Origin of the sequence: Pseudoalteromonas sp. T1lg21 (assembly GCF_002964625.1) — a bacterium.
In the GTDB taxonomy this organism is placed as follows: Bacteria; Pseudomonadota; Gammaproteobacteria; order Enterobacterales; family Alteromonadaceae; genus Pseudoalteromonas; species Pseudoalteromonas gelatinilytica.
On the sequence record NZ_PQBX01000061.1, the window covers coordinates 57,672 to 115,342 of the forward strand.

The 57,671-nt window shown below is 40.1% G+C and carries 55 protein-coding genes and 3 pseudogenes (2 of these 58 cut by a window edge); 27 read left to right on the forward strand and 31 right to left on the reverse strand.

Translation table 11 applies throughout. The features are described 5' to 3' along the window. Positions 1–1,683, reverse strand: partial view of a bifunctional diguanylate cyclase/phosphodiesterase gene (locus C2M25_RS16975; RefSeq protein ID WP_158679740.1) — the 5' portion only. The gene continues 747 nt to the left of window position 1, outside the view; only the first 1,683 of its 2,430 coding nucleotides appear in the window; it begins with the start codon at positions 1,681–1,683; its stop codon lies off the left edge, out of view. 255 nt (positions 1,684–1,938) lie between these two features. Between C2M25_RS16975 and C2M25_RS16980 the strand changes: the two genes are divergently transcribed. The 3 genes from C2M25_RS16980 to C2M25_RS16990 are packed head-to-tail and all read left to right on the forward strand — an operon-like array spanning position 1,939 to position 3,450. Next, positions 1,939–2,526, forward strand: a complete 588-nt coding sequence (locus tag C2M25_RS16980) for a DUF4202 domain-containing protein (RefSeq protein ID WP_105181656.1) — start codon at positions 1,939–1,941, stop codon at positions 2,524–2,526. 20 nt (positions 2,527–2,546) lie between these two features. Beyond that, on the forward strand, positions 2,547–3,062 hold the full coding sequence (locus C2M25_RS16985; protein WP_105181657.1) for a TFIIB-type zinc ribbon-containing protein: 516 nt from the start codon (positions 2,547–2,549) through the stop codon (positions 3,060–3,062). Further along, complete coding sequence (locus C2M25_RS16990; RefSeq protein WP_105181658.1) at positions 3,055–3,450, forward strand: DUF805 domain-containing protein; 396 nt, start codon at positions 3,055–3,057, stop codon at positions 3,448–3,450. Before C2M25_RS16985 ends, C2M25_RS16990 begins: the two co-directional genes overlap by 8 nt. A 428-nt stretch (positions 3,451–3,878) precedes the next feature. On the opposite strand, the gene C2M25_RS17000 is transcribed toward C2M25_RS16990, so the two are convergent. Further along, positions 3,879–4,877 (reverse strand): NADP-dependent oxidoreductase, encoded by a 999-nt coding sequence (locus C2M25_RS17000; RefSeq protein WP_105181660.1) that lies wholly within the window; start codon positions 4,875–4,877, stop codon positions 3,879–3,881. Positions 4,878–5,058: 181 nt separating this feature from the next. On the opposite strand from C2M25_RS17000, the gene C2M25_RS17005 reads away from it, so the two are divergent. Beyond that, complete coding sequence (locus tag C2M25_RS17005; protein ID WP_063704183.1) at positions 5,059–5,499, forward strand: MarR family winged helix-turn-helix transcriptional regulator; 441 nt, start codon at positions 5,059–5,061, stop codon at positions 5,497–5,499. Here C2M25_RS17005 and C2M25_RS17010 read toward each other — a convergent pair. The 10 genes and pseudogenes from C2M25_RS17010 to ndk all read right to left on the reverse strand — a co-directional run bounded on the left by C2M25_RS17010 (position 5,496) and on the right by ndk (position 16,420). Continuing rightward, positions 5,496–5,876: a VOC family protein gene (locus C2M25_RS17010; RefSeq protein WP_063704185.1), complete on the reverse strand. Its 381-nt coding sequence runs from the start codon at positions 5,874–5,876 to the stop codon at positions 5,496–5,498. The genes C2M25_RS17005 and C2M25_RS17010 overlap by 4 nt on opposite strands. A gap of 114 nt (positions 5,877–5,990) precedes the next feature. Next, positions 5,991–7,460 (reverse strand): ribosome biogenesis GTPase Der, encoded by a 1,470-nt coding sequence (gene der, locus C2M25_RS17015; protein WP_063704187.1) that lies wholly within the window; start codon positions 7,458–7,460, stop codon positions 5,991–5,993. A 75-nt stretch (positions 7,461–7,535) separates the two neighbouring features. After that, a pseudogene (gene bamB, locus C2M25_RS17020) lies at positions 7,536–8,713 on the reverse strand (outer membrane protein assembly factor BamB). Between the two features lie 9 nt (positions 8,714–8,722). Further along, a complete protein-coding gene (locus tag C2M25_RS17025; RefSeq protein ID WP_063704192.1) occupies positions 8,723–9,343 on the reverse strand; it encodes a YfgM family protein in 621 nt (206 codons plus the stop codon). A 24-nt stretch (positions 9,344–9,367) separates the two neighbouring features. Then, complete coding sequence (gene hisS, locus C2M25_RS17030) at positions 9,368–10,642, reverse strand: histidine--tRNA ligase (protein WP_063704195.1); 1,275 nt, start codon at positions 10,640–10,642, stop codon at positions 9,368–9,370. A 132-nt stretch (positions 10,643–10,774) separates the two neighbouring features. Further along, the gene (ispG, locus tag C2M25_RS17035) at positions 10,775–11,893 is read right to left on the reverse strand and encodes a flavodoxin-dependent (E)-4-hydroxy-3-methylbut-2-enyl-diphosphate synthase (RefSeq protein WP_054553525.1); all 1,119 of its coding nucleotides are present in this window, start codon (positions 11,891–11,893) and stop codon (positions 10,775–10,777) included. 5 nt (positions 11,894–11,898) lie between these two features. Further along, the gene (locus C2M25_RS17040) at positions 11,899–12,768 is read right to left on the reverse strand and encodes a RodZ domain-containing protein (RefSeq protein WP_063704197.1); all 870 of its coding nucleotides are present in this window, start codon (positions 12,766–12,768) and stop codon (positions 11,899–11,901) included. Next, the gene (gene pilW / locus C2M25_RS17045; protein WP_105181661.1) at positions 12,765–14,573 is read right to left on the reverse strand and encodes a type IV pilus biogenesis/stability protein PilW; all 1,809 of its coding nucleotides are present in this window, start codon (positions 14,571–14,573) and stop codon (positions 12,765–12,767) included. Before pilW ends, C2M25_RS17040 begins: the two co-directional genes overlap by 4 nt. Before the next feature lie 114 nt (positions 14,574–14,687). After that, entirely contained in the window at positions 14,688–15,818 is a 1,131-nt protein-coding gene (locus C2M25_RS17050; protein WP_105181662.1) for a bifunctional tRNA (adenosine(37)-C2)-methyltransferase TrmG/ribosomal RNA large subunit methyltransferase RlmN, read from the reverse strand. 170 nt (positions 15,819–15,988) lie between these two features. Next, positions 15,989–16,420, reverse strand: coding sequence for a nucleoside-diphosphate kinase (ndk, locus tag C2M25_RS17055; protein WP_105181663.1), 432 nt, complete (start codon positions 16,418–16,420; stop codon positions 15,989–15,991). Between the two features lie 241 nt (positions 16,421–16,661). Between ndk and C2M25_RS17060 the strand changes: the two genes are divergently transcribed. From C2M25_RS17060 to C2M25_RS17095, 8 genes are all read left to right on the forward strand, one after another. Then, positions 16,662–17,252: a hypothetical protein gene (locus C2M25_RS17060; protein ID WP_105181664.1), complete on the forward strand. Its 591-nt coding sequence runs from the start codon at positions 16,662–16,664 to the stop codon at positions 17,250–17,252. A 444-nt stretch (positions 17,253–17,696) separates the two neighbouring features. Next, complete coding sequence (locus C2M25_RS17065; RefSeq protein ID WP_105181665.1) at positions 17,697–18,308, forward strand: hypothetical protein; 612 nt, start codon at positions 17,697–17,699, stop codon at positions 18,306–18,308. Further along, on the forward strand, positions 18,308–20,929 hold the full coding sequence (locus C2M25_RS17070; protein ID WP_105181666.1) for a hypothetical protein: 2,622 nt from the start codon (positions 18,308–18,310) through the stop codon (positions 20,927–20,929). Before C2M25_RS17065 ends, C2M25_RS17070 begins: the two co-directional genes overlap by 1 nt. A gap of 81 nt (positions 20,930–21,010) precedes the next feature. Beyond that, positions 21,011–21,499: a hypothetical protein gene (locus tag C2M25_RS17075; RefSeq protein ID WP_105181667.1), complete on the forward strand. Its 489-nt coding sequence runs from the start codon at positions 21,011–21,013 to the stop codon at positions 21,497–21,499. Positions 21,500–21,954: 455 nt separating this feature from the next. After that, entirely contained in the window at positions 21,955–22,536 is a 582-nt protein-coding gene (locus tag C2M25_RS17080; RefSeq protein ID WP_105181668.1) for a hypothetical protein, read from the forward strand. Positions 22,537–22,548: 12 nt separating this feature from the next. Continuing rightward, positions 22,549–24,096, forward strand: a complete 1,548-nt coding sequence (locus tag C2M25_RS17085) for a S8 family serine peptidase (RefSeq protein ID WP_105181669.1) — start codon at positions 22,549–22,551, stop codon at positions 24,094–24,096. Between the two features lie 196 nt (positions 24,097–24,292). Continuing rightward, positions 24,293–25,681 (forward strand): prephenate-dependent tRNA uridine(34) hydroxylase TrhP, encoded by a 1,389-nt coding sequence (trhP, locus tag C2M25_RS17090; protein ID WP_105173690.1) that lies wholly within the window; start codon positions 24,293–24,295, stop codon positions 25,679–25,681. 122 nt (positions 25,682–25,803) lie between these two features. Further along, on the forward strand, positions 25,804–29,112 hold the full coding sequence (locus C2M25_RS17095; RefSeq protein ID WP_105181670.1) for a bifunctional diguanylate cyclase/phosphodiesterase: 3,309 nt from the start codon (positions 25,804–25,806) through the stop codon (positions 29,110–29,112). Positions 29,113–29,114: 2 nt separating this feature from the next. Here C2M25_RS17095 and C2M25_RS17100 read toward each other — a convergent pair whose 3' ends face one another. The 5 genes from C2M25_RS17100 to C2M25_RS17120 all read right to left on the reverse strand — a co-directional run bounded on the left by C2M25_RS17100 (position 29,115) and on the right by C2M25_RS17120 (position 32,778). Further along, positions 29,115–29,528 (reverse strand): Rrf2 family transcriptional regulator, encoded by a 414-nt coding sequence (locus C2M25_RS17100; protein ID WP_063704231.1) that lies wholly within the window; start codon positions 29,526–29,528, stop codon positions 29,115–29,117. Between the two features lies 1 nt (position 29,529). Next, positions 29,530–30,450: a DMT family transporter gene (locus tag C2M25_RS17105; protein ID WP_105181671.1), complete on the reverse strand. Its 921-nt coding sequence runs from the start codon at positions 30,448–30,450 to the stop codon at positions 29,530–29,532. A 98-nt stretch (positions 30,451–30,548) separates the two neighbouring features. Then, on the reverse strand, positions 30,549–31,256 hold the full coding sequence (locus tag C2M25_RS17110) for a helix-turn-helix domain-containing protein (RefSeq protein WP_063530088.1): 708 nt from the start codon (positions 31,254–31,256) through the stop codon (positions 30,549–30,551). Between the two features lie 62 nt (positions 31,257–31,318). Further along, positions 31,319–31,921 carry a LysE family translocator gene (locus C2M25_RS17115; protein ID WP_105181672.1) on the reverse strand — a complete coding sequence of 201 codons (603 nt, stop codon included), beginning with the start codon at positions 31,919–31,921 and terminating at the stop codon, positions 31,319–31,321. 26 nt (positions 31,922–31,947) lie between these two features. Further along, entirely contained in the window at positions 31,948–32,778 is an 831-nt protein-coding gene (locus C2M25_RS17120) for an AraC family transcriptional regulator (protein ID WP_105181673.1), read from the reverse strand. Between the two features lie 264 nt (positions 32,779–33,042). Here C2M25_RS17120 and C2M25_RS17125 point away from each other — a divergent pair, with 264 nt between their 5' ends. Continuing rightward, positions 33,043–33,897, forward strand: a complete 855-nt coding sequence (locus tag C2M25_RS17125) for a DUF417 family protein (protein WP_105181674.1) — start codon at positions 33,043–33,045, stop codon at positions 33,895–33,897. Between the two features lie 38 nt (positions 33,898–33,935). On the opposite strand, the gene C2M25_RS17130 is transcribed toward C2M25_RS17125, so the two are convergent. The 6 genes and pseudogenes from C2M25_RS17130 to C2M25_RS17155 form a co-directional block, all read right to left on the reverse strand. Next, positions 33,936–34,829, reverse strand: coding sequence for an alcohol dehydrogenase catalytic domain-containing protein (locus C2M25_RS17130; protein ID WP_105181919.1), 894 nt, complete (start codon positions 34,827–34,829; stop codon positions 33,936–33,938). Between the two features lie 51 nt (positions 34,830–34,880). Continuing rightward, positions 34,881–35,690 (reverse strand): annotated as a pseudogene (gene dkgB / locus C2M25_RS22060) (2,5-didehydrogluconate reductase DkgB); the annotation flags it as partial. Positions 35,691–35,960: 270 nt separating this feature from the next. Then, positions 35,961–37,163, reverse strand: coding sequence for a low temperature requirement protein A (locus C2M25_RS17140; protein WP_105181675.1), 1,203 nt, complete (start codon positions 37,161–37,163; stop codon positions 35,961–35,963). A 12-nt stretch (positions 37,164–37,175) separates the two neighbouring features. Then, positions 37,176–37,541: a hypothetical protein gene (locus tag C2M25_RS17145; protein ID WP_234003601.1), complete on the reverse strand. Its 366-nt coding sequence runs from the start codon at positions 37,539–37,541 to the stop codon at positions 37,176–37,178. A 9-nt stretch (positions 37,542–37,550) separates the two neighbouring features. Further along, on the reverse strand, positions 37,551–38,099 hold the full coding sequence (locus C2M25_RS17150; RefSeq protein WP_105181676.1) for a redoxin domain-containing protein: 549 nt from the start codon (positions 38,097–38,099) through the stop codon (positions 37,551–37,553). A 9-nt stretch (positions 38,100–38,108) separates the two neighbouring features. Next, positions 38,109–38,690 carry an NAD(P)H-dependent oxidoreductase gene (locus C2M25_RS17155; protein WP_105181677.1) on the reverse strand — a complete coding sequence of 194 codons (582 nt, stop codon included), beginning with the start codon at positions 38,688–38,690 and terminating at the stop codon, positions 38,109–38,111. A 127-nt stretch (positions 38,691–38,817) separates the two neighbouring features. Between C2M25_RS17155 and C2M25_RS17160 the strand changes: the two genes are divergently transcribed. Together C2M25_RS17160 and C2M25_RS17165 are read left to right on the forward strand one after the other, a co-directional pair. Further along, entirely contained in the window at positions 38,818–39,174 is a 357-nt protein-coding gene (locus C2M25_RS17160; RefSeq protein WP_054553546.1) for a winged helix-turn-helix transcriptional regulator, read from the forward strand. Between the two features lie 21 nt (positions 39,175–39,195). After that, on the forward strand, positions 39,196–39,648 hold the full coding sequence (locus C2M25_RS17165; protein ID WP_105173683.1) for a Replicative DNA helicase: 453 nt from the start codon (positions 39,196–39,198) through the stop codon (positions 39,646–39,648). A gap of 44 nt (positions 39,649–39,692) precedes the next feature. Here the strand turns inward: C2M25_RS17165 and C2M25_RS17170 are convergent. The 6 genes and pseudogenes from C2M25_RS17170 to C2M25_RS17190 all read right to left on the reverse strand — a co-directional run bounded on the left by C2M25_RS17170 (position 39,693) and on the right by C2M25_RS17190 (position 43,428). Continuing rightward, positions 39,693–40,753, reverse strand: a pseudogene (locus tag C2M25_RS17170) (fatty acid desaturase family protein). Continuing rightward, the gene (locus tag C2M25_RS17175; protein WP_105181678.1) at positions 40,750–41,793 is read right to left on the reverse strand and encodes a flavin reductase family protein; all 1,044 of its coding nucleotides are present in this window, start codon (positions 41,791–41,793) and stop codon (positions 40,750–40,752) included. The pseudogene C2M25_RS17170 and the gene C2M25_RS17175 overlap by 4 nt, the downstream one beginning before the upstream one ends. Positions 41,794–42,182: 389 nt before the next feature. Next, positions 42,183–42,392 (reverse strand): hypothetical protein, encoded by a 210-nt coding sequence (locus tag C2M25_RS17180; RefSeq protein ID WP_105181679.1) that lies wholly within the window; start codon positions 42,390–42,392, stop codon positions 42,183–42,185. 2 nt (positions 42,393–42,394) lie between these two features. Then, positions 42,395–42,538 carry a hypothetical protein gene (locus tag C2M25_RS21865; protein ID WP_199775189.1) on the reverse strand — a complete coding sequence of 48 codons (144 nt, stop codon included), beginning with the start codon at positions 42,536–42,538 and terminating at the stop codon, positions 42,395–42,397. Positions 42,539–42,689: 151 nt separating this feature from the next. Then, positions 42,690–42,902, reverse strand: a complete 213-nt coding sequence (locus C2M25_RS17185) for a cold-shock protein (protein ID WP_063704258.1) — start codon at positions 42,900–42,902, stop codon at positions 42,690–42,692. Positions 42,903–43,215: 313 nt separating this feature from the next. Next, positions 43,216–43,428: a DUF2061 domain-containing protein gene (locus C2M25_RS17190; RefSeq protein WP_063704260.1), complete on the reverse strand. Its 213-nt coding sequence runs from the start codon at positions 43,426–43,428 to the stop codon at positions 43,216–43,218. 467 nt (positions 43,429–43,895) lie between these two features. Between C2M25_RS17190 and C2M25_RS17195 the strand changes: the two genes are divergently transcribed. Together C2M25_RS17195 and C2M25_RS17200 are read left to right on the forward strand one after the other, a co-directional pair. Beyond that, complete coding sequence (locus C2M25_RS17195; RefSeq protein WP_063704263.1) at positions 43,896–44,447, forward strand: cytochrome b; 552 nt, start codon at positions 43,896–43,898, stop codon at positions 44,445–44,447. A gap of 462 nt (positions 44,448–44,909) precedes the next feature. After that, the gene (locus tag C2M25_RS17200; protein WP_105173680.1) at positions 44,910–46,208 is read left to right on the forward strand and encodes a PAS domain-containing methyl-accepting chemotaxis protein; all 1,299 of its coding nucleotides are present in this window, start codon (positions 44,910–44,912) and stop codon (positions 46,206–46,208) included. A gap of 542 nt (positions 46,209–46,750) precedes the next feature. On the opposite strand, the gene C2M25_RS17205 is transcribed toward C2M25_RS17200, so the two are convergent. Together C2M25_RS17205 and C2M25_RS17210 are read right to left on the reverse strand one after the other, a co-directional pair. Next, the gene (locus C2M25_RS17205) at positions 46,751–47,071 is read right to left on the reverse strand and encodes a thioredoxin family protein (protein ID WP_063704267.1); all 321 of its coding nucleotides are present in this window, start codon (positions 47,069–47,071) and stop codon (positions 46,751–46,753) included. Between the two features lie 13 nt (positions 47,072–47,084). Next, on the reverse strand, positions 47,085–48,284 hold the full coding sequence (locus C2M25_RS17210) for an MFS transporter (protein WP_105181680.1): 1,200 nt from the start codon (positions 48,282–48,284) through the stop codon (positions 47,085–47,087). A 112-nt stretch (positions 48,285–48,396) separates the two neighbouring features. Here C2M25_RS17210 and C2M25_RS17215 point away from each other — a divergent pair, with 112 nt between their 5' ends. The 10 genes from C2M25_RS17215 to C2M25_RS17270 all read left to right on the forward strand — a co-directional run. After that, positions 48,397–48,987, forward strand: coding sequence for a TetR/AcrR family transcriptional regulator (locus C2M25_RS17215; RefSeq protein ID WP_105181681.1), 591 nt, complete (start codon positions 48,397–48,399; stop codon positions 48,985–48,987). A gap of 142 nt (positions 48,988–49,129) precedes the next feature. Continuing rightward, the gene (locus C2M25_RS17220; protein ID WP_105173679.1) at positions 49,130–49,615 is read left to right on the forward strand and encodes a DUF2938 family protein; all 486 of its coding nucleotides are present in this window, start codon (positions 49,130–49,132) and stop codon (positions 49,613–49,615) included. Between the two features lie 1,234 nt (positions 49,616–50,849). Then, positions 50,850–51,164, forward strand: a complete 315-nt coding sequence (locus C2M25_RS17230; protein WP_105181683.1) for a DUF6572 domain-containing protein — start codon at positions 50,850–50,852, stop codon at positions 51,162–51,164. Between the two features lie 678 nt (positions 51,165–51,842). Further along, a complete protein-coding gene (locus C2M25_RS17235; RefSeq protein ID WP_105181684.1) occupies positions 51,843–52,466 on the forward strand; it encodes a hypothetical protein in 624 nt (207 codons plus the stop codon). Positions 52,467–52,538: 72 nt separating this feature from the next. Beyond that, positions 52,539–52,895, forward strand: coding sequence for a hypothetical protein (locus tag C2M25_RS17240; RefSeq protein WP_063704283.1), 357 nt, complete (start codon positions 52,539–52,541; stop codon positions 52,893–52,895). Between the two features lie 1,215 nt (positions 52,896–54,110). Next, entirely contained in the window at positions 54,111–54,335 is a 225-nt protein-coding gene (locus tag C2M25_RS17250) for a hypothetical protein (RefSeq protein WP_105181685.1), read from the forward strand. Positions 54,336–54,464: 129 nt separating this feature from the next. Beyond that, complete coding sequence (locus C2M25_RS17255) at positions 54,465–55,715, forward strand: polymorphic toxin type 44 domain-containing protein (protein WP_105181686.1); 1,251 nt, start codon at positions 54,465–54,467, stop codon at positions 55,713–55,715. Positions 55,716–55,774: 59 nt separating this feature from the next. Continuing rightward, entirely contained in the window at positions 55,775–56,206 is a 432-nt protein-coding gene (locus C2M25_RS17260; RefSeq protein ID WP_105181687.1) for a hypothetical protein, read from the forward strand. 537 nt (positions 56,207–56,743) lie between these two features. Next, positions 56,744–57,145 (forward strand): hypothetical protein, encoded by a 402-nt coding sequence (locus tag C2M25_RS17265; RefSeq protein ID WP_063704288.1) that lies wholly within the window; start codon positions 56,744–56,746, stop codon positions 57,143–57,145. 111 nt (positions 57,146–57,256) lie between these two features. Next, on the forward strand, positions 57,257–57,671 hold the 5' portion of the coding sequence (locus C2M25_RS17270) for a hypothetical protein (protein WP_105181688.1). 32 nt of this gene lie beyond the right edge of the window; 415 of the gene's 447 nt are visible here — the first part of the coding sequence; the start codon lies at positions 57,257–57,259; its stop codon lies beyond the right edge, outside the window.

The following is a 57,671-nucleotide window of genomic DNA, read 5'->3' on the forward strand; positions in this document are numbered from 1 at the left end:
ACTTTCGAGGTTACTTTGTGCAATGAGCTTCTCTTTCAGAGATTGGCTATAAACGGTAAAGGGTTTTTGCGTGCGGGGGCATTCATTCATCGCAATCAGAGCAGTATTGATTTGCTCAGCAGCATCGATGTTTTGTAAATGCGGATAGCCTACGCCAATGTATAAGTGGTAAAAATGAGCGCTACCAGCGGTTTCAATAATCCCCCCGACCTGATGCTGAAATTTGTCTAATAGGGCGGCGAGCTTTTCATCAAAAATAGCTTCTTTTAGTAACATTAAAAAGCAGCCCTGTTTGATATGCGCGCAAAACGCTTGATGTAAGTCAGAAAACTCAATTAGCCGGTTAGCAATGGTCGTTTGTAGTTCATTTAAGTAATCTTGACCGTAAATATCTTCTAATTGTCGATAGCCTTTGATCTCGGCGCACAATAAAGTCAGGCCGCTACTGTATTGGTCTTCAGGGCATAAACTGGCGATATACTTTTCACTGTAATGGCGATTGGCTAGGCCGGTGACTGAGTCAAAGTGGGCTTGCTGATAAAGCTCATGTTGGCGCTGTTTTTCTGCACTGATGTCTTCAATCGTACCTACCAAGGTATTGGTTTTAGGGTTCCATTCTGCGTGCTCGTGAAACCAGCGTTTTTCTCCATTGAGTTTGATTGTGTATTCAATTTCGATTGGGCTACTAGGCTTAGTATGTATAAAATTTAAAAACGTATTTTTATAAAAGCTATCGATTTTTTTACAGACATCCGTAATTGATTGCACTTTGCTTTGTTCTTTAAATAGTGCTTTTGCTTGAGCCGATAATTGCCGAATGCTTTTATCTGGCGACAAATGCCAACTACCCACGCCACTGAGTAACTGAGCTTGTTTTAATTCAAGTGCCTGCTCAGACAGCTCCAAGGTTTGCTTTTGTACGAGCTTTTCGAGGTTTTGCTCGTGTTCCCGTAATCGGCATGTAATCGTAATCAAATAGCAGCTAACCGATGAAAATAGCAGGACAATCAGTAACAGCACTAAAAATTCAACATGCGCCCGATAAGCAAACTCATCTTTAATACCCACAACCCAATGCTGATTTTCAACATCGAGATTGTAGGTTGACCATTGCTTTTGCTCAAAACTGTGGTTATTTAAAAGCGGCGCGTAGTTATTCGCTGTTTTTTGCCAAACCTCATAGAGGTGAGGGTGTGAAGTCGTGTCAGGTCGTAAATTTGCAATAAACTCAGGAAAACGTAGCACCGCGATTGCAAAACCCCAAAACTCATTCTGATTAAAAATCGGTAATCGAGCGACTAAGCCTTGACCACCTTGAGCCAACTCTTTAGGTCCATCGATTTGCATTTTTTGCGTATCAATCGCTGTTTGTAATGACGCTTGAATGCTTTGCATCTTGAATAAGTCGATACCAATCACGCTCTCGTGACTGGTTAACGGGTAGCTGTATTTTATTACCCCCTTTGGTGCGAGTTGAATAGTTTGGCTACCATCACTGTGAGTTAAAATCTCTGTGGCAAGGGTTTCGAATTCAGTTTGTGTATATGCAAAGTCACGCATTGCGGCGCGAACAAGGTAGGGGCCAAGGAGTGCGCTATCAAGTGCTTTTTCAAGATTACTGCTGTAACTGTTAAGTGCTGCATTTTGCTCAATTTCATGCATTTCTTGTCTATCGTAAAACACTTTTAGCGCGATAGCCGAAAATAAACAGAAACTGAGAAAAAAAGAAGTAAATAACAACGAAAAATATGTAATATTACGCAAAGGCATCCCTGAATGAGGTATGTATTTAAGTACTAAGTTTACTTTTAAAAATACTAGTTTAGGGCTACCTGATTGTCTAGCTAAGAGCTAGGATTTTAGTTGAATTTTTAGCATGTTAAAGAATTATTTGTACCTAAATACAATAGATTACAAACTTAAGTAAGATTAAACGCTATGTACCAAGCCGTGATAAAAGCGATAGATGCAGCGAATGCTGTCGATCCAAATCGTGTGAAACAAGATGATCAAGAGTTTGCAAAAGAGTCATTATACGCAATGCGTATGACCGATATGCTAAACCGTTTCAATCCACAAGCTGATGAGTTGATGCATATTGCTGCGCGAGGTCAACATATTGAGCGCTGGCGCTCTCCTCGCAGTGATTTTCCTATGGGTAAGCAAGGTTATTATCAATGGCGTACGGCTTTATATGACTTTCATGCCGAGCGTGTAACAGCCCTTATGAAAACGGCGGGTTACGCGCCGGAAGAATGTGAGCGTGTATACGCAGCCGTTGCTAAAAAGAACATAAAACGAAACCCTGATAGCCAATTGATTGAAGACATCGCAAGCCTTGTGTTTATTGAGCATTACATGCTTGATTTTGCAAGTAGTAAGCCTGATTACGATGAACAAAAATGGCTGGGTATTATTCGTAAAACATGGCAAAAAATGTCAAATGAAGCACATGACTTTGTATTAGCTGGTAACATCAGCTTACCTGAGCCGCTTAAACCGTTAATTACAAAAGCGCTAAATTAATTATAAAACAAGGATGTACTATGTTTTGCCCGCGTACTAAAACAGCCCTTGAAGCAGTGAGCATTGGCGACGTTAATGTGTATTTATCAAAAAGCGGTGGCGTATTTTTTGATAACCGACAAATATTTCACTTTAGCGATCCGAATTTAAAACCCGCGCAAGTGCTGGTGGCTCATTTACAAACCCTGCCAACAGAATGTGTTGATTTAGCAAAGCGAATTAATTGTCCGAATTGCCCTGATGTCGTGATGATGCGACGCTTTTTCACCCCACTAAAAGTGGTTGAAATAGACGAATGTCCAAATTGTGCTGCTATTTGGCTTGATCATGGTGAGCTTGAAAAGATCCATGAAAATCATTTAACGCCAAAAGAGCGTGAAATGCTGCGTTTTGATATGGCCAATAATCATGGTTTTATTCAAGTTAAGATCCCGAAAAGGCGCTACTCAGTTCATGCTGAAAAGCCTGAGTCTAATGCAACGTCATCTTTAGAAAAACTAGCAGAACTTGCGTATTTATCGATTTTGAATGACTGATAATTTATATAAAACACCTGACGCTGAACTTGCTCGCAAACCAGTCTACCTTTCGAAACCTCGAGATTTAGAGTTTTTTGATGTGTTGTTCTCTTTTCATGGACGTTTGAATAGAAAACAGTTTTGGTTTGTGCATGGGTTTTATTTTGTGGTTCAAACTATTGCTGTAGTTGATGTGTTCTTTTTTATTGGCATATTTATTTTATTTCAATGGCCACTAATGGCTTCTCAAGTCAAACGCTGGCACGATATTGGAAAGTCAGGCTGGAATTGCCTAATTTGGTTTGTACCTTTTGTTGGTTTAATTATGACATTATTTGAAGCAGGGTTAAGCAAAGGTCATTTGCTCAGGAATCAATATGGTAGTTCGCTGTACAGGGCAGAGTAAGTAAATTAGCGGGTTGTGAATTTTGTTTGATGACATACACTTTAAACCTAACTAAATAAATTAATCAGGTAACCTATGCTAATAACAATAATATTGGTTTCAGGGTGGGCGCTGTTAATGCTTTATGCTGCGAGCGCTGAGTATAAATACTATCAATCGGTTAAAACTTTAGAGTCGGAACTGTGGCAACAACTAGGTGCGCCGCGATTTTTAAAAGTACCTATGGTTTTTGTGTCTAAAAAGGGTTTAGCACTTTTAAATTCCACAGAAAACGAAACTGTGCGAGCGAATGCAAAAAAACATCGCCAAGCTGGGATTTTGTTTCTTTCCTATGTGGGGTTGGTGCTTATTTCGGCAATCGTATTTTTTAAACTTGCCTAAATAGAGCCTGTACCAACTAAGATACAGGCTTTATTTGTAATTAAGCGTTAAAGCTTAACTAGCATTTTTCCTTTATTTTTACCTTCGAACAGACCAAGAAATGCATCAACGGCATTTTCGATGCCATGGTATACCGTTTCTTCAGATTTAATTTTACCTTCGCTGATCCACGCACCCATTTGCTCAATAAACTCAGGAAACTGATCAAAATAATCAATCACGATAAACCCTTGCATTGTGAGCTTTTTCGAGTTGATATAAAACAGGTTGCTTGGCCCTGGCTGTGCTGTGTCGTTATTGTAACCTGAGATCATGCCACATACAGGAATACGGCCGTAATCGTTCATTACATTGAGTGCGGCTTCAAGGTGATCGCCACCTACGTTTTCAAAGTAAACATCAATACCTTGTGGTGCCGCTTGTTCAAGGGCTTCTGTTAGGTTTGCGACCGTTTTATAGTTAATTACCGCATCAGCACCTAACGCTTTAACCATCTGTGCTTTTTCGTCAGAGCCAACCGAAGCAATCACTTTACAGCCTTTTAGCTTGGCAATTTGGCAAACAATGCTACCTACCGCGCCTGACGCTGCTGATACAAACACAGTGTCAGTTTCTTTTAGGTTAATTACCTTTGTTAGACCTGCCCATGCGGTTAACCCGGTCATACCCATGGTACTTAAAAATAGTTGGTCTGGTAGTGGCACGTTTGGCAGTAATGTTAAGTCGCTGCCATTGCTAATGTGCATGGTACGCCAACCGCTAATATGACTTACTTTGCTTCCTACAGGAAAGTCGTCATTGCGCGATTCAATCACTTCGCCGATAGCACCGGCTTCCATTACTTCGTTTAAGTTAAATGGCGCGATATACGATTTACGATCAATCATGCGCGGGCGCATATAAGGGTCAACTGACATCCAGGTATTTTTAATTAACACTTCGCCGTCGTTCAAATCTGGAAGTGTTACGTCTACCTGCGCAAAATTGGCTTGTGTTGGTATACCTGTTGGGCGTGAAACTAAATGAATTTGTTGACTTGTCGCCATATAAACCTCGAATGAACTAGATCAGAATCAATTAATGAATTGTGCAAAATATTTGCGCGCAAACTATTTGCGATCAATTTAATGATCTTTACAGTAAAAGGCAATAGACTGTAGGAAAATAATTTGCGCGCAAACTAAATTGAGGCAATAATACGGCTGTATTTCAGTTTAGGGTAATTACATGAGCAACAACTTATCAGACAATGTGTGTTTCACTTTATATAGTGCAACCAATGCGTTGATCAGAGCGTTTCGACCAATCCTCGAAGCTTATGACTTAACCTATCCGCAATATATTGTGATGCATTCGCTTTGGTATAATAACCAAGTGAGTTTAAAAGCGCTTTCTCATGACACGCACCTCGATTCAGGCACCTTAACACCGATAGTTAAACGCCTTGAATCAAAAGGTTTATTGACGCGTCAGGTATCAAATGAAGATGAGCGTAAAAAAGTAATCTCGTTAACCGAGCAGGGCATGCAGCTTAAAATTGATGCTGAAGAATTATCAACCAAGTTAATGGCGCGCTCAAACATGAGTTTAGAGCGAATCGAGTTACTACGTGAATTAACCCTTGAGCTGCATACTGACCTAACAAAAACGGACCTTACAAAAGGCTAATCTTCTACTAAACACACTAAAGTGCCTTCAATAGCGCGAACATACGCATAATGTTGAGAATCTTTTTTAGTTGGCGGGCACAATGGCTCAGCACCAGCAAGCACGGCTTTATCGTAACTTTCGACTAAATTGTGGCAGCTGAATCTTAGCTCAAAACCAAGTGCAGGTTGCTTAGGGTGGGCACGAATATACCCCTGCTTAAAATATGATTGCGCATGCGGGTGGGTTGCAAAAGCAAGTTTAACGGAACCTGTAACAAGTTCACCGTATTCGGCATCGTCACTGATATGATTGGTATTAAATCCAAATGCTTGATAGTAAAAGTCGAGTACTTCTTCTACGTTATCGACGTAAATAACCTGACTTAAAAATGCCATTTATGCAGCTCTATTTATTATTCGTTTATTAAATAAAGCATAGTTTTAGCAATAAAAAAACCTTGTAAGTCATACTTACAAGGTTTTTTTTAATACTTAAAGCTTACGTGGCAACTACGACTTGTTGCGGTTTTCTTTCGCAAACGCACGGATTTTACGTTTTTGCGATAAGGTCACCTTGTTTGAGCGGCCTGCGTAAGGATTATCGCCTTCTCTAAATTCAATTTTGATCGGCGTACCCATGATATTTAATGCTTTACGATAATAGTTCATTAAGTAGCGTTTATAGCTATCAGGTAAGTCATGAACTTGGTTACCGTGGATCACGATACGTGGTGGGTTATAGCCACCTGCGTGAGCATATTTAAGTTTTACACGACGACCGCGAACAAGTGGCGGTTGGTGATCGGCTTGTGCCATATCCATGATACGACGTAACATCGCTGTGCTAATACGTTTAGTTGCTGATTCGTACGCTTCGTCTACTGATTCAAATAAATGACCCACACCTGTGCCGTGTAAAGCAGAGATAAAGTGTAAACGTGCGAAATCGATGAAACCTAAACGACGGTCAAGCTCTGACTTAATACGTTCTTTAACGTAATCATCAAGGCCATCCCACTTGTTAACAGCAACAACCAATGAACGACCCGCATTTAAAGCAAAACCTAATAGGCTTAAGTCTTGATCAGAAATACCTTCGCGTGCATCAACCACTAAAAGTACCACGTTGGCATCTTCAATGGCTTGTAATGTTTTAATAACTGAGAACTTCTCAACAACATCGCTTACTTTCTTACGCTTACGAACACCCGCAGTATCAATAAGAATGTATTCTTTGTCGTTGCGTGTCATCGGGATATAGATAGAGTCACGAGTTGTACCCGGCATATCGTAAACGATTACACGTTCTTCACCTAAGATACGGTTTGTAAGTGTTGACTTACCAACGTTAGGGCGACCGATGATAGCAAGTTTTACAGGCTTATCTGCAAAGGCTTGTTCGCTGTCTTCACCTTCTTCATCTTCACTGTAAAGATCAACCAGTTCGTCATCACTTTCTTCAAGCTCTTCACTTTCACCGGCAAGTTCAGCAATAACTGGCTGTAAGGTTGTTTCAAGTAATTGCGTGATACCACGGCCATGCGCCGCAGCAATGTGATGCACGTCACCTAAGCTTAACTGGAAGAACTCTGCACAATATGAGTCTGCATCAATACCATCCACTTTGTTTGCTACAACAAAGCATTTCTTCTGTTGTTTACGAAGGTGGTTAGCAATTGCTTGGTCAGCGGCAGTCATACCTGCGCGGGCATCAACTAAAAATAATACGATATCGGCTTCTTCAATCGCGAGTAGCGATTGCTCAGCCATTTCGGTTTCGATACCTTGCTCAGAACCGTCAATACCACCCGTGTCTACCACGATAAATTCATAGCCTTCGTAATCTGCTTGGCCATATTTTCTATCTCGTGTTAAGCCAGGAAAGTCGGCTACGAGGGCGTCACGAGTACGTGTTAAACGGTTAAATAATGTGGATTTGCCCACATTGGGTCGCCCAACAAGAGCGATCACGGGAAGCATAAACTACCTCTTAAAAAAACAACAAAAGGCTTCGCCAAGCGAAGCCTTAGAAAAATAACGTTTACTATTAGTAAGTTAGTTTGGAATTTTAACCGCGCTAACTTCACCATCTCGGGTGTATAAAATTAATTTGTCACCGGCAACAACAGGCTCAATAAAGAAACCTGAGCTGTCAAAGTCTTCGCGCGATACAAGCTCGCCCGTTTCTTTGTCTAACCAGTGTAGGTTACCTTCTTGGTCACCCAGTGCTAAATATTTACCAGCCACAGTTGGGCCAGTTAAGTACCAGCCGCGTAGTGCCGGTTGGCTCCAACGCTCAATGCCTGATGTTTTATCTAGACCGTAAATAACACCATCGCTATCAACAACATAGATAGACTGGCTATCATCGATAAATCTCGGTAGCTGCTGTACTCACGTTTCCAAACAACATTACCTGAACGAATATCAACGGCTGCTAAGTTACCATTATAGGCGATTGCATACGCATATGGACCACTAATTAATGCTTGTGTATCCACATCTACTAAACGTTCAAACTCAGAGGCACCTTTTGGAGAAGCAATTTCAGCACTCCACGCAGAGTAACCATTTTCTGAAATTAATACGCTTAGTTTGCCTGTTTCAAGGCCTAGTAATACACCACCATTTGCTACGGTTGGTGAACTTTGACCACGTAACGTCAGTGGTGGCACTTCTTGTTCAAAGCTCCAACGCTCTTCACCTGTATCTGGGTGTAAAGCTAATAATTTACCTGAGCCTAGGTTTACAAAAATTAAGCCGTCGCCTGCAGCAGGTTTAGCAAGCACTTCGCCTGGCATAGTTTTGCGCCAAACAATCTCACCTGTTTCACGGTCTAGTGCAGTTAAATAACCATGCTCAGAACCAACAAAAATCTTGCCGTAAGCTTGTAAAATACCACCCGATAACTTGGCACTTTCTGTGGTTTCCCAAGGCCAAAAGGCTGGGTTTTCACGAACATCGGTTTCCCACAGAGTATCGCCATTTTCAAGCGATAGGGCTTCAACTTCACCTTCGCGGTTTGCTACATACACAACATCGTTATGAATAGCCGGTGTTAAGCGCGAGAAATAATGCTGAACACCATCACCAATTGATTCTTGCCAAACCACTTCTGTCTCAAATTGATTAACAATTTCAGGCAGTACCAGTTCATCTTCGTCATCACTTGACGAACACCCTGTTAGGGTTGCGATACACAGAGCAAGTGTTGCCGCTGTTAACTTCTTCATCTTAACCCCTTACGCCGCTGGGCTAGTTTGTGCTAAGTCATCAAGTTTAATTTGTAATAACGGGTTATTTTCAAGGCCGCCATTATCAGCCGCTGCTTGGTATTGGCTGCGTGCTTGGTCTTTGTCGCCTTGTGCAGCATAAACATCGCCTTTTAATTCAGCGACTGCAGCAGCAAATGATGCTGGAAGCTGGGCATTTAGCGTTGTTAGCGCTTGCTCATATTGCTTTTGCGCAAGGTGAACACGAGCAAGGCGCGTTGTTGCCGTTGCTTTTAGCTCAGGGTTTTGCTCGTTGGTGATGATCCAGTTAAGCTTTTCGCTTGCTGCATCAAGGTCATTCTTTTCAACGGCTTCTTTTGCCGCTACAAATGCTGTTAGCGTGCTGTAGCTTGACTCGCTATTATCTTTGATAAACGTATCCGCTTTTTCTAGCACGGCACCGCTTTCAACAAGTTGTGTGAAAGAGTCAGATGCTTTTTCAGCTGTGGTGATTTGGTTTTGGTTATAAGCTTTCCAACCATATAAACCACCTAAACCTGCAACAATACCAATTGCAAGTGCTAAACCATTTTCACGGAAAAAGCGTTTGATCGCTTCTTCTTGTTGTTCTTCTGTTGAATAAATTTCCATGCTTACCTCTGTTGCTAGCTGGGCTTAAATAAGCTCAGCTAGTAGCGTTTTCGCTTCTTCTAGTTTTAAGGTGACTTGTTCTTTACGTTCACGTAAGTACTTAATTGTCACAACGCCTTGTTCTAATTCATCTTCGCCGATAATAACCGCTACAAGAGCATCGCTTTTATCTGCGCGTTTTAATTGCTTTTTAAAGTTGCCACCGCCTGCGTGCACCATAACACGAAGACCCGCAACATCTTTACGTAATTGAGCGGCAATGATAGGCGCTTGAATGCTGGCTTTATCGCCCATGGCTGCCAAATATACATCAGCACTACGGCGGATGTCACCTACACATTCGAGTGCTTGAAGTAATAACACTAAACGCTCAAGACCCATTGCAAAACCTACCGCTGGTGTTGCTTTACCGCCTAGTTGTTCAACTAGACCATCGTAACGACCACCGGCACAAACGGTTCCTTGTGCGCCTAGGCTATCAGTAACCCACTCAAAAACGGTGCGGTTGTAATAGTCAAGGCCACGTACAAGCTTTTCATTTACCGTGTATTCGACGCCAGCAGCGTCTAAACGTTCACATAAATTTTCAAAATGTTCTTTTGATTCAGCGTCTAAGTGCTCAGATAGTTTAGGCGCATCAGTTAAAATGGCTTGTACATCAGGGTTTTTACTATCTAACACACGTAAAGGATTAGTGTGCATACGACGCTTAGAGTCTTCATCAAGTACATCGACGTGTTGCTCTAAGTAAGCAACAAGTGCATCACGATAGTCTGCACGTGCTTCATTTGAACCCAATGAATTAAGCTCCAGACGAACGTGCTCACTGATACCAAACTCTTTCCATAATTGGGCTGTCAGCAAAATAACTTCTGCATCAATATCAGCAGTGGCAATGCCGAATGTTTCTAAACCGAATTGGTGGAATTGACGGTAACGGCCTTTTTGCGGACGCTCGTGACGGAACATCGGGCCCATGTACCATAAACGTTGTTCTTGGTTATACAGTAAACCGTTTTCATTACCTGCACGCACACAGACTGCCGTACCTTCAGGGCGAAGTGTTAAGTTATCGCCATTACGGTCAGCAAAGGTGTACATCTCTTTTTCTACGATATCGGTTACTTCACCGATAGAGCGCTTGAATAGGTCGGTTGATTCAACAATTGGAAAACGAATTTCTTGATAACCAAACGATGAAACTGTTTCACGTAAAATGTCTTCTACTTTCTGCCAAATTTGCGTATCGCCTGGCAGACAATCGTTCATACCACGAACTGCCTGAATTTGTTTTGCCACTGATAAATCCTAAATACTGTACGTGCGCTGAAAAAATCGCGCCTCAAGAAAAACTAAAAATTGACCCGCTATTATACCGTTTGGGTTCTAAAGGTAAACGGCAAACCTGAGGGTTTGCCGAGTATATGCGAATTATTCAACGATTTTGATGTCGATTGGCGTTTCTTTCTCTTTCTTAGCGATAAAGTCACGCACATAGCCTTCAAGTTGGTCGACAATGTTATCGTTATCGATACGTGCTTTTTGGCGCTCGCCATTGATGTATAAGCCTGAGCGACGGTTCGCACCAGCAAGGCCAATATCACTTACAAGTGCTTCGCCCGGACCATTTACCACACAACCAATTACCGACACTGACATAGGTTCAACCACGTCTTCAAGGCGCTCTTCAAGTTGGTTCATGGTGCTTACCACATCAAACTCTTGGCGTGAGCAGCTCGGGCAGGCAATAAAGTTAATGCCGCGTGAGCGAATGCGTAATGATTTTAAAATATCAAAACCCACTTTGATCTCTTGTACCGGATCGGCTGCAAGTGATACGCGCAGTGTGTCACCAATGCCTTCGGCAAGTAGCATACCTAAGCCAACAGCTGATTTAACTGAACCTGAGCGCATACCGCCTGCTTCGGTAATACCTAAATGCAGTGGCTGGTCAATTTCTTTGGCAAGTAAACGATACGCACCGACCGCTAAAAATACATCTGACGCTTTAACAGATACTTTAAATTGATCAAAGTCTAAACGTTGTAAGATCTCAACGTGACGCATAGCTGATTCAAGTAAAGCTTCTGGCGTTGGCTCACCGTATTTTTCTTGTAAATCACGCTCTAATGAACCGCCATTAACACCAATACGAATAGGAATATTGTGTTCGCGTGCTGAGTCTACAACGGCACGAATACGCTCTTCGCTGCCTATGTTACCAGGGTTAATACGCAAACAATCCGCACCATACTGAGCCACTTTTAATGCAATACGGTAATCAAAGTGAATATCCGTTACCAACGGGATAGTGACCTGTTCTTTAATGCTTTTAAATGCTTCAGCAGCTTCCATGGTGGGTACTGATACACGCACAATGTCGGCGCCAGCATCTTGAATAGCTTGAATTTGTGCAACCGTTGCATCGATATCTAGGGTGTTGGTGTTAGTCATCGACTGAACGGCAATCGGTGCACCATCACCAATTGGCACATTACCTACGTTAATACGGGTCGATTTTCTACGTTTAATAGGAGATTCTGAAAACATTGCGGTTACTCTGATAACGGTAAAGTAAATTTAGCTAAACGATTTTTGGCAAGATGTGAAGTATCGACGGCTTGACCTTGAAAAGTAATATCAACCACTTGGTGTTTTCCAAGTACTACACTAAAAGGCTGTGGGCCGGTTACTGTCATAACGTAACCTGCTTTTTTAACACCGAATGCGATGCGATCGCCGTTGCCATCGTGAATTTCTACCCAGCTATCTTCATTGAAGTGCATCACCACTTCGCTGTGCTCAGGATCAGCTTTTTCAGTTTCTGGCTGAGCAGCAACTTGGTTTTGTGCTTCGTTGTTGCTTGTTGGCACATCAGCTTCTGGCTGAACGATTTCTTGCTCGTCGTCAGCGAGTGGTTGAATGGTTTCTTCAGCAGGCGCTTCTAAAGCTAAATCAGGTGAAATCTCACTGCTTTCAAGCTGATTTGGCATCGCAGTCGTTACGGGCTGTTCGATATTCTGGTTGCTATTTTGCCACCACCAAAATACTGACGAGCCAATGATCACCGCTAAAATGAAGTAGCTAAACAGCATTAAACGGCTGTCATGTGCTTCTTTTTCTGTACGGCGAGAAAAGCTCTGCATTTTAGATTTTTTTGCAGGCTCAACGTGCTCTGGCAATAATGCAAGCATGGCTTGGCTATCGATTTTCAGCTCACGGCAATAGCTTCTGATATAACCTTTTACAAAGGTCGTAGGGCCAAGTAATTCGTGCTCGTCGTTTTCTAATCGTTGTAACTGTAAAACGGATAATTTTAATGCACCAGCAAGTTGCTCAAGGCTCTTTCCAGCGTCTTCGCGGCGCTTTTTTAGCGCTTGGCCGAGCGTTTCTTGTGGTTGTTCTAAATTGTTTTCTTCATTCATAATGCGTATGAGTCTGGATCTACCAATAAGAGTCTATGCCCAGGTTCTAGGGCGACATCTGGGCTCAATTTGTTCCAGCGCATTAACTGATCGATCAATACGCTATGCTGTGTGGCTATGCTAAAGAGTGTGTCGCCATCATTGATGTCGTGATAAATGTTCGGATCGTTCAAATAAATGCGAGTACCGTTTTGTACACGATCCGATTCTTTTAAGCCATTCCACAGCAAAATCTTCTGTAGTTTAACATTGTATCGCACCGAAATGCTAAAGAGGTTTTCACCATTTTCAATAATATGATACGGGATATTCAGCGCCGGTACATTTGCGTTCAGCATGGGTAAGTTAAGCGGCTCGTTTGTCACGCTAAAGTCAGTGCTATTTGCGGTTGACGCCGTTGTTTGACTGCCACTAAATACGTTTTCGTCTTTTTCTGCTTCGTAAAACACCACAGTGCTGGCATCATTTTTGGTATTTTGCGAGTTTGCTGGCGTTTGTTGTTGAACGCTTGGCGTTTGCGGTGCACCAAATGACACTATGGTCACTTCATCATTACTTTGCGCTGGTGTTTGCGCGTCTGTTTGCTGCTTTGCAATAACAGCGGCCTGTTCAACTTTACGAGAGCTAACCGTTTGGAAACCTTCGTCAGTTGTTTGCTCAGTGAGCGTGTTAGGCGTTGTTTCGCGTGGTTGCACAGAGGCGAGTGACTCTGTTGCTGGTTTCTCTTCGCTGTCTGAATTTACCTCAGCTGTCACCTGCTTATTGCTTTGCGCTACGATTTCTGGTTCTTGCTCTGCTTGAGTGAGTGTTGGCTCTACTTGTGAAGGTTGAACCTGTGTTGTCTGTACAGGGCTCTGCTGTGCAGTAGCCACTGACGCCTCAGCAACAACGGTTTGTTTAGCAGGTGCCTTTCTTTTCACGATACGAATTTTTGGCTGATCTTTGCTAACCGTGCTGTTATCACTTGATATTTTCAACTCTTCAAGCTGCGCTTGACGATATTTTTCACGCAGAACTTCAAATTCTGAGCGTTTAGTTTGCCCTGATGAAATAGCCCTTGCTTCTACTGAACCTGGGTAGGTTTGTAAAATAATACCTGCGGTTGTTTCGGCTTTTTCGATATGGCCCATACGTTGCTGAATAAGGTAGCTAAGCATAAGTGCGCGAGGGGTCACGCGACCGGTAGATTCGTATTTTTCAATCACGTCTTCAGCTTTATGAAGGTCGCTTTTCGCGTAATACAAACCGGCAAGGCTAATCATTGAAGAAGGGCGCTGCGAGCTGTGGTTTAGCGCTGATTTTAGGTATTTTTCTGCGTTTTCAAAGTCATCAAATTCAATCGCGCATAAGGCTAAGTTTTCGTAACTTTCAGCTACACGGATATAGCTAGGAACGGCAATTGCCTTAAGAAGCTCTTCTGCTGCACGGTCGTATTTGCCAATGCCACATAAAAAGACACCATAATTGTTTAAGGTGTTTGGATCATTCGGGGCGATTTTTAAAGCGCGTTGATAGGCTTTATCAGCGAGATCAGGTTCATCAACCTGTTGATAGTAATAGGCTAAAGAGTAGTGGACTTCAGGAAGGTCAGGTGCAAATTCTGCGGCACGTTCTAGATTATATTTTGCTTGCGAGTTGTTGCCCGTTTTTAAGTACTGTAACGCAAGGGCGATACGAGTACGAGCAGCACCAGTATTATTAATCTTTTTTTCTACAACGGGTCTGTCGCTTCCGTCGTAGCTGTTTTCTGTAACACACCCTGTTAATGCGAATGCACTAACAGTAATGGCAAGTATAGAACGCATTACCTAATCTCTTCTTTGATTCCGTATGCCTATCTTACCGAAAAGCCTTTGTGTTGCATCTATTATTTTAAAAATAACGAGTTTGTCACAAAGGCTTGTCTTTAAATATGTCGCTTATGCTTGGTGAACATTTACCGCAATTGCGTTATCTTCGCGCATTTTCTTTTTCGCTAAACGTTTTGTACGGTCAACAACGTCACCCACTAATTGACCACAGGCAGCATCAATATCATCACCACGAGTACGGCGAACAATACAGGTGATACCCGCAGCTTGTAGTACTTTAGAGAAACGGTCAATTCGGCTGTTGCTTGAACGGCCATATTCGTTACCTGGGAATGGGTTAAACGGGATCAGGTTCACTTTTGAAGGTGTTCCTTTTAATGTTTTAACCAATTCGTGTGCTTGATCTGTGCTGTCGTTCACACCCTGTAGCATAACGTATTCGATAGTCACATCTTTGTTTGCTTTAGAGCCGTCGATATAACGACGACACGCTGCTAAAAACTCTTCAATCGGGTACTTTTTATTAATTGGTACCAGTATATCACGCAGCTCATTGTTTGGCGCGTGAAGTGAAATAGCCAGCGCTACGTCAATTTTCTCTTTTAATAAATCAAGAGCAGGCACCACACCTGAGGTGCTTAATGTAACGCGACGTTTTGATAAACCAAAACCCCAGTCGTCCATCATAAGTTCCATTGCGGGTACGACGTTTTTAAGGTTGAGTAGTGGCTCACCCATACCCATCATTACCACGTTAGTCACAGGGCGCTTAGTACTGTCGCCGTCTAAACCAATGTCTTTCGCTACACGCCAAACTTGACCAATGATCTCAGACACCGCTAGGTTACGGTTAAAGCCTTGTTGTGCTGTAGAGCAGAACGTACATTCAAGGGCACAACCTACTTGTGAAGATACACATAAAGTTGCACGGTCTTTTTCTGGGATCCAAACAGCTTCTACTTCTTGGCCACCTTTAAGTAAAAGTGCGTATTTGATGGTGCCATCACTTGCTACTTGCTTAACTGAGATCTCAGGAGCAACAATTTCACATTCAGCTTTTAGTTTTTCTTTCAGCTTTTTGTTGACGTTTGTCATGTCGTCAAAATTGTCGACGCCAAAATGATAAATCCATTTCATCACCTGATCACCACGGAATGGCTTTTCACCGAATGATACAAAAAGCTCACGCATTGCATCTCGGTTTAAATCTAATAAATTAATCTTTTTTTCAGTGGTCATGAAACAACCTCAATCAGTGACGGTGGTAAGTAGTTTGGGTGCGCGATTGTACATTATTTAATCGACTTAGTCATTAGCTAAACAGATTTACAATAGGCTTAGCTAATGACTAAAAAAGGGCCCGAAAGCCCTTTTTCTTCTGCATCACAGACTTAGCTGTGAACTCGAAATTAACGAGTACGTGGGCAGATTTCTTCGTCAGCGAAGAAGTATGCGATTTCACGTGCAGCTGATTCAACAGCGTCAGAACCGTGAACAGCATTTTCGTCGATGCTTTCTGCGTAGTCAGCACGTAAAGTACCAGCTAGTGCTTCAGCAGGGTTAGTAGCACCCATGATTTCACGGTTTTTAAGTACTGCGTTCTCACCTTCAAGAACAGTAACCATTACTGGACCAGATGTCATGAACTCAACTAAAGCACCGAAGAAAGGACGCTCGCTGTGCTCAGCGTAGAAACCTTCAGCTTTTTCTTTTGAAAGGTGAACCATTTTAGCTGCAACGATTTTAAGACCCGCAGTTTCGAAACGGTTGTAGATAGCACCGATGTGGTTTTTAGCAACTGCATCAGGTTTTACGATTGAAAAAGTACGCTCTAAAGCCATCTTTATGCTCCAATAATTTTTAAATTTAAAGGTTAAATATTAACGGGCGCGAATTATACGCGCTTTACGTGAAAATTCCTAATTTTATTAAATAGTCATTTGATGGCATTTTCATGAACCCTCACTACGTATAGCAACTTGAGTATAAAAAATGAGCGTGCTTGCACCGCTAAGCACTTGTTATGAGCAGTTTAATAAGTAATTATTATCTTAGGAAATGACAAAACTAATAAGGACAATTATGAAAAAGCTTTTACTGGTCAGTCTACTCGCAAGTTGTTTAGCGGGTTGTAATTCAGACTCAAATGATGAGCTAACGTGCCACCCTTTTCCCCTGGCAATCGATATTGATAATTATGTTGTCACCCCAGGGCAAAACGAGGCTAACACAGCACTCGCTTATGATGCCTATATCATAAAATTAGGCGGTGCTGGCAAAGGTGTTTATAGTGAAGGAGATGAGCCTGACCCTAATAAAGAATATGCGGACTGTCCTATCCCAGCAGTGGTATTAGGGAGCGCGAATACCATTACAGCTATTAATATTTACTCAAGCGCTGATTACAACAGTGAGCTCACCGCGGGTACGAGTTTAAATAGCCTGTTTGATATCAAAGAAATGTATAATAGTGATTTTGATTATTACAGTGATGGCAACTATGCCAGTGTTGAAGACTTCGCAAGCGTATTCCCCACGACTGCACCTATATTTATTGAACTAAAACCTAACCAAGCTCCAGAAGTTGAGAGTAGTCATATTTTTTATATCGATATAAGTTTTGCAAATGGCAAAACCTTTGCGCTTGAAACTGAAGAAGTGCAGCTTTTTTAAATTGCTATTAATCAGCTATTGTCAGCGGGGCTTCTCTGCTGACATACCCAATCTCTACTCGCTTACAATTTGCTCATCCAGCTAAGCTAATTGGTATAAATTTACCTGCTCCATTACACATTTAAAAAATGTAAAAACACCACTTTGCCGTTAACCTTTTGTTCACTTTATCATGGGTAAGCTAATTACCCATGATAAAGTGGTGATGTTTTAACTTTTTGAAAATAATTGGTTTTTAATTTTTCGTGTGAATTTAATCTATCTTTTCAGAGAAAAATAGCAACAATAAAATTGTAATCGAAATGTTAATTTTAAGTGTACAAAACGCTACATGGTTTTTCGTGAATTCCTGAACTTATTCAATCATAAAATATTAGTGAGTTGATTTTTTCTAAACCAAAAATCTCACTTTCATTTTAATTTGAATAATCAAAGGAGAGAACAATGAAACTACGCAGTGCACTTTCTAAGTTGTCATGCGCGTCAGCTTTTGCACTTGGCACCATGCTGACTTTGAGCCCCGCAGCCAATGCAATGAAACTAAAACAACAAAACTTACAAGAGATGGCTGTTGAGTCACAGAGCATTATTGCTGGCCAGGTGGTAAGCGTAACAGATGGTTTTGATAACAATCGTCCCTATACCGAAGTGACTATTCAGGTTTCGTCAGATGCAAAAGGCAAGTTAAAAGACGATTCAAATTATACTTTTCGTCAGTTTGGCCTGATAAAACCCCGTTCTATGGGCAATGGCAAAGTGTATTTAGGCGCAACGCCTGAAGGTTTTTCTAAATGGCAAGAAGGCGAACAAGTGATTGCCTTTATGTATAAGCCAGCATCAATCACAGGGTTTCAAACGACCGTAGGGCTTGCCCAAGGTAAATTTGTAGTGCGCAATGGCAAAGTAGAAAACATTTTTGCTAACAAAGGTGTTTTTGAAGGGTTAGATACCAACAGCTTATCAGCAGAGCAACAAAATCTCTTAACCACACCTGGTGCAGTCGATGTGGGAGTTTTTATGGATTTAGTAGGTAAACTGTCTGGAGTACAACAATAATGAAATTTTCTAAAATCGCAGCAGCATTAGCCCTCGCAACTATTTCAACAGGTGCGTTAGCCGGTGGCCCACTCTATATTCATGAACCGACAATGCAGCCATATAAATGGGACACCTCAAAAGGCAGTATTCCAGTGTGGACAGATGGCGGCCAACTTATCAAAGATAAAGACGGTAACGATGTCGAAACCTTCACTGTACTTGAAAAAGGCACTGTTTTTAACGTTGATGTTACTTTACCTGATGGCACAGTGATCCCTGCATACACTGAACTGGACCGAGATTATACATTTTTAACGATTGAGCAAGCCAACAAAGTAACGGCGAATGCTGTGAAAGAGTGGTCTGATGTAGAAACGTCGACTTTCGAGATGTCAGTACAGGGCACGATTTTTGAGAAAACAGGCATTACGGATGTGACTGCAGAAAATGTTGATCAAATTTATGGTGTTGAGAATGGTTATGGCTTTTGGGTCAATTACGACACTGATGGTAGCATTTTAGAAAACTATTTTGGTGTGCCAAGAAGCGCTGTTTTAGGTATTGCATTCCCTGAATGGGCCGACGAAGAAACTGGCGAAATTATCGAAGCGACAGCTTTAATGAATGGCTGGTTTGTTGATATTAGTGATACCGATGGCACGCAAGTTGGTGGGGTATTCACCCATGAGTTTGGCCATGCGATCAATATGTCTCACTCGCAAGCAAATGGTCACTTAGTGTATATGTCGGCAAGCTATAGTCCGCAATACGACGGTGTACCAGGTTGTGAAGGTGTCACTAAATTTACCAGCTCTAGTATGTTAGATTATTCTGCCATTGAGACGATGTTCCCGTTTATTAATGTGCGCGGCAGTGCTGGTGCAAATCAACACACCATTAATGTGAAAGATGACATCGTTAATATTTCAGATCTTTATCCTACGGCGCAGTACCAATCACAGTTTGGCTCTATTCAAGGTAAGCTCTTAACAAAAGAGGGAGTAGAGTACTCAGGGGTGAATTTAATAGCGCGTAACCTTGATAACCCTTACGAAGATGTGATCAGCCAACAGTCAGGTAACATGACACAAGGCCGTATCGGCCCAGATGGCTCATTTACCATTAATGGCTTAACGCCGGGGGCACGTTATGCTCTTTATACTCAAGAGATCAATGCAGGTGGTTATCCAACTCAGCAAACGAATATTCTTTCTGAAGCTGAATATTGGAATGACAACGAAAGTGCAAACCCGGGAATAGATAATGCCTGTGCGATGACAGAGATAGTTGTTTCAGCGGGTGAAACTAAACAAGTTGAGATGTTCTTCAACGGTTATCAAGATGGTATTCAATATACGCCACTGATTTCAGCGTTTGTAATGGATCACGCTAAAAACGGTAAAAAAGCACTTGGAACAACCTCTTCGGGTATTCCTTTCTTATACGACAGTGCGACTAATTCGTTTGATACTTTAGTAAGCCCTGATGGCTACGCTTTATTAAGCTCTACAAGCACAGCAATGAACAAAACAGCCACTAAAGCTGCTATTACCGCACACTTTAATGATAATGGCGTGATGCAAGGCGGCGTCTGGGATATAAACTCTGGCAAAGTATCAATGCTTGAAGATTTAACGGGGAATAGTTGCTCGCTTTCAAGTCAGCAGGGGCAAAGCTCACATAGCATCTGGGATATGGATGATGATGGTAAGTTGATTGTTGGTACAACACGCTTCCCATACGATGGTTCAAATCGCTGTGCTGAAGGCGAAGCTGCGCGTTCAGTTGGTATGCCTACTGTTTGGGATGCAAACACGGGTAAAGCAAGCGTTTTACCTGGCACCCAAATGGTTGACCGTACTTATGGTAGCGGTAAAGAAATCGCTATTATGAATGGCGATGAGCAAATTCGTCGTACGGCATGGGCGCGAGCAGATCGTATCTCTGGTAATGGCGAAACCATTACAGGTTCAACGAATGGCTTTACGCAAATTGCCTGGGTGAATGGCGAGCTTGTTGATACCTACACGGAGTTTGGTGCAATCGACAATTCAGTTATTTCTGAAAATGGTCGTTATGTCGCCTTTGGCGCCATCGAAAACCGTCGTCCTGCTGGCGTTAAAGTATGGGATACAGTAACCAATACAACTCAAAAAATTGGTAGCTTACGTTGGTGTGACAACATTCCTGCGATAAGTTTCTGGACCAACTATTGCGACCTAGGCTACAGCCATGAAGAATTAGTTGAACTAGGATTTGGCTTACCTTCAGTGATGGTTCTTGATGCAAATGAGGACTTATCGATGATCACCGGACGCGCTGGTAGCCCTCTATCTGGCGGTTTTGTTGGCGCTATTTATTTAAAAGGTATTGGCTGGATGTCATCAGCAGAGTTCTTTGCTAAGCAAGGTGTTACTGAAGCAAAAGGCTTGCTTACCGATAACATGTTTGGTCTAAGTGCTGATGGTTCTGAAATCATGGCTGGCATTGCTGGCGCAGTTTTATCAATAGAAATTGACGCGAATAAGGCATTTGTATGTGATAACGGCCGCGACCGTGAACTTAGCTTCCCTAAGCAAGTGGTTGATGCGGTGTCGGCAGGTGCTGAATTTGGCCGCTGCGCACATATTAATGACTAATACCATTTTGTGTTAAGCGCTTAAAGGTCCGGCTAGGTGGCTGGGCCTTTATTTCAATATCTTTGTAACAAAGGCCTGCTAATGTATAAAAGTTCATTAATAACAATAATATGGTTATGTATTCTAAGCTTTATTCCTGATCAAGCTAGTGCGCAAACCCATCAAGCTGCAAGCTCAACCAACAAAGGGTTTAATGTTCCTGAAGAGCTATTGACCACATGGGAGCTAGATGAAGCGGCTTCAATGGAATACGCAAAAAAGTCTGCGCACTGGAATGAACATATCGCTAATTTGATGCCGAAACTAATCGCAACAAATAAACAAATTAAGTACCGCTTTAATCAGGATGAAATGGTCACCATTCAGGCTGCAAAAGAGCAGGAGCTTGCCATTAGTTTGATTAAGCAAACACTGACGTCATATAAATTCAAATTTGAATTCGACGATAAGCCAAAGCAATTGCAAGTGATAAAAGCCGCAGGTGGGCGGATCAATATTCAGGCCGATGGCCTACTTGGTTATCAGTTCTTATTGTGGAAAAAACGCCGAGAACGCTTAACTGGCGTATAAAAATATCAATGTTAAGGGCTTTGCTGTTAACATTAGCAAATCCAAACCAATTACCCTGGATAGTTAATTGAGTTTGATCTAAAAAGGTGGCCATAGGATTGGTCACCTTTTTCTTTTCTGTATAAGTCCTTACTTAGTTTAATTTCTGTAGTTCTAAAGTGCTAGTTTGTATCTGTTTTTATAATATTTAAGTGCTTGATTACATTTTGGTACAGATTGATACACTTTTATTTTTTGTAAATAAATATTTAACGGCATGTTAATTAAGGCGTTTTTTTACAATTAATTTAATCGTTTTTTTTGCCATGGTTTTTACCCTTTTTAGTGTGTTGAATTCTCATTTCACTTCCTCTATTACTTATTTTGTCACTCATAACTAATTGTATAAATTAAATATATTTTACTATTGAGTGGTTTTAGCTGTTTTTAATAAAAACAAACAACAAGGAATTAATATGAAAAAAACGCAGTTAGGGTTGTTAATCACATCATTCGCTATTATGGGTGGATGTGCAAAGTTAGACGCTCAAGTTAACGCTGGCGGCACTCTTAATTCAAAGGGTGGGGCTGGAAAAGCTGTGTTTACAGCACATGCAGCTCGTTGTGATGGAGAAGTAAGCGGAAAAGTAAATTACAAAGATGTAACTGCATTAGATTGGCAACAATCTGGAGGAGTATCATTTAACGCACAGGTTTATGGTGCAGGCTTATGTAGTGAAGATCCTGTATCACCTGATGGGGCTGAGTCTGGTGATGAGCGATTATTTTGCAAACAAGATATTTGCACTGAGGGGATGTATCAAGTTGAGTTTAATTATAACTCAACCAATCCTAGCCTGCCTGGAGAGGGGGTTGGCTTTGCATGTATGATGGATATTTCTGAAGGTATTAAATCTGGATTTGGTGCAAATGGGTTATTGAATCTGATGTTACTCGAGTCTGGTCCATACCAAGGCTATAACAATGCCGGAACAATAAGTGGCAATGTACAAGTGAAAGATTGCCCAAGTAGCAAAAATGACGACAACGCAGAGTAGAGAAGGAGTTTAATGATGATAAATAAAAAAACAGTTTTAGCGGCAAGCATTGCTCTTGCTTATAGTTTTCCTTCTTTAGCTGATCAATCAATGCGAATTGTTCTAGAAGCAAATAGTAATAAAGCCTCTGCGCTTAAATCTGAGTTGTTATCAAATAATATTAAAATAGAAAAAGAGCTTAGTTCACTAGAAAGTTTTGCAATTTCGATTGATAAAACTCAGTTAGCCAATGTTACAGGGCTTACAAACGTAAAGACTTTTTACCCTGACGTACCAAGAAAGTTAATGTCTGAAGGCGCTTCGCAATATATTCCGTATGGTTTAGCGATGGTTCAAGCTGATCAAGTTCAATACCAAGGCGGACAAAAAGTGTGTGTAATCGATAGCGGTTATGCCTTAGAACACCCAGATTTGCCGAGTGCTGGTGTTACAGGCTCAGACGATGGCGGTGCTGGAGTGTGGTATCAAGATCCATTTGGTCATGGCACTCATGTTGCGGGCACGATTGCCGCAATCGACAATGAGTTTGGTACGACAGGGATTGTCGATGATCATTCTCTTGATATGCACATTGTGCGTGTTTTTGCTGGTAATGGTAGCTGGGCTTACGCTTCGGATTTAGCTGGTGCGATTGATGAGTGTCAACAAGCTGGTTCAACGGTTATTTCGATGAGCCTTGGTGGAAAATATTCAAGCCCGATTGAAGAAAAAGCGTTAGATAAAGTTGCTCGTGCGAATATATTAATGGTTGCGGCAGCAGGAAATGCTGGTGAAGCTTCACATAGCTATCCTGCATCTTATGACAGTGTGATTTCAGTTGCAGCGGTTGATAGCACTAAAAATCATGCAAGCTTTTCTCAGCGAAGCAGTCAAATTGAACTAGCAGCGCCAGGCGTTAATGTTTTCTCAACTGTGCCTGTTAACCGCGCGCGCTTTTCAAAATTTAATGTCACGCAAGAAAGTGTTAATTTCCAATATTATGGTATGGATGGCTCGCGTTTTGGTACTGTTACTGGGGAGCTAGTTGATTGTGGTTTAGGTACTCAGAGCTGTGGTGATGTAACAGGAAAAATCTGTTTAATCGAACGAGGGGAAATTCCGTTTTATAAAAAAGTAGAGCAGTGTGAAGCGGATGGCGGTGTGGGAGTTATTATTCGTAATAATAACCAAAGCCAGCTTATCGGTACTATTAACCCTACTTCTATGATTGCTGGCTCTGTGACAAGAAATGAGGGTCTTAATTTAATGGACAACCTCGGGAAAGAAACCACAATAACTGTCGCTGAGTTTTCAGATCATGACTTTAAATCAGGTACTTCGATGGCAACTCCTCATGTTTCCGGCGTAGCTGCATTGGTATGGAGTAATTACCCTGAGTGTTCTGCAAATGGCATTCGTTTAGCACTGAGAGCATCAGCCGATGATCAGGGGAGTATGGGTTATGATCATGCTTACGGCTGGGGCATAGTGCAAGCAAAAGCGGCTGTTGATTATATCGCTGAAAATGGGTGTAAAGCATCTAGTAATGTATTACGCGGCGGAGATGGTTCAGCCCATTAACTATTCCCCTATATTGTTGTTATGACCAAAGCGCTTTTGGCGCTTTTTTCGTTTGTCACCTACTCATCAATAAGCTCTATGAATCAATCATGATCTAGATCAATAAAATTACTGAGCAGGTTATTATACTGCCGCGCTTCATTATCGTATTAATTCATGCAACCGACTTGTACTCGGTTCGATGTGTGGAGCTTTCATGTCGTCACCTATTTTGACCCCTCGTCCTTTTACGCCTGAGTTGTTATCACCTGCGGGTAGTTTAAAGAATATGCGTTATGCCTTTGCTTATGGTGCAGATGCCGTTTACGCTGGCCAACCTCGTTATAGCCTTCGTGTTCGTAACAATGAGTTTGACTTAGATAACCTGCAAACCGGTATCAACGAAGCGCATGCGCAAAATAAAAAATTATATGTAGTGTCGAACATTGCTCCTCATAATGCCAAGGTAAAATCGTACTTACGCGATATTGAGCCTGTCATTGAGATGCAGCCAGATGCGCTGATCATGTCAGATCCTGGGCTTATCATGCTAGTGCGTGAGAAATGGCCAGATATGCCGATTCACTTATCTGTGCAGGCCAATGCGGTGAACTATGCCACTGTGAACTTTTGGGCTCAGCAGGGCATTGAGCGAGTCATTTTATCGCGCGAATTATCGCTTGAAGAAATCGCTGAAATTCGTGAGCTATGCCCAAATACAGAACTTGAAGTGTTTGTTCACGGTGCACTTTGCATGGCGTACTCTGGCCGTTGTTTGTTATCGGGTTATATTAATAAACGCGATCCAAACCAAGGAACGTGCACTAATGCATGTCGTTGGAACTACGATGTGAAACCAGGCACCGAAAATGAAACCGGCGAAATGGTGCATAAAATCGACCCTAAAGCGGTGATCCCAACCCTAGGTGATGGTGCGCCAAGTACCGAAGTATTCATGCTTGAAGAGCAGGGCCGCCCTGGTGAATACATGCCTGCTTTTGAAGACGAGCATGGCACTTACATAATGAACTCAAAAGATTTACGTGCAGTTCAATATGTTGATCAACTAACGAAAATGGGCGTGCATAGTTTAAAAATTGAAGGCCGTACCAAGTCTTTCTACTATGTTGCTCGTACTGCACAAGTGTATCGTAAAGCCATTGATGATGCCGTTGCTGGTCGTCCATTTGACGCAAACTTATTTAAAACTCTTGAGAACTTAGCGCATCGTGGTTATACAGAAGGGTTTTTAAAACGCCACGCACATCAAGACTATCAAAACTATGAGTATGGTCATTCGGTGTCAGATAAACAGCAGTTTGTGGGTGAAGTATTAGGTCGCAACGATAATGGCTTAGTTGAAATTGATGTGAAAAATAAGTTCTGTACTGGTCATTCACTTGAGCTTATGACACCAAAAGGCAACATCAACTTTAAGTTGGATTTTATGGAAAACAAAAAAGGCGAAGCCATTAGCGATGCAAAAGGTTCTGGCCATATTGTTAAAATTCCTCTGCCAGAAGATATCGATTTAGATCACGCAATTTTGATGCGTAATCTCGATGCCGACCAAGACACCCGCAATCCATTCAATAAAGCTAAATAGAAGATGCGCTAAGTCATACTTAGCGCATTTACCTCATCTTTTTTGGTATTTCACTGTCGTTATTGGTTATTTTTACTATCCTTTTTTCTAAGGGTATTAATTAAATATAGTCAAAAACTATAGTGAAATACGTTGTTCATCCATCACATCAAAAAGAGCTTTTACACACTGTACCTTATATTGCGTTAGGGGTATTGCTGCTGGCTGTTGTTTTGCTACTTGAGCGATTGGGTCTTATTGCTGCTATTCCTTTTTATGTAGCAATGCATACGAGCGTCGAATTATTTTCAGTTGTGATCTCGTTTTTAATATTTGCGATTGGTTGGAACACTTGGCACTTTACGAATAACTACAAACTATTACTACTGTCTTGCACAATGTTGTGCGTTGCTATTTTTGATTCATTACATTTTTTAGCCTTTGATAGCATGCATGACGGCCATGCTGATATGAATCTGGTATTGAGTTTTTGGCTTATTGCTCGGTTGTTTAATGGGGCTGCATTTTTAATTATTGCGGCAGGAATTTGGGTTAATTATAAACCGTTAAACGCGCGTGCCTTGCTTGCCTCTTTGTTGCTTTGTTGTTTGACCATCGCAAGCACATTCTTTTACTTTCCTGATTTACTGCCAGAAATTTATATTGAAGGAGTAGGCGGGAGTCATATTAAGTTTCTAATTGAGCTACTTGTTTTGGCGCTTTACGGTGCAGCCGTCGTCACGTTCGCGACACAGCTTCGTAAACCTAGAGCGAACTTAAACATTGCAGGTAAAACATTAGTATGCCTATTAGCTATTTTAAGTGAGGCCTGTTTTGTGATGTTTAATGATGCATCACACACCACCAACACCTTTAATTTTTTTGGGCATGTTTATAAAGGGCTCACCTACTTTTTACTGTATAAAATTCTCTTTGTTGAAACCGTCACTAAACCGTATGCGGCACTAGATAACTCCTCTAAGCAGCTTAAAGCAACTCTCACCGCTCTGCCAGACTCTGTTTTTGAGCTTGAAAAAGACGGCACTTTTCGCGAAGTCTTTAGCGATAACTCCGATAGCCATGTGTTTACCAAAGCGATAGTTGGACAAAATATTAGCAGTATGTTTGAAAAATCAGATGCGCAAGATTTTATGCGTACACTCATGGAGGCAAAAAAGTCAGGTGTCTGTTTGGTTAATACTTTACCTATTAGCGTAAATGGCTGGGTGATTCATTTTGAATTTTCGGTGACCTTGTTCGAGCACGATAATGATGGCCCAACGTATTTGGTGAACGCCCGCGATGTGTCAGAGAAAGTAGGGCGTATGGCGGCACTTGCCCAGCAAAGTAAGTTTAATCGGGGTTTATTACACTTAACCGAAATATCGTTTCAAGACGATCAAGATGTGTTGTTAAATTATGCTGTAAACCAAGCCCTCGAAATTACCAATTGTGATGGTGCGGCTTTGTTTATTTGCAACGAGCTAAAACAGCATGCCTACAGTGCTGAGCAAGGCAATCCGTTTGAAGTATGCACTGAAAAATTACAAGCCAAAATAGCAGCAGGAGAAGCTGTCATTGTTAATCGTAAACATGCAAAAGAATACGGGTTACCAAGTGACTCTAACTCATTGTTAGTGGTGCCAGTGATACGCCATAGTCAATGTCATATGGCCATTATTTTGCAGCATCAAACCAAGGTGTTTAGTGTGCAAGATAAAAACATGCTAACGGTTTGGGCTGAGTCAGTGTGGCAATGGTTTCATAAAATTAATTTAAACAAACGCATGCATATTTTGTCTCAAGCGGTTGAGCAAAATCCACACCCCATTATGTTTACCAATACTGATGCAAAAATTGAATATATGAATCGCGCATATCTTGAAATGTGTCAGTACGAGTATGATGAACTAATAGGCCAAAGCCCGCATAAAATCAGTGCTGGGCAAACTGAACCTGCTGTTTATCAAGTGATGTGGGAGCATCTAAATAATCACAAAGCCTGGGTGGGTGCTTTGGTTAACATGACCAAGCACGGTAAAGTGATTGTTGAGCAAACGACCATTTACCCAATAATGGATAAGCAAGGGAAGGTGAGTAACTACATTTCGTTTCAGCATGATGTGACTAAAGAAGTCGAAAGTGAAACCCTCATACATCAACTTTCTTATTTTGATCAGCTAACAGGGCTTGCAAACCAAGACAAGTTACAGATGGAATTTGAACAAACCATTAAGCTTCAAGCAGATACAAAAGCAGCCTTTATTTTAATTGGTTTAGATAACTTTAAGATTCTCAATAAAGCATTGGGAATGGCGAGTTGCAACCTAGTGTTACAAAGCTTGAGTGCGCGAATTTGTAATTTCATGGGTGAGCACATTATGGTTGCACGGCTGCAAGGCGACCGCTTTGCATTTATTACGCCTTATACCTCCACCGGCGCTATAAATAAGAGCAGCCACGATCTATTAAGGGTGATCAGTGAGCCACTTACGATAAATGATGAACTCATTGTTGTTACGGCATCCGTGGGGGTTGCTCTGTATCCGATGGATGGCAAAGAATTTGAGCCGCTACTGCAAAAAGCAGAATCAGCGATGTTTGAGGTTAAACGGCAGGGTAGAAACAATGCGTTATTTTACGCCGAAGAAATGAATAAATCTGGCCTTAGGCAATTACAAATCATCAATGCTCTTAATTTTGCCCTTGAAAATAATGAGCTTTATTTAGTTTTTCAACCACAAATAGATATAGCCTCAGGCGCTGTGGTGGCTGTTGAAGTATTATTACGCTGGAACAGCGAAACTCTAGGCAATGTATCACCTGCTGAATTTATACCTATTGCTGAAAGCAGTGGCCGCATTAGCGAAATTGATGACTGGGTATTCGAAAATACAGCTAAAACAATTCGCCAGTGGCAAGATGACAACATGCCTCCAATTACTTTTGCAATAAATCTATCGGCAACGAAGTTTGTTAAAAAACAGCTGCTTGGCGATTTAATCTCTGTATTACAAACTTATTCTATTGAGCCTGAATGTATTGAACTTGAGTTAACGGAAACCATTGCTATTGGTAATCCTAAATTTGCATTAAACACGATTACAAAACTACGTGAAGCAGGGTTTAAAATGTCGATTGATGACTTTGGCACAGGCTATTCGTCAATGAATTACTTAAAAGACTTTGCTCTCGATAAGCTAAAAATCGACAAATCATTTATTGATGATTTAGAAAACCCCAGTGATGCTGATAAAGCAATTGTTAAAGCCATGATTGATTTAGCCAGTGCGTTAAATATGGAGTCAATTGCTGAAGGCGTTGAAAGCGAGCAGCAGCTGAACATACTTAAAGAGCTTGAATGCTCTCAAGTACAAGGCTATTACTTTAGTAAGCCCCTGCCAATTAAGGTGCTGTATGAATTTGTGAAGTCACCAAGTTTTTCAAGGTAAGTCTACTTTTTAAATTGACTGGCAAGCTCTGCAAGCGACACTTCAGCAAAACGTTTTAATAACAGGGCTTCTGCGTCATCCATCGCATTTTGCAGGGCGCTGTTCACTGCATGTTCGATAGGGCAGTTGCTGTGCTCATCGGTTAGACCAATGACAAACAGGTTCTTTTCGCCAAGCGCTTGGTGAATATCAAATAAGGTGATGTCTGTTAAGGGAGTGGCCAGTAGCCAGCCGCCATTGTGACCTTTGATTGCCGATACATAACCTGCTTGACGCAGTAACGCCATAGTACGGCGCACGACCACTGGGTTGGTCATTAACATGTTTGCTAATGTCTCTGATGTAACAGGGTGGTTGTAGCTGTCTAAATGGATCAGCACATGTAAAACCCGTGATAGTCGGCTGTCTTTTCTCATCTTAAATCGTCAATATGCGTTTTTTGCAGTGTATCACGAACTGCTTAATATTGACCGTTTGAATTACCAAGCTAATGCTCACTAAGCCAATGCCAAGCCAGCCAATTCGCTGAAATTGCTCATTTAAAATCACAATAGCCAGTATGGTGGCGATGATAGGCTCAAGTAACGTAATGAGCACAGCTTGGCTAGCCGCTATGGTTTTTAAACCAATACTAAATAGCCAATAACCGAAAAACATCGGTACTATGGCCATGTAAAGCGCCACGCTGGTATTGGTAGCTGTGGCAAAAAGCGCATCTCCAGTAATTAATAACGAAGGCAAGAGTATACATGCTGCGCCGCCAAATAGGCTTGCCATGGTCGCTCTTGAATGAACGCCGTTGCTAATTAAACGTTTGGCAACCCATGAGTAACCCGCATAGGTAAGCCCTGCAATTAAGCCAAGTAAAATGCCGATGTTTTGGCTAAACAGCCCCTTAGCAGCAAGGTTATGTTCTTTACCTAACGCAATTAAGCCAATGCCAATAGCACCAAAGCAAAAGCTGACTAGCCAGCGAGTTGCAATGGGCTTTTTTTCAATTAAGTATTCTAATAAGACGGTAAATAATGGGGCGCTGGCAATCGAAATAACGGTACCAATTGCCACACCTGCGCTATTCATAGAGGTATAAAATGCCAGCGGATAAATAGCAACACAAGCTGAACCTAGTAGGGTTAGGGGGTAGTGCTTTCGCAGTGTACTAGCATTGTTTATTAGCTGTTTTATTGAGGTTAGGCAAAGTAATACGCCGCCAAATCCCATCGCAAACGCACCTATTGCAAAAGGGCTAATGTCTGGTGCAAAGCTTGCGGCTGTGCCTGTTGTGCCCCAAAATACACTGGCAACTAAAACGGCAATGGTCGCGATGGTATGGTTCATTGATGATTCGCTGTAAATTTAAGATATCAAAAGCATAATCAAAATTGATGTGCAGTTTTTGACAAAAAGGACGGTTTTGTTGGCGTTAAAAACTAAAGTTACTTTTTGAATTTACTCGGTGATAAGCCAAAGTACTTTGAAAAACTGCGGCTAAAAGATGAAAGCTCATTGTAACCAACTAACTCACTAATGCGCTGCAACGGGTAGTCGGTATGGCTGAGTAAGGCTTGGGCTTTTTCCATTCGCTGTTTGGTTACATAGTTCATAACAGTCAATCCTGTTTGTTGCTTAAACAGCAGCTTAAATTGCGTTGGGCTTAAACAGGCAATGCTGGCAAGGTGTTTGATTTGAAGAGGAGTACCTAAGTGACTGTCGATATAAAGCAGTGCCTCGCTAATTCGGCTGTCGACCTTAGGCTGCATAATTTGCTCAGCTAACAGCAAATTGAAGGTGTTAAACATGGCAAGTTCTAATTCACGATTAACCGCTTGCTCAAGTTGCTTTGCCACAAACTGCAAAAATGCCCAAAGTGATTGATTAATAGCAAACACGCAGCGCTCAGCAGTGGCCAGGTTATCTGGTAGCTTGGGCATATCGGCCACCACAAATCGGGCTTCTGGCATTGCGGTAAACAGGTGTGTTTGCGAGGCTTTGACAACCACGCATTCACCGGGGGCGACTTTACCTTGAAAATCACCCACACTAATAGCAATCACACCTTTTAAGGGCAGTACAAGTTGATGATAGTCATGGCTATGACTAACAGGCTTAGTACTGTAAGAGCGAATAGATAGATTGCCTTGCATTGTTTTGTGATAACCGTTTGCTGAATAACGCTATTATGCCTGTTTGCGAGGGATGATCAATTTTAGGCCATTAACGGGGTTAGCACATGCTCGTAGGCAATCATTAGCGCGACATAAACCAACAAAACAGCCATTAATTTATTAAACATGTTAAAAACACCCGGCCGTGATGCTTGCTTGCCAAGCATTAAACCCGCTAACGAGTAACTTGTAGGCGCACCAAAGGCAAGAATGGCTAAAATAAGAGACCAAAATACGATTGCAGCGCCGGTAATATCTGCACTTGGGAACTGGATCGTAGCAATTGGCAAAGTGGCCACTAAGGCTTTTGGATTTAATAGCTGCATAAACAGGCCATCGAAAAAGCTAAGTGAGGCATCCGCTGAGGTATCACTCACCTGTACTTTTGCTTTTGCGACCTTCCAAGCAATATACAAAATATAGCCGCAACCAATTAAGCTCACATAAGGCAAAAACTGCGGATTGATCACTTGTAAGCCAAGGTAGCCAAGCAGAACAAATAAGATAAACATCGCGCTACCCACGCCAATAAAAAATCCAAGGTGTGAACGAGTTTGTTTATTTAAGCCACTACTTAAGCCGAGTAAATTGATTGGCCCAGGGGTGTACATAATGCCAATAGCATATGCAAAAATATCTGCCATAACTGCTCCAAATCAGTCATTTAGCTCTATCTACGAGCCCATTGCAGTTGAAATTGTTTTGGTGTCATACCGAATACTCGTTTGAAGTTACGATTGAGGTGACTGGCATCTGCAAAGCCAGATTCAACCGCTACGCTGGTGGCATCGCGGCCAACTTGTAACGCTCTACGGGCATAATTAATACGACAGTTCAAAACATATTGATGTGGAGTAATACCGAAATGCTCGCGAAAGCGGCGGATAAAATGATACTTCGACATAGTGGCAGCATGGGCAATGTCATCAATAGCAATGTCATTGTCGATATTTGCCAAAATGTAGTCTTTTGCGCGCAGAAGTAAGCTATCAACTCGGGTGCTTAAAGCCGGTAAATCAAGGCTACCGTTTAGCCTTACTAAAGATTGCGCCATTTGCAATACTGCAGCTTCTCGCTCTATTTTGCTGGTGCTATTGGTTTGTAACAGCCTTGATAAGTGAATCACTTGATTACGCAGTAATGGATCAGCATACAAGGTGTTTGCCATACGTAATGTACAATCTTGCTGATATCCTAGCGCTTTGAACAAAGGCTGAAATTCATCGGGATGAATATACAGCATTAGATACTCTAGGTTTTGCTCAGTGCCAGAGTGACCATCGTGAATATCTTCAGGGTTAAACAAAATAACATTGCCAGGTACGCTTTTATAAAACGCATTACGACAAAAGAAATCTTGCCGCCCCTGTAGAGTAATGCCAATTGAATACTCTTCGTGAGCATGCTTTGCATAGATAAAATCACTCATAGTCGCTGTCAACATCGAGATGCTCTGATGCTGTTCGTTGTTGATGTACTTAAAGTGATTGTCTTTGCTCACAGATGCTCCTAAAGGTTGTGCGCTTCGTTATTATTCCTACGCCAATATAGCGAAGCAAGCAACCTAAAAACTTGAACAAAATTGCTGATATTGAAAAAAGAGGTTTATTTTTTGCCTAAATAAAATCAAGCAGTGTCGATTCTTTTCATAATTTTTCAATGGTTTATAAAAAATGACTATCAGAATTTTCTTATATTTTAATTCAGTGTGAATGTTTTTATCCCTAACTGAGGTCTTTTAAACAAGCAGTAGAGAGGGGTTTAAATGAATTTACGTACATCAAATAATTTAGTGATTGCACTTATCACCATCAGTTTTTCGTTATTGGGTTTGTCTTTTATCTTGGGAGCAAACCCCAATGCCATTGGCAGTATCTTTTCATTTTATAAATTAGACGCTCAGGTGCCAGCTCACATCATGAGTATGATCGCAGGCTTTGCATTTTGCTTTGTTGGCATTACCAGCCTTCATTCACATTTAGGGTTTATAAATAGGGCGCTTCCTACCGTGACAGCTCTTGTCATTGCACTTGTCTGCTTACTTACATTGTTTGGCGCTAATCGTTGGCTTGCAAGTGAAGGGGGCTTTCCTGTAATTGGGTCGGGGCAGGGGATCATTAAGTATTTTGCTGTTATTCCGCTGTTTTTATTTGTGTTTTACAAAGATGCTCTGAGTGATAAAGCGCATATTGCTTTAAATTATGCATCGGTGGCATTAGTGCTGGTTTGGATTGGCGCCATGAAGTTTTTTGCTTTTGAAGCGAAGGGGATTGTAACACTTGTCGAAACATCGCCGTTTATGTCGTGGTTATATCAGGTTTTTAGTGTGCAGGGTGCATCGAATGTAATTGGTGTATTTGATATTGTCAGTGTGCTGTTGCTTTGTGTTGGCTTGTTGATTAAAAACAATAAGTTAATAGTATTGGCAGGGCTTGCCTGTTGCGCTGTTTTTATCATGACGCAAACATTTTTAATTACCGCACCGAATGCGCTTAGCAGTTCGACGGTTTTAGCAGGACTTGGTCAATTTGTGATTAAAGATCTGTGGTTTATTGCAAACTTAGTGATTATTTATCACCTAGCTGTAATCAATAAAACAGCCAACGAAACAGTCGCATAAAATAAAAAAGGCCTCAGAAGAGGCCTTTTAAATGATAACTAAACAACTACAACGGCTTTTTGCTTTTGAACTTTAGAAAACTCAAGCGCATCGTTGAGATTGTTAAATTCAAAGTCTGTAGGTTCTTCAACATTTAAAGTACCCGACGCAATGTCATTAAGGAGCTTTTCGCCATCACTTACAAGACGTTGCCATTGCTGTGTATCACCATAATCGTGTAATGCGCCAAGGGCAATTTCATGATAAGAAATAGTGCGTGTGAATGGCTCATCGACTGGGGTTTCAATACGCCCTAAAATACTGATCACATGACCATTTGCTTGTAGGAGTGGCACTAACTTTTTAGCTTCTTCAGGGCCATTAGCATCAAAGAGTGCAAAGTAGCCACCTTCAGATGGTGCGTCGCGTAATACTAACTTAACGCCAAGCTTTTCTGCTTGCTCTGCCGTTAAGCTTTTTGATAATGCATGAACTTCAAAGTCACTGTGGTTCAGCATTTGCGTCAGTAGTTTATTAACTGCTCCCATGCCGGTAACTAATACTTTTTCGTCTTTGCGTAATGGTATTTTGCTAAAGGCTTGCCACGCAGTAAGCAGTGGGCAAGGCAATGCAGCAGCAACATTAGCAGCTAACTCTTTTGGTAACTGCATAACACGTTCAGCATAAAGAACCGAGTGCTTAGCAAAGCTGCCGTTTTCACTTAAGCTATGATGATAAGCGACTGTTTTACCAATTAGTTTGGTATCTACGCCATCGCCTACCTGCTCAACAACCCCAGCACCGTCTACGCCAGGTGTGTGTGTATCTGGCCAATTAATAGGATCAGCTTGAATAAACTTCCAATCAACTGGATTGATACCAATCGCAAGGTTACGAACTAAAATTTGTCCTGCTTTAAGTGCTGGTACAGCTTTTAATCCCAAAGCGAGCACTTTATCAGCCCCTTGAAATTGCCAAGCATGAGTTGTTTTTACTTCATCATGATCCCAGTCAGGAGCAAAATCCGGGTTTGCTTGCCTGTCGCCGCAGCTAAGGGCATCAATTTGATCAATCTCGTCTTGGCTTAAGCTAAGCGAAAGGGCTTTTAAGTTGGTAGCCATATTTTCGCGTTTGGTCGATGACGGTATCGTCACCATGTCATGCGCTAATTCCCAAGCAATGACCACTTCAGCGGAGCTCACTTGGTGTTTGTCTGCAATCGCTTTGATGGTTGGATCGTTAAGTACTTTACCTACCGCAAATGGCATATAGCCAGTAACGAGAATGTCGTTTTGCGCACAAAAATCACGTACCTTTTGATTGGTTAGGTATGGATGAACTTCAACTTGATTGGTAAATAACGCGCCTTTTGGCAAAATACGCAAGGTTTCTTCCATTTGCGCAATGGTAAAGTTTGAAACACCTATTTCTTTCGTTAAACCAAGCTCTTTTGCTGATTGTAACTCGGTTAAATACTCATGCATGCTTTCGCCATTGGCAGGGCTTGGCCAATGAATAAGTAATAAGTCGATGTAATCTAGTTGGAGTTTAGTCAGGCTTTCTTTGACGCTGTTAATAAAGTCCGTTTTATTTAACTTATCATTCCATACTTTGGTGGTGATAAATAACTCACCACGTGCAATACCACTGTCTTTAATCGCTCGGCCAACAGCTTCTTCGTTACCGTATATTTGCGCGGTGTCGATGTGTCTAAAGCCCTCTTCAATAGCTGTTAGGACACTTTGATATGCAACTTCGTCTTGTAATCTAAATGTACCAAAACCCAGTTTTGGCATAATTGATTGTGACATCATAACTCCTTAATTATGGAACTTGGGCAAAACATGTTCGCCGATGTGCTTTAATGCCCATTCGATGGGGAATTTGTTACGTCTAAAGTGCAGGCCAATGTGATTCACACCGGCATTTCTCATTGCCTTTAGTACAGACATGAGTCCGTTAACGCTTGTTTCAACCCCTGAAAAGGGATGATTGAATAACGGTATTATGGCGAGGAAAGTTTTTGCGAAAAACAGCAGGGATAACAAAACACCTTTGTCGTTTTTGCAAAGGTGTTTTAATTGTTATGAATTAGCTTCTTCTTTTGAAAGGGTAAAGTATGCGCGAGTGACTGGGTAGGCAATTTGTGAAATCAGTGCTGTGCCCCAAAGTAAGTTGCCAATGAGCGAAGGTACATGGGGTAAAATGGGAATGGTAACTAAAGCGAGTATAACGCCAAACATTCTTACTTTAGCTGTTGCAAAACGATGGGCCACACGGTGTTCGATCATTAGCTGGATCCACAATAAACTCAATAAGTAGCCTGCTAACCCTACACAACCAATGACACCATATTTTAGGGGGTACGGCTGCCAAAACCCGGCTTTCACTTCGCCGGCGAGTGCAACGCCAACCATAATGGCACATAACATTAAAAACAGGTGAGCTAACCACCAACTTACGAGTGTCCATTTGTGCTGATTTTTGGGCTTACCATTGCCAACAAAGTCAAAGTAAATCCAGCATTGCACAAATACTGCAATACCACCAAACATAAAGTTTACTAGTACAGAGGGGTCGACTTTATAAATTCCTTTTTCTGATAAAGTAATCACCAATTTAAAGAAACCTTCGCCTACGACGATGAGCAGTAATAGGGCAAAGCGTTCAGACATATGCCCAAGGCGTGGTAAAAAGCGTTTATTTTCAAGTACACCAATTTTTGGAGCCATATATAAAACCTGGATAGCGGCAATCGCAGTGCCAAACACCCAATAACGATAGGGTGCAGGCATAAAGGCTGTGATAGCAAAGATGATAGCAAGAGCAAAGTAATTACGGCTCACACTGCGTGCTAACTTTGTTGATTCGACCCCCAATTGATTGGTGCGATGAAATAAATAAGCCGTGATAAGGCGGTTTGCGGCATAGGCTAATGCAAAATATGTCCAGCCTTTATCAAGTACATGAGGGATCGAGGCTGCCATAACCATGGCGGTGACAATTTGGCAGGCCATGATCAGCCGATGTTTTACATCGGTACTGACATAGAGTGAGTTAAAAACGCTGGAGTCAGCCCACGCGAACCATACGGTGATGAATAAACCTGCAAAAGTAAGAAAACCACTTAAATGTAAGTGGTCGCTTAAAAAATTACCTAGCAAAAAAATGATTACCACATGGATAAGGTCATAAAATAATTCAACCCAATGAACATGGTCATGTGAACTTTTTAAATCTAGGTGATGCTTAGGTAAGCGCCACATTGGGTGGTTTTCTAATGCCATACTTGATCCTACCTATTTCCTTTCGACAATAATTGCAGTGATGGTGGTTTCACCCTCATTTTTGACTTGATGAGTCCATGCGTCATGCCACATCACATAGCCATTGGGGATCTCAAGTGTTGTTTGTGACTCTTTTGTACTGATGGTTGCCTTACCACCCGTCTCAAAATAGACAGTTTCGGCATTATGCGTGTGCCAATTATCTTGCTCACCTGGTGCTAAAGTCATACGCAAAACAAGTACTTCACTGTTATCTAGCAATACTTCATAGTGATTAGGTGAAGCAATATGTGCATGGGGAAGCTGTGCTGAAAAAGCATGTGGTGAGCACATCATTATGCTCACCAAGCCAATCAGCAAAGTTGTAAATTTGCTCATGGCTACTCTCTACTTATGCATACCGCGAATTGGATAGTTATTTTTTGGGTCGCGTATCCAGCTAAGCCCACTTACCAAGGTTGCTAAATCAGGTCTTACAAATGGGTTATTAGAATAATCAACCACATGTACATTACCTTGCTCGTTAACCACAAACAGAGCAGGCTCTGCGAAAGGGTGATCTGTTTCTTGCGGTGAACGGGGATCAGATATGTAAGTACCTAATGCTTGCATTTGCTCTGTAGTCAAACCGTAAGCAAGTGGAAATGACACAGATAACTGCTCTAAATGCGCTTCTAACTGCTCTTTGCTATCGCCTGAAACAGCAATTACATCAACACCCGTCTCTAATAGCGCAGCTTTGTACTGCTCGAGGCTGTTTACATAGCGAGTACATAAAGGGCAATGCTTACCACGATAAACAACCACAAGCTGCCAGCTTGCACCGTGTTGAGGTTGACCAAGAACAGCCTCTTCACCATTCAAAAGTGCAGCACTAATACTAGGAAATGCACTGCCCGGATGGAGTTTATTGCTATAAACAGATTCGTTACTCATGAGTGTTCCTTAAAAATTTTCGTTTAAGTGTTTTTCAAAGCGCGCAAAGTCGCTGTCGATGTCTGCATTTTTCATCACGTCATAACAGGCGAAAGTAGGTAACCCTTGCATACCGAAAAACTTAAAGTTCATATGCATTGGGAAAACAAGGTCATCAACACTTTTACCTTCAAAAAAGTCAGTGGCATCTGCAAATGATTCTGCAGGTGCATTTAAAGTCAGCGACATCATATATTGAGTGTTATTTAAGGTGCCGCCTTTACCGTAATTGGCTTTTGGATTGTCTTGATGGCGACCATCACCATGGCAAAGCGCTCCACCCATGCCCGCGGTGTACACTTCATCCATGTATTTTTTGAATGACCAAGTCATGCCCATCCAGTTAATAGGTGATTGCAAAAAGACGATATCTGCCCATTGATGGTTCTCAAGTTCAGTTTCTACATCAAATTCGTCTTGTGTATTAACCACACGAGTTTGATAGCCTTTTGCTTGAAAAAAAGCGTCGGCTTTTTCGATTAAAGCAGCATTTAACTTACCTTCAGAAAAAGGGTAATAGTGATGTGCGTTAAGAATTAATACGTTTTTCATAGTTGAGTATCCGTTTGCTAATTACTTTATCGTGTTCAAAATACATTGTGTGGTATATAATAGTAACCTAGATTATTTAATCAACCAGTCACCTTTTTGTAACTAGTCTGAAAAATGCGAGGATGTTTTGGAAAGTTCAGTAGAAACAGATAGTAAGGGTAGAAAAAAAGTTTTAAATGCTTGCATGGAGCCGTGTGCAATTGAAAAAGGCATGCGTTTGATTGGCGGTAAATGGACGGGATCTATTATCTATCATTTAAAAGATGGCCCTGTGCGTTTTAATGATTTAACGCGTATGCTGGGTGGTGCAAGCAAAAAGATGATCGACCAACGTCTAAAAGAGCTTGAAAGTAGAGCGATGATCACCCGTCATGTTATTAGCACCCGCCCGATAGCGGTGACCTATGAGCTTACTGACTTTGGCCGCTCAGCACTGCATATTCTCGATGAGTTACGGGTTTGGTCTGAATCGAATGAAATTTAATTAGCTTAGAAAGGGCAGGGAATGCATAAGGCACAATTTGGAGAGGTTGAATCAATTAAAAAGCCACCTCATTATGAGGCGATTCATCAACTTGCGCTTGATATTGTTAATGCTCCAAATAAACAACAAGAGTGGGCGGCGTACAATAAAATAAAAGACATCTGCGACAAGTTTGCAGGCACACCGCTTGATCATCCGTTTCAATGGGAAGCGCTCGCTGACTTTACCCATCAAAAGCCAGAAGTTGCACTTAGCTATTATTTCAAAGCGCTAAAGCTAGCAATGTTACTCGAACTAGAGGATTATTTAGCGTCGATTAATTTTGCGATTGCAGAGAACTACCTAGAGAAAGCTAATAAGGCCCAAGCGCTAAACTTTGCCAATACGGCTTTAACTTTCGCGGAACAAGCTGCAGATGATGAATTACAGTTAGAAATTAACGAACTGATTCTCGAAGCTAATTCCTTGCCATAAAATTATTAATAAAAAAGCCAGCGCTATGCACTGGCGTGTATTATTTACGGAAAAGAGTAGCGTACAATTCGTTTTACTACAGAAAAGTACTGGCGAAAGAAGCCGCCGGTATTGTAGTGAATACCGTGCTCTCTAAAGATAGCTTGCACCTTAGGGGCAATTTCGCGGTAACGTTTTGCGGGTAAATCTGGGAATAAGTGATGCTCTATTTGATAGCTCAAGTGCCCAGTCATTACATGAAACAGGTTACCCCCTTTGATATTTGATGACCCCAACGCTTGGCGGTAATACCACTGGCCTTGTGATTCATTTTCGCAGTCTTGCTGGTTAAATGTTTCAACTTCACCGGTAAAATGCCCGCAAAAGATAATGGTTGAGGTCCACAGGTTACGTAATAAATTAGCCGCTAGGTTGCCCGCCAAAACCCACAAAAATAGAGGCCCAGCAAGGAGTGGAAAGAGCAGGTAGTCTTTCACTAACTGGCGTGCTCCTTTACTAAAAAAGCGCTTTTTCAGTTCGCTGTGCGGTACTTTGTAATCGCGGTCATCTTTTTTCTTGCCAAAAAATACTCGCTCGGCTGCCATTTCATGGTACGACACACCCCATTGGAACAGCACACTGAGTAATAGGTAAGTGACAAATTGCCATAGGTTTTTTACTCGCCAACGAAAGTCATTCGATAAGCGCAGTAATCCATAACCGAAGTCGCGATCTTTACCAATAATATTGGTATAGGTATGGTGCTCGTAGTTGTGAACGCGGTTCCAACTAGCCCCATCGCACGCTATATCCCACTCGTAAGACTTTGAATTTATGTATTTATCATTCATCCAGTCGTATTGGCCATGCATCACATTGTGGCCAATTTCCATGTTATCGAGGATTTTTGCTGTGGCTAAACTAAGCACACCCACGAGCCATAAAACAGGCTGAATAAAGCCTAGCATTAATAGAATTCGCCACTCCATTCAAACACTCGCTGGCAAACAATAACGCGGCGAATGTATTTCGCGTCTTGCTCACCGAGTTTTGATTTTACATCTGCTTTAACGCTATCGAGTTGAGCTGCTAATTTTTCAAAATTGACTGTTTTTGTTGTCTTCATGATGATAACTCCACGTCACTGACTGGTTGCGATATACAAAGTTGAATTAACTGCTCTGAGCTATCAGAGAGCTCACCGGTGCGAATATCACGTACGATGCCTTGCTTTTTAACGCATTGGCATTGATGGCAAATTCCCATACCACAGCCAACTGTTACAGGTTGCTTATTCGCTTGTAAGTGGGTCAGTAAGGTTTGTTGGTTATCAATAGTGAATGTTTTGCCCTGATGAGTGAGTGTTAATTCGTGCTTATCAGAGGTTGCTAAAACAGCAGGGACTGCACTGAAATGCTCACTGTCGATAGGCGTATCTAATTGCTTAGCTAAAGCGGCTGCTTGCTTATACAAAGCAGCTGGGCCGCACACTAACCAGTGTTTATGCGCATTTGTTGTCAGCCATGTCGTCGCATCGCCATCTTTGTTGCGCTCAAGTAAGTGATAATCAAAATTGCTCAGTGATTGCTTTAGTTGCTCAAGCTCATCTTTAAGCCAGTGGCTGTTCGGCTTTGCATAGTAAAGCAGGGTTATAGTGTGTTTGCTATCTGCAGGTAAAGATTTAAGCATGGCTATAAATGGCGTAATGCCTGAGCCACCGGCAAGCATGATTAAAGAGCGCGCGGTATTTGGTATAACAAACTGGCCTTTAGGCTCAGAAATATTAAGCCATTGCCCTGGCCTCAAATTTATTAGCTTTGATGTAAATGCGCCGAACTCTTGGCTGCGGATCAATAAACGAATTTGTCGCTGCTGCCTTGCCAATAGTGGTTCGCTTGCGATGGTAAACACGCGCGTAAGCAATCGTCCATTTGTTTGGATTGTTAACGCAATGTGCTGGCCTGCTTGATGAACTGGCCATGATTTTTCTGGCTCAATAATCAACTCAACGCATTGTTCAGCAAACAACTGTACATGTTTTACTTGTGCACGAAAATAGCCTTCGCGCCAACCTGGTTTAAAGCACTGAACCACCGGCTCCCAGTATCCTACCCATGACTGATGATGCAATAAATGTTTTGATAATGAATTTAATAACGCTCTCATTTTTCGCCTTTAGCTTACAAGTGTACGCTCACTTTGCGCACAAGTGTAAGCTGAAAGCTGATAATTGCAAGCCTAATTTGAGTATTAGCTCTAATGAAAGGTGGCCATCATCTAGTGTTTGACTAACTAAACTTAGCCTAGACAGAACTCAGTATAGGTAAGCCTATGAGTGTTTTTCTAATGAGTTTTTGAAATTAACGCGTTTTAGGTTGCTTCTATCTCTAAATACTACACAGAGTTTGTTTGTTGAAATTGATTGAATAGGGGGGATGGCTTCAATAACAGAGCCATATTTTTTTTGATGCATTAATGAACTTTATGAATATTTTAAATTGTTGTTGATTTAATAGGGTTTTAATTTTGGTAGGAGGTTGTACTAACTATAGGGATTAACTTTGTTTATTAATAAATCTCTCTGCTTTTGCGTATAGAGAGTCGCACTTTATCTTTTGCTGATTAAACTCAATGCTGCCTTCTACTAAATTATCTAAATACTCTTTTTCTTTTCGATATTCGTTGACAAGTTGTTCTAGTTTTTCTTCGAAATTACTTTTTTTTATTTTTTTTGTACTTTTCTGTGGTTTTCTTGATTTTTTCATTTTTATAATTCCAGTAATTTTAAACGTTCACGTTCAATTAGGATGCCTTCAATTTTTCGCCTAACAGAGTGAATGTCTTTATACTTAATGCCATCATGGTTGATAATGTCACCAACGCGTTTGGGTTTTTTTATTTTCTTTTTCATTATACTCCCGGTACTCTTCGTGTTTTTGCTATCTTAAGTAACTATTGATTTAAAATAGAGATTTTGGATTTTGTCAATTAAGAAAAGAAACTAAATGAATAGTCGTGATTAAAAAAGAGGTACATTTTAGTTATACCTCTTTAGTTGCTGCTTAGCCTAGTGTGACGTTGTTTGCTTGTGGACCTTTAGTCCCTTTCTCTATATTGAAAGCTACTTTTTGGCCTTCGCGCAAAGTTTTGAACCCATCAACTTCAATTGACTTGAAATGAACAAAGACATCTTGACTGCCATTGTCTGGAGAGATAAAGCCAAAGCCTTTAGTTTCGTTAAAGAACTTTACTGAACCAGTTGTCTTGTTAGACATATATACCTCGATATATTTATAAATTTTAATTTCTAGCTACTAAATCGGAAATGAAGGAAAAAGAGTCGCAGGGCATATATGACGAATAGATTCGAAAAGAAACTGAGATGAACTTGTACTAAATATTTTCATTAATAGCTCGCTATTTGAGCTGCAGAAACTATACACTATATTTTAATAATAGATATGAATATATTTTATTTTTTATTTTTTTAATGAAAACAGTGAATAAGGTTGTTTTACAACCATAGCTATGAATTCCAATGAATAAGTACGCAACTCGTTGAATGCTAGGTTTATCTTTTGTTAGTCGTTAGGCAAACATTATTCCATCTGGGTTTTGTTTTAAGCTATCCTTACCCTCTAGACTACGCCATACTTTTTCGTGGAAGTAAAACGCAACAGTGTTCACAGCTGGCTCAACAATAGCGACTAAGCCACCAATTAAAAAACTACCTGTTAAAAAGTAGGTTACTGTGAAAGCGATTGCGAAGTGCATCATTGCAAAAGTAACTGTCTTAATCATTTTGAATACCCTAACTCTCATAATTTGATGCGTTTAGTATTGCTCATTGTCACCCATCTTTAAAATGGAATAAAAAGATTGTAGTAATCGGAAAAGTGGATTGTTATTCTCACGGTAATGTTCAGAAAGTTTTATTTCAAAGTCTACGAACTCAAATAGAAGTAGATGGTGAGAGTTTCGTAAATATGCATTTCAGTTGGGGCAATAAACTGCGTATTGCCATCGATAATGCATGGCGAGGCTTTAGGGCAATTAAGGAGTAGAAAGCTTATTTAATCAAATAACTTAAGTTTATTTTAAGTTTAAATTAATACAGTAACCCCATGAACAAGTAATTTATCCTTTATAGATAACTGTTCTTTGTCTTAGATCATTACAACAAGAACGATCACAAGATAGGTTAATTCTAACTATCTGTTATCCATAAATTTAGCAGTTATCTGAACGTGTTTTACGAAAGGGGCATTATGAAGATTAAAAATACAACGACTCATTACAGTTCGTTCTCGATTGTATTGCACTGGCTTATGTTTATTTTAATCGTGACAGTGTTTGGCAGTATTGAATTACGCGAGTTATTTGATAAAGGCACTGAAACCCGCGACGCTTTTAAAATGTGGCATTTTATGTTGGGTTTATCTGTTTTAGCTCTAGTAGGTATCAGGTTAGTGGTGCGTGTGCTGGCAGGCTCAACGCCTGCAATAAAACCTGAGCCTGCAATGTGGCAAAATACATTGGCCAAACTAGTGCACCTAGCGCTCTATGTCTTCATGATTGCAATGCCAATAGCAGGTTGGCTGATATTGAGTATGGCTGGTAAACCAGTGCCATTTTTTGGCTTAGAGCTACCTCCTCTAGCAAGTGAAAATAAAGATCTTGCTAAAACTATCAAAGAAATACACGAGACTGTGGGTGAAGTAGGTTATTACTTAATAGGCTTGCATGCCGCAGCTGCATTATTCCATCATTACATTTTGGCTGATAATACCTTAAAACGTATGTTGCCTTTAAAAAAGTAAAGTTTAGTTAGGTCATCTTAAATAAGCCTTGAAATCCCATACTAGGATTTATCAGGGCTTGCTCATGACGCAACGAGGCTACTCATTTCTTTCTCAATTTTCACTTTAAGTATTTCGTAACACAGCAATGAAACTTATCGTGTTACTTACCATTTGTTACCATCACGTAAGCCAAGTTAGTGTTAGGTCAAACACTAACTTGGAAACGCATGAGTACATCCAAATATAAGTTCATCAGAGAGTATCAACGCGTGAGCAAACCACGTTAGTGCAATAAGTAACGGAACGATCTTGGTGTGAAAGTATTGTTTAAAACTACGTTTGGAGCTTAGAGTTAACTTACATGGTTTCTAACTTCTCTTTGTACCCATTCATCTTAATGTACTATTAATAACTAATTATATTTGTATGATGATAAGAACCTCTCAAATCTTGAGTTCATAATTCAAAGGAATATTTCTAATGTGGTTTACTAATCGCAAACTGTTATCCGAAAATATTTATTTAAAAGAGCAGGCTGCTGAATACGAAAATATAAAGCATGAGCTCAAAGAAGAGATGTTGTATTTTTTGCTGAATAAAAATAGCACCATCATTGAAGTAAATGAGCGATTTGCAGCAGCGCTAGACCTTCAAGCGAATGATCTAGTTGGTAAAAACCTAAATGATTTGCTCCTAAAAAAATCAATTAATAAACCCCACACACAAAAATTACTCTCGGCAATAAATAAGTTAAACCATTGGCACGGTGCCTTACAATTACAAACTAATACAGGTCGTGAACTGTGGCTTAGAAGCATTTTACAACCAATAAATGGCGAACTTGCCGTGTACTCAGCTGAACTGACAAGAACTATATCTCAATCAAGAGAGAAAGAAGATATGCTTACTGCTCTCAGTCGCTCTTCTGCTGTGATTGAATTTAGTCTGGATGGAATAATACTCAATGCTAACGATAACTTTTTGAAAGCCATGGGGTACTCTCAAAATCAAATTTTAGGAAAGCACCACAGTATGTTTTGTGACTCACATGAAGTTGAATCGAGTTCTTACCAGCAGTTTTGGTCTGAGCTGAAGCAAGGGCGCTTTATTTCAGACCGTTTTAAAAGGATTGATAGCCACGGGAATGAGGTATGGCTTGAAGCCTCATATAACCCAATTCATGACGACAATGGTGTTTTATATAAAGTTGCTAAGTTCGCTACTGTCATTACAGAGCAAATGAGAAGAGAGCAAGCAATCTCACAGACTGCAGAGATTGCTTACGATATTTCAAAGCAAACAGACGCCGATGCAGAAAGCGGATTAGAAGTTGTAAAGCAAACAATATCAACGATGAACGCCCTGTCTAAGAAACTCGAAACAGCCAGTGAAGGTATCAATAAATTAGATGTACAGTCAGCTAAAGTAGCTGACTTGGTCGATAGTATTAAAGGTATTGCAGACCAAACTAATCTACTTGCTCTCAATGCTGCAATAGAAGCAGCAAGAGCAGGAGAACAAGGACGCGGGTTCTCTGTTGTAGCTGATGAAGTAAGGCAGCTTGCATCAAGAACGAGTGCCGCTACTGAGCAGATAATAGGTGTCGTGACTGAAAATAAAGTACTTACACAAGATGCTGTAACTCAAATTGAATCTAGCCTAGTAGAAGCAAAAGATGCATTAGAGTTATCTAATAGCGCAGGGAGTGTAATCGATGATATTCAAAAAGGTGCTAAAGAAGTGGTTGAGGCCGTCAGTCAATTTAAAACGAATCTTTAGTAAAGGGTTATCGAATTAGGGAAGTAGCGTGCTACTTCTTTTTATTTGAAGTTAGGTCAAAACTAGCGAGTATTTTAAAATATCAATTCACTGTCTGGAGTTAGTTGCTCACTTTAAGCCAGAAAAGTTTAGATTATTATTGTGAGTTGGTGCTGAATAAGTGTTTTCAACTAATCCCTGTCAATATCTAAAGCTCTCACTCGATTGCACATCATTTGTTGAATAACTTCTACCCATCAGCTCTATCTAACTACGTATTTAGGAAATACATTATAATGAGGTAAGTATTGCTATTGTCAATAAATGGGAAATTTGAATTAATACTTTTACATTGGATATGTTTCTTTTCGCTTTAACTTATCGGATACAAATCAAACTCCTCACATTATTTTGGGAAATGATATTTTAACTAGCTTGGATGGTTTTGCTGTCGATTTGGCTAATCAAGTTTTTAAAATAAAAATCCCAAACTAATTATACGAAAAAGACACAACCATGTTGAATATGGTTGTGTCTTTCAGGAGAGTAGTCTGATCAATATTTTAGTTTAATGCTTGATTGACTATCGAAAGTAGCTCACTTTCATTGAGCACACCTGAAAATTGCCCCATATGTTTGCCATCTTTATACAATACAGTTGTAGGGATACTCCTAATTCTGTGCAAATTTGCTAGGTCTGGTTGGGCAATGACATCGACTTCTCCGAGCAAAGCTTTATCACTAAGCTTATTTGCTGCGTTTTTATAAATAGGAGCCATCATCATACAAGGCGCACACCATGAAGCCCAAAACCGAATTAATTTTACACCAGGCTCTGAAACGATAGATTTAAAGTTCTCTTTAGTTACTGATTTGACTGACATGTATACCTCTATATTATGCTATATCTGCAGTTGATTGTTCTTTAGATAGTTCCACCTTTGTTTTATCTAAATACCCACTTAACAAAACCAACATAATGCTTATTGCTACAACAACGGCTGCGACTGTACCAGTTGCTAATAAGTGATAATTTGCTACGACGATTCCTCCTCCCCATGCGCCTAATGCGATACCTGCGTTAAATGCAGAAATATTCAGTCCTGATGCAGCATCTACAGATTGAGGGGCGTACTTTTCTGCTTGCTGAACAATGTAAAGTTGTAAAACGGGTATACTGCCAAATGCTAAAGCGCCCCATACCATTATTAATGGCACCATTAGATAAGGGTTAGCAGCTACAGGCTCTATAAGGGCTAAAACACAACTTAAAATGGCAAACATAGAGACCATCGTTTTAATTGGCCCTTTATTACTTGCCAATTTCGCGCAAAAAATATTGCCAATAGTTACGGCAATGCCGTAAAGCACTAAAACCATACTTACTGTACTCACAGAAAACTTGGTCACATTTTGTAAAATTTCAGAAAGGTAGGTAAAAGCAACGAATGCACCGCCATAGCTAAATAAGGTAATAAGTAAAACAAGCAAGATTCTAGGTATTAAAATAATACTTAGTTGTTGGTGTAATCTAGCAGGACTAGGGCGCTCTACTTTTTTTGGCAAATATAGCCATTGTGCAACAGCGGAGATCAAGCCAAGAATACTTATAAATAAAAAGGTTGCTCTCCAGCCGAAAAGATCTGATATAAAAGTCCCTAATGGAACCCCTGATACTAAAGCAACGGTTAGTCCCATAAAGACAAGAGCGATCGCTTGACCTGATTTATCTTTTGATACCAAATTGGCTGCTACAACAGTCGCCATTGAGTAAAAGACTCCTTGCACCACGCCTGCTAGTACTCTAGACAATAACAGCATTGCATAACTGTTGGCCTGCCAAGCTATAAGGTTAGCTAATACAAAAGCGATCATCAGCGTAACAGATAGAGTACGTCGCTCTATTTTCCCCGTAGCGGCTGTTAATAGCGGCGCAGAAACAGCAACTCCTAAGGCATACAAAGAAACTAATTGACCAGCTGTTGGAATATCAACATTCATATCATTAGCTATGGCTGGAAGTATTCCCACTACAACAAACTCAGCCATTCCTATGGCAAATGATGCTGCAGCGAGAGCGTATAATGCGATTGGCATATTATTTCTCGTTTAGTTTTGGATTGGTTGATCCATAATTTAAACGAGGTAAAAATGCTTGTCAATAACTTATGGATTGACTAATCTATAATAGTTTTTTTAAGGAGTAGTTATGGCTAGAACAGGTCGACCTAGAAAATTTGACCGAGACATCGCATTAGAAGCTGCGATGAATATCTTTTGGGCTAAGGGTTTTGAAAGCACCTCATTAGCTGATCTTAGAGATACATTAAATCTATCTTCAGCTAGTTTTTACGCAGCCTTTGGCTCTAAAAAAGAGCTTTTTGAAGAATGCCTAAGCCTCTATACGCAAACATGTGGTGAAGTGACCTCTTACTTAGATAATGACAGCGTAAGGCCTAGGGAGGCTATGCAAAATATGTTGAATCATCTGATCGAAGTCCAAACATCCTCAACTTCACCTTTAGGCTGTATGGCTGTTTTGTCTGGTTTAAACTGTTGCGATGATAATAAAGATGTTGAGAAGTTAACTTATCAAGTAAGAAATAAAACGACGGAAGCTATTTTGCGTTGTGTAATTCGTGCAATAGGTAAGGGTGAATTGCCAGAAGATATCAATGCAGACGCATATGCTTTAATGATTGATAGCTTTGTTAAAGGAATATCAATAAAAGCGAAAGATGGTTATAAGAAAAAACAGCTTCAAGAGGCTGTTGGTCTCTTACTTTCTAATTGGCAGTAATTTCAATGTAAACAATTTCTACCATTTCTGAGTCTTTACTGTTTCTATTTTAGAGCAACATTCAATTTTAATGCTAGATATTATGGAATAATCGATCCATAATTTGTTAGCTATTAATAACTTTGCCTATAAGTGGAGATGTATGGAAAATATTATACTTTTTTGTTTAATTGTTGGTGTAGGTTCAACAATTGCTTTAGATGTCTGGGGTGTTCTAGTTAAAACGATTACAAAGATCCCGCCGACTGACTGGGGCATTGTTGGACGTTGGTTAATCGGTATCACATCTGGTAATTTTGTTTTAGACCAGAGCAACAAAAATGCACCATCTTTGATTGAAAAAGCGACTGGTTGGGTATTTCATTACTTAGTCGGTATTGCATATGCAGCTCTTATTCTGCTTATTTATGGTGTTGGTTTTATCGAAAACCCAACGGTAATGCCTACTGTTATAGTCGGTGTAATTTTAAGTACTCTCGCAGGTCTAGGTATACTCATGCCTGGATTAGGTGGTGGTTTTTTTGCGCGTTTAATTCCGAATAAATTTCAGACCTATGCCTACATTATTGTTGCGCATATCATTTTTGCTATTGCTCAATTTGGTTTTGCGGTTTGGTTTAGCCGTTAACTCAAACTTGAAGTAGAGCGTTATAAATGAATAAACCCAATACTATCGAAGTGTTGGGTTTTTTATTACAAATTGGATTGGAACTGCTAGCTGTTTTATACAAATTCTTAAAGGTATTTAGCTACTACTCTAATTCAAAGTATATGTCCTCAATTAGCCTCTTTTAGATAATTACCAACTCGCAATCCTAGTTAGTGTTAGGTCAAAGACTAACTAGGAAACTCATGAGTACATCAAAATCACAATTTATCAGAGAGTATCAACGCGCGAGTAAATCACCCTAGGGCGATAGGTAACGGAACGATATTGGTGTGAAAGTATTGTTTAAAACAAAGTTTGGAGTTCTGAGTTAACGTCCTGGTTTTTAACCTCTCTTTGTACCCATTCATCTTAATGTACTATTAATAACCAATTCCATTCCATCATATGCAAACAAATAACTTTAAGCATGACGCTCTAATTAGTAATCAATTATGAGAGTAATAATACACCTTTATTTGATTGGCAGATATGACTTCAAAACAACCAATGCTGACATCGAGCGGTTATGTTATATGCTCGTTGTTCACTCACAACCGCCCTTAGACTATTTACGGTAGCAATCTTGAGCAGAAAGCGCTAGTCCAGATCCGACTGACTCGAAGCAGGGCTGCAATGAGCTAGAGCCGAAGAGCAGCTAGATAGTCATTGCTTAAAGACGATACTTGTATTTTGTTAGGTTTTCTTTTTGATAGCAATGCCTTAGAAACTTTGTTAGAACTATATAAGATAGATAAATGAGCGTGGTATTGGCAGAAATATGTGCGATGAGCACACTAAAAAATTAAATGAACATGATGGTTTAGGGTGTCTATTAAAATGTATAAAAGGATTTTAAAGGACTCTTGTTTGGCATATTAGGCTACACAAGTACTATGTTTGGAATGTCATATAGAAGTAGTGAGCAGTTCATTTTAGCTCAAAAACGCTGCTTAAATGGCATCTTAGAGTCGTGTTTATCAGATAGTGATAAAGTCACACTACTTGTTAGTTGGTCACCTTATAATTTGTACTATCTAATTGTTTTATTAATTAGCTTTGCAATACTAATATTGTTAGATGACATATTGAAATTTGTGTCACTTGCATATAGCAAGGCAAATCAAAAACGCTGACAAAACCAGTTGCTTTGCTCTTGCCTGACAAACCGCATGTCACAAAGACTTGAATATCACGTAACTTAAGGAATCTGAACATGGATGACCCTATTGAGAACTTAGATAAAATCGATATCGTTGGAGAAAGAAAAGATGGTGGTGTCGATTTGGTTATTGTATTGTCAAGTGCACTAAGGGATTGTGAGTATCACGAACAACTTCTGAAAACTAAGATTCAAAGTTATACGGATACCATCTTCTCCGATGAGTGGATATCCAAGTATGGTCAGGGTAATAGCGATATTTATATCAAAGCCCAAGTAATGCCTGAACAAGAAATTATTAATCTAATAGGTGCAATTAAAAAACACCTAAAGGAATTCAATATTGATTTGTGGTTGGAAGTTGTATAACAAATTAAAGCTGCGTATTGCTGTAGCCTTTTCGTATTCCGAATAAGCAGAAAAATATGTAACTCGCATTGTTAAACTCTTATGCATCTAAGGACAGATCAAATGGACGCAGACATTGAACTAAATATCAGCTTCAGATTCTTGGCTCTTTCAGAAGAGTTAGTAAGCGAAGCTAAATTAAGCCTTAAAGTCTCTTTAGTGCTGATATAACAATTCAAGAGTATAAACGTGGTTGCTTTAAATCACCATTTGGGTAAAAGTAGCCCCAACAATCTAATAAAAAAGGACAAAAAACAGTTTGCTGTTTTGGCTCCTCAACATTTAGCAAACAATTTTTAGCCCCTTATCGGTGCGTTGATACTTATGGAAGATTTCTGCACTTGTCTCGAAAATTAAAGTTTATAACTGCAATATCACAGATGACTGAAAATGGTGCTTCCATTTATGGTGGTTTTAATCATTTCAGAGGTGAGGCTATATTCACGTCCACTTTGAATACGTGTTATTTCGAAGACAAAACTCTCGTAAAGGTCAAAGGCGGGGGGTTAAATGGTAGCAACTATAAATGCTCTAGTACTGGTGAGTTTTACAGAGTAATGAAATTTGATAGGTTGTACTAAACACGTACTTAACAAAAAAATTATGCCGCCCGCAAGCTGATTAGGACACAAGGAAAGTATGAAGATTGTTTTTAAGTTTATTGGATTGATTTGGACTATTTCTTTCCTTTCGTTTTTTGTTCTATTTATCTACGTGGGTAGTGGAGGTGAAATACCTCTTTTAGCTCAAGAGTATGTGATCTACTTTCAGACAGTTTTATTGTCTTTTCTCACTTCAAACTGGTTTTATGTTGTTTTTGTAGTTGGTTGGTTTGGAGTTTGTTATGGACTAGGAAAAGAAAGTGGCTGGCAAAACTTAGCTAAAAGATACAGAAAAAATAATGACTGGGGTTTAGAAGAAAGCTTCCGAATTGGAAGTGGGTATATTGGTAAAATACGACATAACGGAATCTTAAAGGTTGCAGCAAATAACAGGGGGCTTTATTTAAGAGTGCTTTTTCCCTTTAAGTTTGGTCATAAAAACCTGTTTATTCCCTGGCAAGAAATCTCGGCTGTTACATTAGAAAGTGGTTTGTTTTCAGAAAATACTCCGGGCTTTCTCAAGCGTATGGCTAAACCAGTTTCAAAAACTGAGTACTTAAATATTCAACTACATGAGTTCCCAAAGCAGCGTTTAACTATTCAAAGTTCTGAACAATTAATTCGCTATATTCCGAAAACCTTGAGAGATAGTGCAGAGTAAATGGTTATTAAACAACCGCTTTAGTCACTCATTTGTGTCCCTAAGTGAGGTGTTATGTACTCCGGTAGAAATATGGATAACCTGAAAAATTCGATTATGGCACTTGCTGCATCAGCAAAAGTCCAAGAGGAACTATATCCAAGTTTCGCGGCTATTGGTGATGAGTTGGTGCTTGAGTTTGGTGAATGCTTAGACGACTTGAAAGTTAGTGATTTAACACCTAAACAAGCAGCATCTATTGAGGCGTTAGATGTTTTTATTAATCAGCATTCAGGTGCGCAATTCTCAGCCATGTATCTTGAAAGTAGTGCTTTATTTGACGATCCTAATTGGGAAGAAATTAGGTCACTTGCCAAGCTGGTTGCTGAAGAAATGGGTTGGTCATCAACTGAACCAATCAAACAAAAACATAGAATTGTAACTGGTTAGCTGAGAATACATAATAAATACATTAATGAATTGACGTCTAAAGCTTGGTTTGTGCTCACTTTTCGCTATTTATAGCCAAGATTTTTACGCCATATATTACGGTTTTATAATTAAAGGGAAATATTCGCCATGGGAAGTTTTGCCCGACATCATGGTAAAATTAGGGAATGTTTTGTAGAGTTTCGTGGTTCTGAGTTAACTACAAAGGAAATCAAATCGATCATCAAACTAAAAATGCCATCATTTGATGAAAGATGGATTCATCCCTCTGATCACTGTATTAACCATACTTGTATAGGGGCGTGTGAATGTGCAAAGACTGATAGCGCCATCTTTGAGCGTATAAAACGTGGCTTGTATAAAGTAATTTAGGCACACAGTTTGGAATATAGTTATAACAAACGCTTCAAGACGACCGCCACCGCGGGCATTTTTAGTTTGCAGTAAAAATTGTATTTAAGGCGCAATGCGGTAGCTGTTTTATTGCGTTGGCAGCTGCGAAAAAGAGAGCTACCGAATAAACACTCTAACTTATTTATATCTAGTTATAAGCAATGCTCTTATGACTACTACACATACGAACACCCACTTAGTCATCATAAAACCTCTCACTTATCTCATCACATAGCTTGGTTCGGTAGATAATCCCACTCCATTACTACTGAAATATCGCTCTCGAAGGATCTTAACTACTTTTAAACTTGATCTAGATCAAAGAAACTTCATTCGCAGCAATCTATATTACGCGGCTGCAATTTTCGCTGCTTTTTGAAATCTAGATTAGCTTTTAAAGGCAATACTCCATCATCGTGCTTAAAGGTGTGTCATGGCATTACTCATCAATAACAAATGTATTAACTGTGATAAGTACTAGGTGCCAGAATTTAATGAGGAAAAACAAATAGTTGAATTTTGCTGTGTTCTTTTTTGTGTTGGTGATTTTTGACAAATCAACAACAAAGTTAAGTATTAACTAAGTTTGATGGAAAAGCAAATTGTATTAACTAAATCGACTTTTTTATCAATTTTATGCATTTTTTCATACGCTTTCCCTCCTTGATTTTCACTTAAATTACTACGTAACACTGCGCTATTAGTTCGTAACACAGAATGATAAATGCGTAACACAGAGATGAAACTTACCTCTGCTACTTACTATTCGTTACCATCACATAAGCCTAGTTAGTGTTAGGTCAAACACTAACTAGGAAACTCATGAGTACATCAAAATCACAATTCATCAGAGAGTATCAACGCGCGAGTAAATCACCTTGGGATGACAATTCAACGATTCTGCTATTAGCAGATGTTGATGAAGCGTCTACAAGCGACTCAATCGAGCTTAGTTTTAGCCATTACATTTATATGCACAGAGATAGGGTAGGTAGTGTATTGGGTATAAGCATCTCAAAGCAGCTCTTTGATGATAATCCTGATTAAGACAAAAGTTCATTTGGTTGATATAAAAAACCAGAAATACGAAATACGTCCTATTTAATTGTAATACAAATGTCCAGATAATGGGTTCGAGCGCGAAGTTGCTGCTCAGTTTTAAATAAGGATATATTTATGAAAAAGTACTTACTAACTTTTGTAAGTTTATTATCTCTAATTAGTTTTAACTCTTCATCTCAAACTTCTGAATGCTTGGTTTTGAGTAAAGATCAAAGTACCTCAATCCCACTAAAAAAAAGCTCAAACTTTTTTAATTGTTTTATAATTGAGAAGACTAGTGAAGCAAAAACTCTAGAAGTTTATGCTTTCTCAAATAACTACCAAAGGCAAAAAATTAGCTTATTTGAAGCTAATTCAAGTGCAACGAATAATGTGTTGGAAGAAAGAACTTCTCAATCAACTGGCGCAAATGCAATTATTCACCAATATACTTCTTCTAAAGTAGGTTTAAATATTAAACCTACGAATTACTTAACCTCGAATAAGGTGTTAAACATCAGTGTAAGATCTGCAATGGGTATTGATTCTGTACTGATTGAAATTGATCACGGAAAAGCTGATAGTGGCCCAACTCCTCCTCCAGTTGTCGAGTGTCCGCACTGTGTCAACCCTAGAAGCATTAATTTTCCAGTTTTTTCTACAATGGCTGCGTCTGAGTCTGCTTGTCAATCAGGTGAAAACCCACCTGAAGGAATACCTGATAATTTTAACATAAACCAACACTTGTCAAGGCTTGGGAAAGTGGCAGATGCTCTTAAGTTGGCTGCAGACTTGAGAACGGATCCTTCTGGAAATGCGGCTAGCTTAGTTATTGCAAAGGAAGTAGCTAAAGCGACTGTTATGATACAAAGTTTTGCGCCTTTCCAGCCTTATGATTTCAAACATAGCGATACAATGAAAGGTTCTGCTGATTTTGGAAATTGGTTTTATGGTGCTGCAAGCAATGAATTAGGTTATTCTAAAGGAGAAGCTTTAAGAGCTGCAGCAGTAGTGCAACAGTATCAAAACTTCTCAAAAACAGAAAAAGACGTTATTGACTTCAGTGAAATGATTACTAAGGCAGCTTGGGCTGCTGTTACTGCACAAGGTGACAACCCTGATGACCCACCTCAAATCTCAAGTGGCTGGGATTACAATGAGGTTAGAAAGAATGATCCTAATGCTGCAAAAAAAAGCAATTCTTGTGAAGATGATGAAAATAGTGATAACACTACAACTGCACCTAGCTCAAGCTTTGGTGGAGTAGGTATCCCGGGTGATATTAATGGAGGTTGGGGACTAGGTGGTTATGACTATTTTGGTCCGGGAACATGCTACGCCTGTATGAGAACAGCTATTATAGACTTACCAAGAAGAATGAACTAAATCAGTTGACGACACCTTTGGGGTTGTCGTCATAATTAAAAATTATTTGTAGGTGTCTTTTGAATTTATTTAAGAAAATTTATCAAGTTACTTCTTTTGTTCTTTGGGTAAGCTTAATCCTATTATTGCTATCATGGGTTATTTTTAAACAGTTCGACAGTAGTTGTAATGAAGAAATCTATAGTACAAAGAGCTCTATAGACGGCTCTTTCAAGGCTGAAATAGTAATTGGGGATTGCGGCGGAGCAACAACCGACTTTTTTGGGTTTGTTAGAGTTAAGGACTTATCTAGTAAAGATGATAGTGTAAGGGTACTTACTTTCAGAGGTGCTCCAGAAGATTCTAACATTACTCTTAATTGGAAAGGGCCAAAAGCGCTAAATATTTATATTCATAATATCAATGCAATTGAGTCTTTTAATCCAAATAATCTGAAGCGAATAGGTATAAATACAAACTTAAGCTATTCTGATTTTCAGGAAAACCACTAAAATTCAGTTTTTTATGTTTGTCTTGAGGGGCTGTTTTCAATCAGTGACTTGCATTTTAGATTTGTTCTAAATTAATTTAAGACCTAAAGCAAATGATTATGTTTTAGGTCTTCTTTGTTAATAATAGAGCTTTATCATTATACTAAGCTCTCTGATCAAGACCTATCTAGTTACTGCTTTTATGGTAGCTATCAAAAATTGAATCTAACCATCGTTGTGGTTTGCTGACTCGGCTCGGTTTAAAAAATTTGACCTTTGCAACTAACTTTCTTAAATACTCTTCTGTGGTACCTTCCATTCCGGCGATTTCTTTTGTTGTGTGTACTTACTAGATAGTTCGCTCATAAAAACTCCTCAACTGCATTGCTTTTTAAACTCTTGATTATCAACATTGGTCTAATATTAAATTTTTATAATTCATAAACAAAGAATTTGAAGGCTTGTGTAAATTTTCATAGTTGTCTTATATGGTGTGAGTTCAAAAATACCATAAAGAAATCCTAGTTAGTGTTAGGTCAAACACTAACTAGGAAATTCATGAGTACATCAAAATCACAATTTATCAGAGAGTATCAACGCGCGAGTAAATCACCTTGGGATGACAATTCAACAATTCTACTTTTAGCAGATGTTGACGAAGCGTCTACAAGTGACTCAATCGAGCTTAGTTTTAGCCATTACATTTATATGCACAGAGATAGGGTAGGCAGTGTATTGGGTATAAGCATCTCAAAGCAGCTTTTTGATGATAATCCTGATTTTTCAGGGCGCTATTTAGATGGTGTAGAAATGTATGCTTTTTTGCTTCTGTACATTGAGCAAATAAAAGAATTCTGTCATTTATTTTCAGCGGAGTTCGAAGCGATATTTTTAATAAAACCAACAACTTTCTTCAGTCACGCTGAAGAGAGCTGGTTAGAAATCATCGAAAAAAGTTAAAACTGGCGAACCTTCGGGTTCGCTTTCTTAATATTTCCCCTTCCTCGTTCCTTTTTAGTTAAAAGCCGTAACAGTGGTTTCAAACCCATATAAAAATAAAGGAGCATATCTATGTTCAGATATATATCAACGCAGGATCTTCTAACTTTAGTTGACTCAATCCGCAGTATCATTCTCAAAAACGACCATAAAATTAACCATTTAATGTTAAACAAAGAAAACCCTGATTTTGAGGGGCTTTGGTCAATTGTCGAGCCAGATGTTTATGCCAATAAGCAACTGAACTATCGTAGTGTAAAAGTGTTGTTGTATAAAATGATGGTGTTTCTGCTCAAAGATATTCAGGAGGGCACCTTTGATTATTTGGATTACGATGACCAACCTTGCAACGAAACCCCTGAGCGCTTTGATGATTTATTCGATACGGAATTAGAGAATGACTTCGATGATGACTTTAAAGAAAAAATTGAGCGTGAGTTCGAGCCAGAGCTTAATAATGAGCGTACTCAAAACTCTATAAAAGAGA

What these genes read in the sequence shown, in the direction of transcription:
- C2M25_RS17100 (WP_063704231.1), bottom strand. Translation starts at nt 29,528, where the DNA reads ATGAGAAAAGACAGCCGACTATCACGGGTTTTACATGTGCTGATCCAT.
- C2M25_RS17140 (WP_105181675.1), bottom strand. Translation starts at nt 37,163, where the DNA reads ATGGCATTAGAAAACCACCCAATGTGGCGCTTACCTAAGCATCACCTA.
- C2M25_RS17250 (WP_105181685.1), top strand. Translation starts at nt 54,111, where the DNA reads ATGAGTACATCAAAATCACAATTCATCAGAGAGTATCAACGCGCGAGT.
- C2M25_RS16980 (WP_105181656.1), top strand. Translation starts at nt 1,939, where the DNA reads ATGTACCAAGCCGTGATAAAAGCGATAGATGCAGCGAATGCTGTCGAT.
- C2M25_RS16990 (WP_105181658.1), top strand. Translation starts at nt 3,055, where the DNA reads ATGACTGATAATTTATATAAAACACCTGACGCTGAACTTGCTCGCAAA.
- C2M25_RS17145 (WP_234003601.1), bottom strand. Translation starts at nt 37,541, where the DNA reads ATGAGCAAATTTACAACTTTGCTGATTGGCTTGGTGAGCATAATGATG.
- C2M25_RS17125 (WP_105181674.1), top strand. Translation starts at nt 33,043, where the DNA reads ATGAATTTACGTACATCAAATAATTTAGTGATTGCACTTATCACCATC.
- C2M25_RS17255 (WP_105181686.1), top strand. Translation starts at nt 54,465, where the DNA reads ATGAAAAAGTACTTACTAACTTTTGTAAGTTTATTATCTCTAATTAGT.
- C2M25_RS17220 (WP_105173679.1), top strand. Translation starts at nt 49,130, where the DNA reads ATGGAAAATATTATACTTTTTTGTTTAATTGTTGGTGTAGGTTCAACA.
- C2M25_RS17060 (WP_105181664.1), top strand. Translation starts at nt 16,662, where the DNA reads ATGAAAAAGCTTTTACTGGTCAGTCTACTCGCAAGTTGTTTAGCGGGT.
- C2M25_RS17215 (WP_105181681.1), top strand. Translation starts at nt 48,397, where the DNA reads ATGGCTAGAACAGGTCGACCTAGAAAATTTGACCGAGACATCGCATTA.
- C2M25_RS17240 (WP_063704283.1), top strand. Translation starts at nt 52,539, where the DNA reads ATGGATAACCTGAAAAATTCGATTATGGCACTTGCTGCATCAGCAAAA.
- C2M25_RS17200 (WP_105173680.1), top strand. Translation starts at nt 44,910, where the DNA reads ATGTGGTTTACTAATCGCAAACTGTTATCCGAAAATATTTATTTAAAA.
- C2M25_RS17175 (WP_105181678.1), bottom strand. Translation starts at nt 41,793, where the DNA reads ATGAGAGCGTTATTAAATTCATTATCAAAACATTTATTGCATCATCAG.
- C2M25_RS17110 (WP_063530088.1), bottom strand. Translation starts at nt 31,256, where the DNA reads ATGCAAGGCAATCTATCTATTCGCTCTTACAGTACTAAGCCTGTTAGT.
- C2M25_RS17155 (WP_105181677.1), bottom strand. Translation starts at nt 38,690, where the DNA reads ATGAAAAACGTATTAATTCTTAACGCACATCACTATTACCCTTTTTCT.
- C2M25_RS17205 (WP_063704267.1), bottom strand. Translation starts at nt 47,071, where the DNA reads ATGTCAGTCAAATCAGTAACTAAAGAGAACTTTAAATCTATCGTTTCA.
- ndk (WP_105181663.1), bottom strand. Translation starts at nt 16,420, where the DNA reads ATGGCTTTAGAGCGTACTTTTTCAATCGTAAAACCTGATGCAGTTGCT.
- der (WP_063704187.1), bottom strand. Translation starts at nt 7,460, where the DNA reads ATGCTTCCCGTGATCGCTCTTGTTGGGCGACCCAATGTGGGCAAATCC.
- pilW (WP_105181661.1), bottom strand. Translation starts at nt 14,573, where the DNA reads ATGCGTTCTATACTTGCCATTACTGTTAGTGCATTCGCATTAACAGGG.
- C2M25_RS17235 (WP_105181684.1), top strand. Translation starts at nt 51,843, where the DNA reads ATGAAGATTGTTTTTAAGTTTATTGGATTGATTTGGACTATTTCTTTC.
- C2M25_RS17075 (WP_105181667.1), top strand. Translation starts at nt 21,011, where the DNA reads ATGTATAAAAGTTCATTAATAACAATAATATGGTTATGTATTCTAAGC.
- C2M25_RS17040 (WP_063704197.1), bottom strand. Translation starts at nt 12,768, where the DNA reads ATGAATGAAGAAAACAATTTAGAACAACCACAAGAAACGCTCGGCCAA.
- C2M25_RS17000 (WP_105181660.1), bottom strand. Translation starts at nt 4,877, where the DNA reads ATGGCGACAAGTCAACAAATTCATTTAGTTTCACGCCCAACAGGTATA.
- C2M25_RS17070 (WP_105181666.1), top strand. Translation starts at nt 18,308, where the DNA reads ATGAAATTTTCTAAAATCGCAGCAGCATTAGCCCTCGCAACTATTTCA.
- C2M25_RS21865 (WP_199775189.1), bottom strand. Translation starts at nt 42,538, where the DNA reads ATGAAAAAGAAAATAAAAAAACCCAAACGCGTTGGTGACATTATCAAC.
- C2M25_RS17010 (WP_063704185.1), bottom strand. Translation starts at nt 5,876, where the DNA reads ATGGCATTTTTAAGTCAGGTTATTTACGTCGATAACGTAGAAGAAGTA.
- C2M25_RS17195 (WP_063704263.1), top strand. Translation starts at nt 43,896, where the DNA reads ATGAAGATTAAAAATACAACGACTCATTACAGTTCGTTCTCGATTGTA.
- C2M25_RS17190 (WP_063704260.1), bottom strand. Translation starts at nt 43,428, where the DNA reads ATGATTAAGACAGTTACTTTTGCAATGATGCACTTCGCAATCGCTTTC.
- C2M25_RS17025 (WP_063704192.1), bottom strand. Translation starts at nt 9,343, where the DNA reads ATGGAAATTTATTCAACAGAAGAACAACAAGAAGAAGCGATCAAACGC.
- C2M25_RS17150 (WP_105181676.1), bottom strand. Translation starts at nt 38,099, where the DNA reads ATGAGTAACGAATCTGTTTATAGCAATAAACTCCATCCGGGCAGTGCA.
- C2M25_RS17080 (WP_105181668.1), top strand. Translation starts at nt 21,955, where the DNA reads ATGAAAAAAACGCAGTTAGGGTTGTTAATCACATCATTCGCTATTATG.
- C2M25_RS17085 (WP_105181669.1), top strand. Translation starts at nt 22,549, where the DNA reads ATGATGATAAATAAAAAAACAGTTTTAGCGGCAAGCATTGCTCTTGCT.
- C2M25_RS17265 (WP_063704288.1), top strand. Translation starts at nt 56,744, where the DNA reads ATGAGTACATCAAAATCACAATTTATCAGAGAGTATCAACGCGCGAGT.
- C2M25_RS17180 (WP_105181679.1), bottom strand. Translation starts at nt 42,392, where the DNA reads ATGAAAAAATCAAGAAAACCACAGAAAAGTACAAAAAAAATAAAAAAA.
- C2M25_RS17165 (WP_105173683.1), top strand. Translation starts at nt 39,196, where the DNA reads ATGCATAAGGCACAATTTGGAGAGGTTGAATCAATTAAAAAGCCACCT.
- C2M25_RS17050 (WP_105181662.1), bottom strand. Translation starts at nt 15,818, where the DNA reads ATGACCACTGAAAAAAAGATTAATTTATTAGATTTAAACCGAGATGCA.
- C2M25_RS17230 (WP_105181683.1), top strand. Translation starts at nt 50,850, where the DNA reads ATGGATGACCCTATTGAGAACTTAGATAAAATCGATATCGTTGGAGAA.
- C2M25_RS17105 (WP_105181671.1), bottom strand. Translation starts at nt 30,450, where the DNA reads ATGAACCATACCATCGCGACCATTGCCGTTTTAGTTGCCAGTGTATTT.
- C2M25_RS16985 (WP_105181657.1), top strand. Translation starts at nt 2,547, where the DNA reads ATGTTTTGCCCGCGTACTAAAACAGCCCTTGAAGCAGTGAGCATTGGC.
- C2M25_RS17115 (WP_105181672.1), bottom strand. Translation starts at nt 31,921, where the DNA reads ATGGCAGATATTTTTGCATATGCTATTGGCATTATGTACACCCCTGGG.
- C2M25_RS17065 (WP_105181665.1), top strand. Translation starts at nt 17,697, where the DNA reads ATGAAACTACGCAGTGCACTTTCTAAGTTGTCATGCGCGTCAGCTTTT.
- C2M25_RS17185 (WP_063704258.1), bottom strand. Translation starts at nt 42,902, where the DNA reads ATGTCTAACAAGACAACTGGTTCAGTAAAGTTCTTTAACGAAACTAAA.
- trhP (WP_105173690.1), top strand. Translation starts at nt 24,293, where the DNA reads ATGTCGTCACCTATTTTGACCCCTCGTCCTTTTACGCCTGAGTTGTTA.
- C2M25_RS17210 (WP_105181680.1), bottom strand. Translation starts at nt 48,284, where the DNA reads ATGCCAATCGCATTATACGCTCTCGCTGCAGCATCATTTGCCATAGGA.
- C2M25_RS17005 (WP_063704183.1), top strand. Translation starts at nt 5,059, where the DNA reads ATGAGCAACAACTTATCAGACAATGTGTGTTTCACTTTATATAGTGCA.
- ispG (WP_054553525.1), bottom strand. Translation starts at nt 11,893, where the DNA reads ATGTTTTCAGAATCTCCTATTAAACGTAGAAAATCGACCCGTATTAAC.